Below are 57,671 nucleotides of genomic sequence, written 5' to 3' on the forward strand. Positions count from 1 at the left end.
AGTGGATCAATTTTGATTGATCGGATTTAGATAAAAAGTGGATCAGTTTTCGGTGATCGTTGACAGATAGGAAATAATTATGGCAGAATCGTTAGCTATAAGAATAAAAAACTCATTTCCTTTTAACAAATCAGTTATCACTGAACAAAATTGCCAGCAATATTTTAAAAAAGAATTGCTTAATAGTTTGAAATCTATAGCAAATAATAGTAAAGCAAATATTAAAATTAGCGAGACATTCGAGATAGCAGCGGGAAAGTATTGTTCATTTTCCGCTGAAGGATTAGAGGCAATTTTAACTCATAAATATACTTGGAATGCGGTGGAGAAAATAAATAAAGTTAACTTACAAAAGTTTGGTTGTTGTCTTTTTGATTGTATAAAAGAGATAAAAAATTTAGATAATTTAGATAAATTAGATAATATACGATTACAAATAGGTGAAAATATTATAAATGTAATTGATTTAAAATTTTCAAGTAAGCATGAGAATGATAAGGACTTTAGTTATGTAAAAGAATGTAGCAATAAGATTGTTGACATGACAGATGAAGATAAAATAAACAAAGAAATTATAAAATGTTTTAATAAATTTATAACTATAAGTTATGTAGATGAATCAGCTATGAAAAATAAAACAAAAACGTCAGAGTTAACATTCGTTGAAAGCAGGACAGAAACAGCAGAAGAAATATTGGAATTATGTCCAGAGGAAGGAGAGAAAAAAAAGGAAATAGCACAAGGTGGAGGGGGTATGTTGAATAAAGCGGCAGAACAATCTCAGCAAAAATTAGAAATACGAGATAAATCAGGTTCATTGCGAGAAAACACTCCCAGTTTTTGGCAAAAATTAAGCCAAAAAACGACGCAACTTTTGGCTATATCGTGGGATTTTATCAAAAATAAACTCATCGGGTCTTTATTCCCTATTTTTTTTAGCACCAAGATTAACTAATCATTTTTCAATGTTAAGTGTGTCTTAAACAGCTAACCAGTAAAATAGCGTCTATATTGTTAGTAATTACTCGGTATAACTGTGTTATTTAAGCTTAAAAAAATGATTTTCCGAATTGTATGTATTAGCGTAAAATTAATTTCGTTAATTAACACTGAGGTTATAGTAATGACAGCAATTATACGACAATTTTTAAAGTTAGAAGCAGCAAGTGGGGTGCTGTTAATTATTGCTGCCGTCTTAGCTTTGATTATGGCAAATACCCCATTGCAAGCTATTTATCAGCAATTTCTTAATATTCCTGTTGCGGTTAAAATCAGCGCATTAAATATTGATAAACCTTTTTTATTATGGATAAACGATGGCCTAATGGCCATTTTCTTTTTGGTTGTAGGTCTTGAAGTTAAACGAGAACTGATTGAGGGCTCGTTAGCCGGTCGTGATAAAGCGATATTCCCTGCTGTTGCTGCGGTAGGTGGTATGCTGTTACCTGCTTTAGTATATCTATTTTTTAATGCTAATGATGAAATTGCCCGGCAGGGTTGGGCTATCCCGGCGGCGACGGATATTGCATTTGCACTTGGTGTTATGGCACTATTGGGTAAACGTGTACCAACAGAGTTAAAAGTATTTTTACTTGCCTTGGCGATTATTGATGATCTTGGCGTGATTATCATTATTGCTTTATTTTATACCAAGTCTGTTTCTATTATGTCATTAGGGTTAGCTACGCTTTCTCTATTGTTATTGATATGGATGAATTGGCGTAAAATTGAAAATACATCTGCTTATTTGGTTGTTGGCATAATCTTATGGGTTTGTATTTTAAAATCGGGTATTCATGCAACATTAGCGGGTGTCATTGTGGGCTTTTTGATACCCCTTAAAGGCAAACAAAATAATTCTCCTTCTGAACAATTAGAGCATCTTTTACATCCTTGGGTTGCTTATTTAATTTTACCATTATTTGCTTTTGCTAATGCCGGTTTACAACTTAGTGGTGTTACGCTAGCTAATCTTGCTAGTTCTCTACCGCTTGGGGTTGCGTTAGGTTTATTAATTGGCAAACCAGCGGGTATTTTTCTGTTTAGTTGGCTCGCATTAAAATTAGGTGTTGCAAAATTGCCGGCCAAAATAAACCTTAAGCAGATTTTTGCTGTTTCAGTGCTCTGTGGTATTGGTTTTACTATGTCAATTTTTATTGCTAGTTTAGCATTCGAAGGTTTAGATAATTTTAGTACTTATGCTCGACTGGGGATCCTCATCGGTTCAACTCTAGCGGCAATCTTAGGATTATTATTATTGAATTGCGCATTACCGAAGAATCCAATTAGCGCTAAAACTGCTAATTAGGCAAGATAAAGTTAATTTTAAGTTATATTCACGTGAAATAATTAGTGTTTTGTGCTCGTGCTACAATATTTTTATTTGTAGCACGAGTATCTTGTTTAGGTAAAATAAAATGGTTCGCTTATCTTCTGATGTTCAGAAAATAACGTATATAAACAGTTATCGGTGGTACAAAAAGGTATCGATATGAGAATGTCGCATCTCAATTTTAATCATCTCTATTACTTCTGGCATGTTTGTAAAGAGGGATCTGTTGTTGGCGCCGCTGAAGAACTTTATTTAACGCCTCAACAATAACAGGTCAGATAAAAGCGCTAGAAGAACGTTTGAATGGTAAATTATTTAAAAGACAAGGCAGAGGCCTGGTTCCTTCAGAACTTGGACAACTGGTTTTTCGTTATGCTGATAAAATGTTTGTGCTAAGCCAGGAAATGTTAGATATTGTTAATTATAGTCGTGAATCGAATTTATTATTTGATGTCGGTGTCGCTGACGCTTTATCTAAACGGCTGGTAAGCCGCGTCCTTGAAACAGCTATCGTTGAGCATGAGCAGATCCATTTACGTTGTTTTGAATCGACCCATGAGCTTTTATTAGAACAATTGAGTCAACATAAGTTAGACATGATCTTATCTGATTGTCCGGTTGATTCATCACAACAAGAAGGGTTATTTTCCGTCAAGCTTGGTGAATGTGGCGTTAGTTTTTTCTGTCGCAAACCAATACCGAAAAAACCTTTTCCACTTTGTTTAGAAGAGCGGCGATTATTGATCCCTGGTCGACGTTCTATGCTAGGTCGTCATCTACTTTCTTGGATCCAGAATAATAATCTGCAGATAGAAATTTTGGGTGAGTTCGATGATGCTGCCTTGATGAAAGCATTTGGTATGTATCATAATGCAATATTTGTCGCACCATCATTATACGCTAATGAAATTTTTTCAGATAATGAAGTGGTTGAAATTGGTCATATGGATAAAGTGAAAGAAGAATATTATGTTATTTTTGCTGAACGTATGATCCAGCATCCAGCAGTACAACGTGTCTGTAATAAAGATTTTTCTGGTTTATTTGATCAAACCTTTTATAAACCATAATAATCATTTTCAATAGTAATAAAAAAACCGGCTAAAGCCGGTTTTTTAGCAAAATCAAAATAACTTACATTGATTTGATTTGTGCCACTAAATTTGCTTTATGACGTGCAGCTTTATTTTTGTGGATCAAGCCTTTGCTAGCATAGCGATCAACAATAGGTTGCATGTCGTTAAATGCTTTTTGTGCTGCTTCTTTATCGCCGGTAGCGATAGCGGCATAAACTTTTTTGATAAAAGTACGCACCATAGAACGACGGCTAGCATTATGCTGACGGCGTTTCTCTGATTGTATGGCGCGTTTCTTAGCTGATTTGATATTAGCCAAGGTCCAACTCCCAAATATTTATTCTATCAAGGACACACTAAAGGCCGAGGAATATGCCTTTTTAGCCCTCATTTGTCAATGAATTTGTGTAAATAAGCATCGTGTACTGCAATGCAATCTGTTGTGATGACCTATGATTTTATCAGTTTACTGAGTGAGAATACAGTTTTAAATGTGAAAAAGGGGATGAAATTGCGGCAAAGTGGGTAAATTAACTATTTTTCTTGCCGACAAACAACAATTTATTATCTTTGTTATAAATATTAATCAAATGGTGACTTAACCTTGAAGGTAGTAAGCGGTATAATCCAGCAATTTTTATTATATTGAGCCGATTATGAAGTTAGTACGTGGTATACATAATATTCGCGCATATCATCATGGTTGTGTGTTGACTATTGGCAATTTTGATGCTGTTCATCGAGGACATCAGGCGTTGTTGAAACATTTAAAACAACAAGGTCAGCGTCTCGGACTGCCAACGATGGTAATGATTTTTGAGCCTCAACCATTGGAATTTTTTTTGGGTGCAAATGCACCAGCACGTTTAACGCGTTTACGTGATAAGATAAAATACTTTAGCGAATATGGTGTTGATTATTTACTGTGTGTTAAATTTAATCCCCCATTTGCTTCATTGTCACCGCAAGCTTTTGTTTCACAATTACTGGTGGAAAAATTAGGGGTTAAATTTTTGGCGATCGGTGATGATTTTCGCTTTGGCAAAGATAGGCAGGGAGATTTTAAATATCTCCGTGCAGCCGGGGAACAATATGGTTTTGAAGTCGCCAATACCGAAAGTTTTTGTGATGCCGGACAGCGAGTTAGCAGTACCGCTGTCCGGCAAGCACTATTAAGTGATAATCTTACGCTTGCTGAGAATCTTATGGGACACCCCTATCGATTAAGTGGTCGAGTGGTTCATGGTAGCCAGCTTGGTAGTAAGATCGGTTTTCCAACAGCAAATATACCATTTAACTGTTTAGTTATGCCTGTCAAAGGCGTTTATGTGGTAGAAGTATATGGTTTAGCCGACCATCCATTGCCGGCAGTAGCAAATATTGGTACCCGCCCAACAGTGAATGGGGGAGATAGGCAAATTGAAGTGCATTTGATAGATAGGCGCATGGATATATATGGACGTCATATTGACGTTGTGTTGCGTAAAAAATTACGCGATGAGCAGCGGTTTGCTTCTATTGATGAATTAAGACAGCAAATCGGTGAGGATATAATGGCTGCGAGGCAATTCTTCCAGTCGTCATAATTAAGATATTTAGCAGAAAAGTGGAACTGAGAATCTAAATGAGTGACTATAAAAATACCCTGAATTTACCGGAAACAGGGTTTCCTATGCGTGGTGATCTCGCTAAACGAGAACCACAAATGTTAGCCCGTTGGTATAAAGACGGTTTGTACCAAGCTATTCGCCAAGCCAAAACAGGCAAACCGGTGTTTATACTGCATGATGGTCCTCCTTATGCTAACGGTAGTCTTCATATTGGTCACTCAGTTAATAAAATTCTCAAAGATATTATCATTAAATCTAAAGGATTTGCGGGGTTTGATTCACCCTATATTCCTGGCTGGGATTGCCATGGTTTGCCGATTGAACATAAGGTTGAACAGATTATTGGTAAACCCGGTGATAAGGTTTCTGCTGCTGAATTTCGTGAAGAATGCCGCAAATATGCTAAAGAACAAATTGAAGGCCAGAAAGCTGATTTTATTAGAATGGGCGTGCTTGGTAACTGGGAGCAGCCTTATTTAACCATGGATTTTAATACTGAAGCCAATATTATTCGCGCGTTAGGTAAAGTGATTGAAAATGGCCATTTAGTAAAAGGTGCTAAACCGGTTCATTGGTGTACGGCTTGCGGTTCTTCCTTAGCGGAAGCGGAAGTTGAATATTATGATAAATCATCGCCTTCCATTGATGTACGCTTTAGCGCTATGGATGCCAAAGCCGTTTATGATAAATTTGGTGTAAAATCGACAATTTTACCGGTTTCGGCCGTGATCTGGACGACAACACCTTGGACATTGCCGGCTAATCGCGCGATTGCGGTTAACGCTGATTTAGAATATCAATTAGTCAAAGTTAATAATGATGAATGCTTAATTTTGGCAAAATCGTTGGTTGAAACGGTAATGCAACGTATTGCAGCAACAGAGTGGCAAATTGTCGCACAATGTAATGGTTCTCAATTGGAATCACTGCGCTTTCATCATCCCTTCATGAATTTCGATGTGCCTGTTATTTTAGGTGATCACGTTACTTTAGATGCGGGTACCGGGCTTGTACATACTGCACCAGGCCATGGCCCTGAGGATTATATTGTTGGACAGAAATATAAACTTGAAATAGCGAATCCTGTCGGCCCAAATGGTTGTTATTTACCTGATACTTATCCTGGCTTGGATGGGGTTTTTGTATTTAAAGCAAATGAGTTAATTATCGAACTTTTAGCGGCAAAAGGTGCACTGCTACATAAAGAAATGTTACAGCATAGTTATCCTTGTTGCTGGCGACATAAGACCCCAGTTATTTTTCGTGCAACCCCTCAGTGGTTTATAAGTATGGAAAAAAATGGTTTACGTGAACAATCACTAAAAGAGATCAAAGGTGTTAAATGGATCCCTGAGTGGGGACAAAGCCGAATTGAATCTATGGTGGCAAATCGCCCAGATTGGTGTATTTCTCGTCAGCGCACTTGGGGTATGCCAATGGCATTATTTGTGCATAAGCAGACAGAAAAATTACATCCACGTACGTTAGAGCTGATTGAACAAGTCGCTAGACTTGTTGAAAAATCGGGTATTCAGGCGTGGTGGGATCTGGATCCTATTGCCTTATTAGGAAGTGATGCAGCTGATTATGTTAAAGTCCCCGATACGCTTGATGTCTGGTTTGATTCTGGTTCTACCCATTATGCTGTTGTTGATGTTCGCCCTGAATTTAAAGGCCATTCTGCGGATTTATATTTGGAAGGTTCAGATCAGCATCGTGGTTGGTTTATGTCGTCTCTAATGCTGTCAACGGCGATGAAAGGTAAAGCGCCTTACCGAGAAGTATTAACCCATGGTTTTACGGTTGATGGACAAGGCCGTAAGATGTCAAAATCCTTGGGGAATACCATTAGCCCACAAGATGTCATGAATGATTTAGGTGCTGATATTCTAAGGCTATGGGTGGCTTCAACCGATTACACCAGTGAAATTGCTGTTTCTAGTGAGATTTTAAAACGTTCTGCCGATAGCTATCGGCGTATTCGTAATACAGCACGTTTCTTATTAGCCAATTTGAACGGTTTTGATCCGGCTTTGCATCAAGTTAAACCAGAACAAATGGTAGTATTAGATCGCTGGGCAGTTGGGCGGGCTAAAGCTGCTCAAACGGAAATCATGATGCATTATGCTAATTATGATTTTCACGCAGTTGCTCAGCGATTAATGCAGTTTTGTTCAGTTGAAATGGGCTCTTTCTATTTAGATATAATAAAAGATCGTCAATATACAGCAAAAAGTGATAGTTTGGCGCGGCGTAGTTGCCAGACAGCCTTATTCCATATCATAGAGGCATTGGTACGCTGGATTGCGCCAATCCTTTCTTTTACTGCCGATGAAATTTGGCAGCAATTGCCTGGTAAACATGGCAAATATGTCTTTACTGAGGAATATTATGATGGTTTGTTTGGCTTGGATGATAATGAAGCACTTAATGATGAATTTTGGAATGAACTATTAATTATCCGTAGTGAGGTTAATAAAGTTCTTGAACAAGCGCGTGCAGACAAACTGATCCGTAGCTCGTTGGAGGCTACCGTGACTTTATATGTAGATACCGAACTGGCTGAAATACTTAATCGTTTAGGTGATGAGTTACGTTTTGTATTATTAACCTCACAAGCTAAAGTCATTGATATTATCCAAGCCCCAGTTCAAGCACAGGATAGTGAACTGAGTGGATTAAAAATTGCTTTCCAGCAGGCGGAAGGCGATAAATGTCCTCGTTGTTGGCATTATGCAACGGATATTGGTCGGGAGGCGGAATATGCAGAATTATGCGGCCGCTGTGTTACTAATGTAGCCGGTAACGGTGAAATACGTAAGTTTGCCTAATGAAAAATCCTATTTGCTCTACTGGCTTACGCTGGTTATGGTTAACGGTTGTGATATTAATTGTTGATCTTAGTAGTAAGCAACTCATTTTGAATCATTTTCAATTATATGAGTCGATACCGTTAATGCCTTATTTCAATTTGGCTTATGCTCAAAACCCTGGTGCAGCATTTAGTTTTTTAGCTGATAAAGGAGGGTGGCAGCGCTGGTTTTTTGCCTTTGTGGCGATTGTCATTTGTGTGGTGCTTATCGTGATGATGTATCGTCAAAGCGTGAACAAAAAATTGAGCAATATCGCTTATGCATTGGTTATTGGTGGAGCATTAGGGAATTTGTGTGATCGTTTAGTCCATGGCTTTGTAGTTGATTTTATTGATTTTTATGTCGGCGACTGGCATTGGCCAACATTTAACATTGCTGATATGGCGATTTGCGTTGGTGCGGCACTCATTATTCTCGACAGCTGCATCAATACAGATAAGAAAGCGAGTGCATCTTAGTGCATCGTTTGTTTACGCTGATAACAGGTTGATTTATTTTTAACAGTAGGTTTTTATTGTCATGTTAAGGTTAGTACAAGCAGATAGTGCCGTGTTGCTGCATTTCACGATGAAACTTAAGGATGGTTCAATTGCTGATTCAACCTATGATCAGGATAAACCGGCACTTTTTCGCCTTGGCGATAAAAGCCTCTCGCTCGCACTGGAAAAACAATTAGTTGGTTTAAGTGAGGGTGAGAAAAAAACGTTTACTTTAGGCGGAGAGGATGTATTTGGTAAATCAAACCCGGATATGATCCAATACTTTATGCCAAAAGATTTTATTCAGATCGGGATGCCTGAAGTTGGTGCCATCATATTATTTACCGCGATAAACGGCAGTGAAATGCCAGGGATCGTAACCGCAGTCACGGAAGAGTCTATCACCGTTGATTTTAATCACCCGTTAGCGGCTCAGGACATCATTTTTAACATTGAAGTGTTGGAAATTGACCCGAAATGGGAGGGATCAAATGCAAATATTGCTGGCTAACCCGAGAGGTTTTTGTGCAGGTGTTGATCGGGCAATTAGTATTGTTGATCGTGCACTGGCGCTTTATGGTGCTCCGATTTATGTTCGTCATGAAGTCGTCCATAATCGTTATGTGGTTGACAATTTACGTCGGCGCGGCGCGATTTTTATTGAACAAATTACTGAAGTGCCTGATGGGGCTATTTTGATCTTTTCTGCTCATGGTGTTTCTCAAGCAATTCGGCGGGAAGCTAAGCAACGACATCTGACCATGTTATTTGATGCAACTTGTCCGTTGGTGACTAAAGTACACATGGAAGTGGCGCGTGCTAGTCGTAAAGGTAAAGAAGCCATTTTAATTGGTCATGTTGGACACCCTGAAGTAGAAGGTACAATGGGACAATATAATAACCCGGCGGGTGGTATGTATCTCGTTGAATCGCCGGAGGATGTTTGGAAGTTACAAGTAAAAGATGAAAATAACCTCTGTTTTATGACGCAGACTACTTTATCAGTTGATGATACTGCTCATGTTATAGATGCACTAAATACGCGTTTTCCAAATATTATCGGGCCACGTAAAGATGATATCTGTTATGCAACCACCAATCGTCAAGAAGCGGCACGTGAGTTGGCCAATAAGGCTGATATTGTACTGGTTGTTGGCTCTAAAAATTCTTCTAATTCCAATCGTCTTGCTGAACTGGCGCAAAGAGCCGGCAAACCTGGTTACCTAATTGACTCTGCTGATGATATTCAAGAAGATTGGCTGGAAAACATGCAGATTATTGGTCTTACTGCTGGCGCTTCTGCACCAGATATTCTTGTTCGCCAGGTTATTGAACGCTTAAAAGTTTTAGGTGCCAGTGAAATGATCGAACTTGCTGGTCATGAAGAAAATATTGTTTTTGAAGTGCCAAAAGAGCTGCGTGTTGAAATCAAGGAAATATAATAATTGCTGTTTTGGTATTTTATTAAATTAATTTTTTAGTGCAGCAATTTATTTACTCATTAAGCCAACTCTAATGGCTTTTTTTGTCACTGATGCTTACTAGGATGAGTGTTAACCTTATTGAACTCAAGATATTTAATCTGTTTTTTTAATCAAGAGAGAAAAACATGACTAATTCAGATATTCGTGTTGCTATCGTTGGTGCTGGTGGTCGCATGGGACGTGAACTAATCAAAGCAGTTTCACAACAGGATGGTGTTACTCTAGGGGCGGTGTTAGAAAGAAAAGGCTCAAGCATAGTAGGTACTGATGCCGGTGAGTTAGTCGGTATTGGCCGTTTAAATGTTATAGTCAGTGATGATTTGATTAATGTTTTAGATAAATTTGATATTTTGATCGATTTTACCCGTCCCGAAGGTACGCAATATTACCTGTCTGTTTGTAAAAAATATGCCAAAGCGATGATTATTGGCACGACGGGTTTTAATGAAACTGAACGAAAGTCGATTGACGAAACGGCGAAAACGATCCCTATTGTATTAGCGGCAAATTTTAGTGTCGGCGTTAATCTGGTGTTGAAGTTATTAGAAAAAGCAGCAAAAGTGATGGGCGAATATAGTGATATTGAAATTATTGAAGCTCATCACAGGCATAAAGTCGATGCACCCTCAGGAACCGCCTTAGCAATGGGTGATGTTATTGCTAAGACAATTGGCCGTGATTTAAAAAACTGTGCAGTTTATAGTCGCCAAGGAATTACAGGTGAAAGAGAAAATAACAGCATTGGTTTTGCAACGATTAGAGCTGGTGATATTGTTGGAGAGCATACAGCAATTTTTGCTGATATTGGTGAAAGAATAGAGATAACTCATAAAGCAACAAGTCGCATGACGTTTGCAAATGGCGCTGTTAAGGCTTGTTTATGGCTAAAAGGGAAAAATAGTGGCTTATATAGCATGAAAGATGTATTAGATTTAGAAAATATTTAAATTCTTATTTATCTATTGCTTTGATAAATTATAATTATTTTGGGATTTCGTATTTATTTTTAGTTTTATTATGTTTTTTATTTGATGGCTATGATTTTTGTCATTTTAAATAAAAATTTTATTGATAATAGATGAATTTTTGCGCATTTATTATAATGAAATTTATTTAAACCCCACTTTTACAATTATCTTGTAGTGCAATCGATTATCTTGCTAAGATAAACTATCATTTTACTAGTTACATTGATTTTTTATTATAAATTAGCTAAAAAAATAACAAAAAATTATTTTTTACTAGACAATCACTCTTCTCATCATTAGATTGCGCGCAATTTGCCAAAAATTTGCATAAAGTCCATTTTGGCACGAATTTATTGGCTTACGCATGAATAAATATGCTAAATATATAATTTTTTATTCTTTTGGAGGGTATTTTGATTAAGCCAGCTATATTGGTTCTGGAAGACGGAACCCAGTTTCATGGTCATTCCATTGGGGCTGAAGGAATTGTTGTTGGAGAAGTTGTTTTTAATACATCAATAACTGGATATCAAGAAATTCTCACTGATCCTTCCTACTCCCGCCAAATTGTTACACTCACTTATCCCCATATCGGAAACACAGGCATCAATCCTGATGATGAAGAGTCTGCCATCATTCATGCTCAAGGGCTAGTGATATGTGATTTATCATTAATTTACAGTAATTTTCGTGGCAAAGAGAGTTTATCTGATTATTTAAAGCGCCATAAAACAGTCGCCATTGCTGATATTGATACACGTAAGCTTACACGGTTATTAAGGGAAAAAGGCGCTCAGAACGGCTGTATTATTACTGGCGATAATTTAGATGTCCATTTGGCATTAGAAAAAATTAAATCATTTGGTGGTATAACAGGGCTGGATTTAGCTAAAGAAGTCACCACCAAAGACGTTTATGCCTGGCAGCAGCAGAGTTGGCATCTGGCAGCCGATGGATTATCGGCTACTAAGGCGCGGGAGCAACTGCCTTATCATGTCGTTGCTTATGATTTTGGTGTTAAACAAAATATTTTACGCTTACTCGTTGATCGCGGTTGTTATTTGACGGTTGTGCCAGCAACCACACCGGCTGATGAAGTATTAAAAATGGCACCTGATGGCATCTTTCTTTCTAATGGTCCGGGTGATCCCGCCGCTTGTGATTATGCAATAAACGCAATCAAACAGTTTTTAACCACAGAGATCCCTGTTTTTGGTATTTGTTTAGGTCATCAATTACTGGCATTAGCCAGTGGAGCAGATACCGTTAAAATGAAATTTGGCCATCATGGTGGTAACCATCCAGTAAAAGATTTAATTAATAATCGTGTCATGATTACTGCACAAAATCACGGTTTTGCGGTTGATGAAGCAACATTATCTGACAAATTGCGAGTTACTCATAAATCGCTATTTGATGGCAGTCTACAAGGAATACATCGTACCGATAAACCTGCATTTGGATTTCAAGGACATCCTGAAGCAAGTCCTGGCCCTAAAGATGCAGAACCCCTATTCGATTATTTTATTGAATTGATTAAAAAGTATCGTCAAATAAATTTAGCTACTCAAGTTGATTAATCAGGAGCAAAAAATGGCAAAGCGTACAGATATTAAAAGTATCCTGATTTTAGGTGCGGGTCCTATTGTTATTGGCCAAGCTTGTGAATTTGATTACTCTGGAGCACAAGCATGTAAAGCACTCCGTGAAGAGGGTTATCGCGTTATTTTAGTCAATTCCAATCCAGCGACAATTATGACAGATCCCGAACTCGCAGATGCTACTTATATTGAGCCGATTCAGTGGGAAGTGGTACGCAAAATTATTGAAAAAGAGCGTCCTGATGCGATTTTACCTACAATGGGTGGACAAACAGCTTTAAACTGTGCTTTAGAATTAGAGCGTAAAGGGGTATTAAACGAATTTGCAGTTACCATGATTGGCGCAACGGCCGATGCCATTGATAAGGCAGAAGATCGTCAACGGTTTGATAAAGCAATGAAGAAAATCGGCCTTGAAACTGCACGTTCAGGAATTGCCCATTCCCTAGAAGAAGCGCTAGAGGTGGTAGAGAAAGTAGGCTTCCCCTGTATTATTCGTCCTTCATTTACTATGGGCGGTTCGGGCGGCGGTATTGCTTATAACCGTGAAGAGTTTGAAGATATTTGTCTGACCGGTTTAGATCTTTCACCGACCAATGAATTATTGATAGATGAATCGTTGATTGGTTGGAAAGAGTATGAAATGGAAGTGGTTCGTGATAAGAATGATAATTGTATCATCATATGTTCTATCGAAAATGTCGATGCGATGGGGATTCATACGGGAGATTCTATCACTGTCGCGCCTGCTCAAACATTAACCGATAAAGAATATCAAATTATGCGCAATGCATCGATGGCTGTGTTGCGAGAAATTGGTGTAGAAACCGGTGGTTCAAATGTTCAATTTGCCGTAAATCCTAAAACTGGTCGCTTAATTGTTATTGAAATGAATCCCCGGGTATCACGTTCTTCGGCCTTAGCATCTAAAGCAACCGGTTTTCCTATTGCTAAGGTTGCCGCAAAACTTGCGGTAGGTTATACGCTTGATGAATTAATGAATGATATTACCGGAGGACGCACACCCGCTTCTTTTGAACCTTCTATTGATTATGTCGTGACTAAGATCCCGCGTTTTAACTTTGAAAAATTCCCGGGTAGTAATGATCGTCTGACAACTCAGATGAAATCTGTTGGTGAGGTAATGGCTATTGGGCGAACTTTTCAAGAATCTATGCAAAAAGCATTGCGTGGATTAGAAGTCGCCGCAACGGGTTTTGATCCAAAAGTAGATTTAGATGAATTCGACTCGTTAACCAAAATTCGTCGTGAATTGAAAGACGCTGGTGCTGAACGTATCTGGTATATAGCCGATGCATTTCGCGCAGGAATGTCGGTGGATGGTGTGTTTAATCTAACTAATATCGATCGTTGGTTCTTGGTACAGATTGAAGAACTGGTTCGTTTAGAGGAGAAGGTTACTGAGTTTGGCATTAATGGATTGTCAGCGGGGTTTTTGCGGCGATTGAAACGAAAAGGTTTTGCGGATATTCGTTTAGCTAAATTAGTCGGTGTTTCTGAAGCTGAAATTCGTAAATTACGGCATAAATATAAACTGCATCCTGTTTTTAAACGAGTTGATACTTGTGCGGCAGAATTTGCTACAGATACCGCTTATCTCTATTCCACTTATGAAGATGAATGTGAAGCCAATCCTGACAATACTCAATCTAAGATTATGGTACTAGGTGGTGGACCTAACCGCATCGGTCAAGGCATTGAATTTGATTATTGTTGTGTTCATGCTGCGTTGGCGTTACGTGAAGATGGCTATCAAACAATAATGGTAAACTGTAATCCAGAAACAGTTTCTACCGATTATGATACTTCTGATCGTCTCTATTTTGAACCAGTAACATTAGAAGATGTATTAGAAATAGTTAGGATTGAACAGCCTGAAGGTGTCATTGTGCAGTATGGTGGCCAGACACCATTAAAATTAGCGCTTGCTTTAGAAGAAGCGGGCGTTCCTATTATTGGCACTAGCCCAGATGCGATTGATCGAGCTGAAGATCGTGAGCGTTTTCAACAAGCAGTGGCCCGTTTAGGACTGAAACAACCAGAAAACGCCACGGTTACCACTATTGAACAGGCGATAGAAAAGGCTCATAGTATTGGTTACCCCTTAGTTGTACGTCCTTCTTATGTTTTAGGTGGTCGGGCAATGGAGATTGTCTACGATGAAACTGACTTACGACGGTACTTTCAGACCGCGGTGAGTGTTTCCAATGATGCGCCAGTTTTACTCGATCATTTTCTGGATGATGCCATTGAGGTTGATGTCGATGCTATCTGTGATGGGGAAACCGTTTTAATTGGTGGTATTATGGAGCATATTGAACAAGCTGGCGTTCACTCCGGTGATTCTGCCTGTTCCTTGCCACCTTATACCTTGAGTCAGAATATACAGAATGTCATGCGTGAGCAGGTAAAAAAGCTGGCCTTTGAACTACGTGTTCGAGGATTAGTGAATGTGCAATTTGCCGTTAAAGATAATGAAGTTTATTTAATCGAAGTAAATCCGCGTGCTGCACGTACAGTGCCTTTTGTATCAAAAGCAACAGGCATAGCACTGGCAAAAGTAGCCGCTCGCGTCATGGTCGGACAATCTTTAGAGAAACAGGGTGTAACCAAAGAAATTATTCCACCTTACTATTCGGTTAAAGAAGTCGTATTGCCATTTAATAAATTCCCTGGTGTTGATCCTATTTTGGGACCAGAAATGCGTTCTACCGGTGAAGTTATGGGTATAGGTCGTACTTTTGCCGAAGCATTTGCTAAAGCCATGTTTGGTTGTTCTTCTACGATGAAAAAATCCGGGCGGGCATTACTCTCTGTAAGAGAAAATGATAAAGCCAAGGTGGTTGATTTAGCGGCTAAATTAATTGAGCATGGTTTTGAGTTAGATGCAACTCATGGCACGGCAATTGTATTGGGTGAGGCAGGAATTAACCCGCGTTTAGTTAATAAAGTTCATGAGGGGCGCCCTCATATTCAGGATAGAATAAAAAATGGTGAATACAGTTATATTGTCAATACAACCGCAGGTCGTCGTGCAATAGAAGATTCGAAGCTTATTCGTCGTAGCGCATTACAATATAAAGTAAATTATGATACCACTATTAATGGCGGCTTTGCGACAGCGATTTCCCTCAATGCTGATCCTACAGAGCAGGTAATCTCTGTCCAAGAGATGCATAAAATGATCCGACATTAACGATTACTCGCTATTTGCAATGGCCCTACTCGAAGGGCCATTTTCTTATTATGCTTTAATAAAACCCATGATATTTATTTGTTTTTTTTATGTTTCCAATATACGACAAGTGAGCCGATGAATCCGCTAATGAGAAGCAGTATAGGTAAGAATATTAAAATATTCATGACAATATTTTCGTGGCGTTTGATAAAAGGAATTTGATTTATTGAGTAACCTAGAGAAACAATGATCCCAATCCATAATAGGCCGCTAAGCCAATTGAATAATTGAAAGCGGCGGTGGTTTAAGGTCGAAAGTCCGGCTAAAACCGGCAATAGTGTGCGAACAAAAGCTAAAAAACGACCGATCAAAAGCGCATATAAGCCTTGGTTATTGAATAATCGGTTTGCACGATCGTAATACTCTTGTGGGATCTGTTTTAACCATTGTTTTATTATATTCGTATCGCTAAGCCATCGCCCCTGTAAAAAACCTAACCAGCAACCTAGGCTAGCGGCAACAGTTAAAATAATAATTGTCGGAATAAAGGAAAGAACACCTTTTGCAATTAAAGCACCGGAAAGAATAAGTAGCGTATCTCCTGGCAGAAATGCTGCAGGAAGAATACCATTTTCTAATACGATAATGGTAAAAAGTACTGCATAAATAATCCATAAAATATCGGGATTAATTAGTTTAGTAAAATCATGATGCCAAATTGCCATCACGATTTCATTGAGAACTTGCATAGCTTACCCTGTTAATAACAACCAATGAAGAACCGATATAGTTGCCAGTTTACCTTAAAAAGCTGGATTATGTTGAATTTATTCACGCGTTTAGTATAAAAGCAAGTTGAATAAAAAGTGTCTATCTCAGAGAAAAGAATATTAAAAATGGGAAATGTCTGTTGTGGCCACTTGTTATTAGAACAAGTCAAATTGCAGCAAACTTATTGATAACAAGTAAATAAATAAAAAATTCATCAAATAGTAATGATAATTACTATCAAATGATTTAATGTCTGGTATGATCAGTAAGTTTTACATAATGTAAGTGTGGTAAAAAAAGATTTACTACGAATAGACTAGCTGGCATAGGATATGATCAGCTAAAAGATCGCGTTAAATAACAGAAGAGTGATAGCCAACTGATGCGTAAATTGATAGCTTCTATTTTATTGGCAATAAGTTTGATAAATATAACATTCGCCGAGACAAATCTGGCAGACCTGTCTGAGCAGTCTCTGCCTGTTAATATACCTAATCAGCAAGATATATCCATTGCAAATTCACTTCCAACGACTTCAGCTAATGAAGTGCAAGCAAGTGAGAAAGATTTTGCCACTGAAAAAAATTTAGCGGCGCTACAACAGGAACCTAATTTATTAACTGCACAACGAGGATTTGATCAAGATCTTTCGATTTGGAGTATGTATCAGCATGCTGACATGGTTGTGAAAGCAGTCATGCTAGGATTAATTGTTGCTTCAATCATTACTTGGGCTCTGTTTTTCTCAAAAGGCATTGAAATGATTGGAGCATATCGACAGCTACAAAAAGAACAGCAAAAATTATCTAAAGTAAAATCACTTGATGATGCGATAGGAATTGCTGCAACATTTAAAAAAAATAGTGTTACTCGAAAATTATATGATGAAGTTGTGGCGGAAAAAACATTATCAGCCGGTAGTCATGATTTAAATGGAACCAAAGATCGTGCCAGTTTTCGCCTTGAAAGAGCTGTTGCTTCAATTAGTCGTTACATGGGGCGAGGTAATGGTTATTTAGCAACGATAGGGGCAATTTCCCCCTTCATTGGTTTATTTGGTACAGTCTGGGGAATTATGAATAGCTTTATTGGTATAGCCCACTCTCAAACGACTAATTTAGCTGTTGTTGCGCCTGGCATAGCAGAAGCTTTGTTAGCCACGGCAATAGGGCTGGTAGCCGCGATACCAGCAGTGGTTATCTATAATTTATTTGCGCGCATGATTAATACTTATCGAGGTCAACTGGGCGATGTAGCTGCTCAGGCTACGGTATTATTAGGTAGAGATTTGGATTTAGCTGATAGTAATAAAAAAAGGTAAGTGCTTATGGCGATCCGTTTAAACGATGATTTAAATGATAATGGTGAAATGCATGAAATTAATGTTACACCATTTATTGATGTAATGCTGGTTTTACTAATTATTTTCATGGTTGCGTCACCTTTAGCGACAGTTGATATTAAAGTTAATTTACCGGCTTCTACAGCTAAACCTCAACCTAGACCGGAAAAACCGTTATTTTTAACTGTGAAAGCTAATGGTCTAATGTATGTTGGAGAGCAAAATGTCTCGCAGGAACAATTGGCATCAGCATTGGATCAGATAACCGGTACAAACAATAAAGAAACCACTATTTTTTTTCAAGCAGATAAAACAGTAAATTATGAAAGGATTATGGATGTAATGAACTTATTACGTAAATCTGGTTACCTTAAAGTGGGATTAGTTGGCATGGAGATGTCACAGAGTACAAAATAGTGTATTGCTAATATTGTCAAAACTGGGTAATTAAATACCCAGTTTCGATTCAATTACATTAGTAATAAATCAATAGTGTAATATTTTTTATATTTAATAACCATATTAATAGTATTGTTATCAAATAATACAATTCATGATTTCAAATTTGTTAATATTACAAAATAATAAGCTATCACATGAAATTAAAATATAATAATAAAAAACTTATATTTATATTTCACATGATTTCTGGTTATTAATTTCATTTTTTTAACTATTAAGTTAGGCGTAAGTGTTCGTAAGTTTTTTATTCATCTAAATGGTCGACTTCCATTTATAATTTATATGAACATGGTGAATATATTTAAGTATAATGAGTTTAATGTAAGCTATAATCACCTACAAAAATTAAGGTAATTTAATTTGGTTGTGAGTTTACAAAATAATTTAACAAAAAATACTTGCATCAAAATAGAGTTTAATTATAGCATAATTATGCTAAATATTAGATAATGTGTTATTAATATTGTAGATAATTACTATTGAGTAGAATAACTGTATTTATAAATCATTTGGATAATTAATATAGTTATGTCTGCAATGAAATTATATCTAATAAACATAGTTATTTTCTCATCTGGCTATGATTTAAAGCAATTTTAGTATTTTTAATGGGCTGATTTTTCAATAACTACATACAGCAAAGTATATTAATAATATTTAACTACAGTAATATTAACGTTATCTAGCTAAGATAACGTTTTTTTTAGTCTATTCAGTATTTCTCATATAAAAATCGATATTTCAATTATCTATTTAGTAAATAATAAAATTTATTTTTGCTTCTTAATTTTTTTCTTATTGATTTTAATCCAATTCTTAGTTGAATATAACTGAAACTGCTATTGCTATAAATTTTTAGTGATAAAAAACTAATCTAATTATGATGAACCATAAATTATAGTTTAAAAAATTTTGTAATAAAAAATATAAGTTATTACTAATAATTATATTTTCTTCATTTAGACAAGCAGAAGGATAGAAATATGGATTTATATATCATTCCAGTCTGGGGGAGAGGGTAAATTTATCTAGCCGATAAAATAAAGCTGGCGATTAAAAATCGCCATTCTGAATGGTTTGATCATATTACCAAGTCAAGCTAATTAAATGTTAGTTTCAGCACCTAAAACATCAATTAGGGATTTTATCAGGGCACTAATTTCGTTTGTCATCAAGATATAATCGGCATCAAAGCGTTGGGCAAAATCTGTTTTATCAATATCGTCATTTTGTTCTTTTATCAGATCACTAAATTTTAGTCTTTTAATTGTTCCGTCGTCCAAAAGAATAAATTGAATACGCTCTTCCCATTCTAATGCTAACTTTGTTACTCGTTTTTTAGCTTCAATAAGGGCGATAATTTCATCACAGAGTAAATCTTGTTTTTTACAACGAATCACGCCATCTTCTTCAATGGGGGCTTTTAATTCCGCTTCATCCAGTAAACTAAATCCATTAGCAGCTTTGCCCGAGCGTACCCACTCCGTTAAAGTTAATTCGATTGGTTTTTGATAACTTAAAGGTACAACGGGAAGCGAGCCTAATGTTTTACGTAAAAATGCCAGATTATCTTCAGCGCGTTTAGTGCTTGCGGCATCTACGATAATTAGATTATTGATTATATCTAACCAGATATAAGTATGACTGATTTTGCTAAAAGCTCTGGGTAAAAGTGTATGAAGCACTTCATCTTTCAATGGATCTTTTTCGCTTTTTTTCAGTTTTCGCGCTTGAGAGGTTTCCAGCTTTTTAATTTTAGCTTCTAATTCTTGTTTGATAACCTGTGCTGGCAGGATCTTTTCTTCTTTTTTGGCACAAAGCAGGATATGATTATTCGCCGTATGGATTAAAGTTTCACCAAGCGATCCCATCGGTGAGGTCCAGCCTATTTTCATGATATCTTGGCTTGTGCATGGGCGATAAGCCAGTGTGGCAAGTTGTTTTTCAAGCTCATCTACGGATAATGTGAATTCCCGTTTTAAACGGTAGATCATTAAATTTTTAAACCACATTTCAAGGCTTCCTCGTTATTCCTAATTCAAAAAATCGGGGATATAATAACGGATCATATCCTGCGGCCCTAGTTTTCAATCGCTATTTTTACTGATTGAGTCAGTTTTAGTAGATTTTATCCATTTTACATATGTCATTTTTATCTTAAATTATCATTTTTTTCCATGGAAAATTAATTTTAAAATATAGGTAAATATTCTGTCATTCATTATTTTTTAATAAACGTTTTATTGTTAGCTGCTGATTTTAATAATCAATTAAAAAACACTATAAATAATATCTTATTTTTTTATTAAATTATTAAATAAAATTTCCTAGAGGATTCTATAGCAAGAAATAGAATATAAAAATGAGATTATTTTTGCCATGAAAATAATTTTTTTATTGTATGCTTAAATTTAATTTATTATTAACTTGCTGATTTTATAGGCTTGTTTTGTAATTTTTGAGGAGGTTGATTTTTAATAAATAATTTTATTCATTTTATAAAATTATTTCTATTTATCATTTCATTATAATTTTCTAATTACCTTAAAGCAAGGGAATTTATTTTATTATTTGGAATTAATATTTTTCAATTATTTTGTTTAGCATAAATTACTGGGTGTTTTTATGGCAAGAAAATTAAAACCCATCATAACATTTATTGCTACTATATCTTTAGCAGAGATTACACAGGCAACAAGTATTTATGATGATCAATATACACGTTTTGATATTTATGGGCAGATTAGATTAATAAATAGTTGGGATACTGAAAAGAATAAAGCCATTATTGGCGATGATGGTAGCCGTATTGGTTTATTTGCTGAGCATAAATTACCTCATGAAGTTAAAGTATTTGGTAATATTGAATTAGGTTTAGATACGCAAAAGTCGAATAGTAATAATCCTAACAGCCAATTTCAACTCTATAATCGAGTTGGTTATGTTGGTATTTCCCATGCAGAGTATGGAAAAGTTCAACTTGGCCGTACTTATGTTCCTATTGATTCGGTTGCTAAATCTAATTTAGGTTATAACAATACAGGTGTGCTCTATTTTGCTGATGTATTGAGTCGTAATACCGGTATATCCTCCGGTTATGTAAAGCAAGAAAATGGTAATACTATCTATCGTGGTACTGGACAGGATATTTTTACCCTACGTTTGCCCCATACTATTTACTTAGAAACCCCTTTATTTAAAGGCGTTAAGTTTGCAGGCAGTTATTCTAGACCCTCAGAAGGTAGTGCTGAGCGTGATCACAGTGATATTCTTCATGCTTATTCATTGGGTATTTTTTATCAGAACGCTTTAGGTTTCGAACTGGCAACAGGTTGGGCCGAAGCGGTGGGTGAAAAAAATCAAACAGGAAAAAAACCGCAAGACAATATGTTTGCATTGGGTGTCAAATATATTTTTCCTGATAAAACTGTTTCAATTGGGATCGATTATGGTCGATTACAATCAACGAATGTTGTAGTCGCTGGAAAAACACTGACGCCAACATCGGTGACAGGGAAATGGTCGGCTCATCTCTACAGTATTGGTGCAAAATGGCACTGGCCTGAATCTGATACAGGTTTATATGCCGGTTATGGACTAAGAGCGGGCGATAAAAGAACCTTTGATTATACAAAGCAGACTTATACATTAGGTGTAGATAAAGACTTTGCAGTAATGAAAAGTAAGCAATTACTTTTATATATGGAAATGGCATATAACCACCTTCATAGTAAGAATCAAGCTTACGAAAAAGATAATTGGTTTTTGGTTGAAACAGGTTTGCGCTTCTTTTTCTAACCATCCCTATAAATATTCACCCTTATGGATTGTAGCGATTTAGTCTATTACATAAAGGTAAAAATATAATAACAACAGCCATTTTGGCTGTTATTTTTTATGTTCGCTTCAATGGCTAACATCAAGATATTTGGTAAACTTTATCTTATTAATTTATGCCTTGTTGGTATAAGAAAGGCACAAAAACGTATTGCATTTTGCTACGCTAATGCCAGCTTACTCATAGTTTAACTATTGGACAAAATAAATTTTGCCGCAAGTTGAATCAATTTTCACCAAAGACTTTGAAGCGAATGTCATCGTTAATATAGGTTTTTTCATTGGCCTGTTGTTTAATTGCACCAAAGACTAATTGAGCGCGTAATTTCCACGAGCTTGGGATCTTCCAACTAGCATGCACTTTTTCATCAATAAGGGGATTGTAGTGTTGCAGTGATGCGCCCACCTTTTCTTGTGCCAGGCTAGCCCAAACCGCATATTGTGCCATCCCGCTACTTTGTTCAGACCAAACCGGAAAATTATCGGCATAAAGTGGAAATTTTTGCTGTAATTCTTTGATAACATTTTGTTCTTCAAAAAATAAAATCGTACCAGCGCCGGCAGCAAAGCTATCGATTTTTTTCTCTGTCGTAGTAAAAATCTCTTTAGCAACAATTTCTTTTAGTGTTTCTTTGGTAATATTGTGCCACAGTTTTTTATGTTCATCGCCAAATAGAATAACCCCACGCGATGTTTGAGAATTAAATGAAGAAGGCGCTTCTTTGACGGCTTCTTTAACTAATGTGATAAGTTTTTCTTGAGAGATAGGTAATGAGCTATCTATATTATAAATAGTTCTTCTTTCTTTCATCATTTCAATAAATTTGTTTGGCATTATATTCTCCTTATATTAATAAGGTCATGAATTAATTGTATGCAGACAGGTTATTGATAACTATAAACGGACTGATAAAAAATCATAGATAAAAAATTTAATCATATAGTTCAAAAATTCAGTTATTAATTAATTTTGTGAATTACATATCAGTTCTCATCTTAAGTCTAAAAATTTGTAACTTAACAAAATTGGCGACAATATTTCATTAAATGGTCATAAATATGAAATAATAGTACCGACTAATTTGATAATGAAATAATGATAGGATCAATCATGGTAAGACGTATTCTGGTCGTCGAAGATGAAACCGCGATTCGTGAGATGGTTTGCTTTGTATTAGAACAGAATGGATTCCAAACCGTTGAGGCTGATGATTATGATTCAGCAATCGCGCAGCTTATAGAGCCTTATCCTGCACTCATCTTGCTAGATTGGATGATCCCAGGTGGTTCGGGTATCCAGCTCATTGCGCATATGAAACGCGATCAACTAACCCGAAATATTCCGATTATGATGTTAACCGCAAGGGGAGAAGAAGAAGATCGGGTGCGAGGGTTAGAAATTGGGGCAGATGATTATCTTACTAAACCTTTTTCACCGAAAGAGCTGATTGCTAGGGTAAACGCAATTTTACGCCGTGTTTCTGCTATGGCTAGCGACAATGTTATTGAAATGAACGGATTGAAGTTAGATCCGGCGTCTCATAGGGTAATGAGCGATGCAACGTCGATAGAAATGGGACCGACAGAATATAAATTATTGTATTTTTTTATGACTCATCCAGAACGAGTCTATAACCGTGAGCAATTATTAAATTATGTTTGGGGTGTAAATGTTTATATCGAGGATCGTACAGTCGATGTGCATATTCGTCGTTTACGTAAAGCACTTGCGGTAGGTGGCCATGAAAAAATGATCCAGACCGTTCGAGGTACAGGCTACCGTTTCTCTGTCCGTTATTGATTGCTGTTTATAAGGAAAAGTCGACGTGCTTGAACGTTTGTCGTGGAAAAAATTAGTGGTTGTTCTGGTTTTATTCTGTTTACCGGCATGTGGATTATCACTTTTTATTGGTCATCTTTCTTGGCTGCTCGTGATTTCACTATTAGAGGCTTTATGTTGGCATAGTTATCATTTACTGAAATTATCCGATTGGCTTTGGCTTGAACGCCGTTTACTGCCACCCACTGGAAAAGGTGTTTGGGAGCCGATTTTTTATGGTATTTATCAGTTACAACAACGTAATCGTAAACGCCGGCGTGAATTGGTTCAGATTATTAGGCGGTTTCGTAGTGGCGCAGAATCTTTACCTGATGCTGTAATTATTATGACCGCAGAAGGTAATATTGTTTGGTGTAATCGTTTAGCTGAATATTTATTAGGTTTTCGTTGGCCGGAAGATAGCGGACAATCTATTTTCAATTTACTGCGTTATCCTGATTTTAACCGCTATTTTATTGTGGCCGACTATTCCGTGCCATTTACGATAGCGTTAAATAACGGTGCGATGGTTGAATTTCAAATTATGTCTTATGTTGATGAGCAATTATTGATGGTTGCAAGAGACATAACGGAAAAGGAGAAATTAGAAAAATTACGTGGCGAATTTTTTGCTAATGTTAATCATGAATTACATACACCGTTGACCGTTTTGCAAGGTTACCTGGAAATTATGGATGAGCAAACCGATAGTCATTCGACTAACAAAAAAGCCTTACACTCAATGCGTGAACAAGTGGCACGCATGGATAATCTGATTAAACAATTACTCCAGCTTTCCCGCATTGAAATAGCACCGCATATTAATTTGAATGAACAGGTCAATATTCCGGCAATGCTAAACATAATAAAACAGGATGTAATGAATTTAAGCCTGGCAAAGCATGAAATTATTTTTGATGTGGATAAAAAATTGCAAGTTTATGGTAACGAAGAGCAGCTGAGAAGTGCTATTTCAAATCTTATTTATAATGCGATTAACCATACACCAGTTGGAACATCCATTCACATTTGTTGGCAACATATTAAGCAGGGAGCACTTTTTTCTATTCGCGATAATGGACCGGGCATTGCTTTAGCGCATTTGCCGCGTTTAACGGAACGTTTTTATCGCGCAGAAAAATCGCGTTCACGCCGAATGGGGGGCGGTAGCGGATTAGGATTGGCTATTGTTAAACATGCATTAATACACCACCATTCCCAATTAAATATTGCAAGTCAATTGGGTAAGGGATCGGTGTTTAGTTTTATTTTACCGTCTAGTTTAGTTGTAACAACAAAAAATGGACAAAATTAAATTTCATATGCTGAATTTGGGTTAAAAAAATTTAGTCAAATAATGCATTGCATGATTAGATGTCAGTATTGATTGAATTTTGTACAAATCATATAACGTATATTGAGTAAACACTAAAACCAATCACTAAATAAAAAATTTATTTCAGATTTTTATTCTGCTTTTTCGTTTTACTATTGCCTTTTATCATTATAAAAGTTTTACTTGTAGTCTGTTATTGGCGTATTTTTCTGTTTTTATCAAATTTATCAGATTAATTAAATAGATATTTTACTGATTAAAAATTAGCAGCGATTACCGTCAATAAATAAAAAGTGGTTTAGGTTTTAGTTCTACTTAAGCTGGATGATAAATAACAACAAATTAACAACAATTATGGCATATCGTTTAACATCGAGAGATATTTTAGCGTTAGGGTTTATGACCTTTGCGTTATTTGTAGGAGCAGGAAATATTATTTTTCCTCCTATGGTTGGATTGCAAGCTGGTGAGCAAGTATGGATAGCGGCAGCCGGATTCCTGCTAACAGGTGTTGGTTTGCCTGTTATTGCTGTTATCGCGCTAGCAAAAGTAGGTGGCGGCATCGAACAACTCAGTGCGCCGATTGGTAAATCTGCTGGGTTATTGTTAGCTATTGTCGCCTATTTATCGGTCGGGCCATTATTTGCGACACCTCGTACCGCAACAGTTTCTTATGAAGTCGGAATTGCCCCATTAGTTGGAGGAGTTTCATCGCTTTCATTGTTTATTTATAGCCTAATTTATTTTGCTATTGTGATAACTATTTCACTTTATCCAGGACGATTGCTCGATAGCGTAGGACATATCTTAGCGCCAATAAAAATGATTGCACTTGCTATTTTGGGCATTGCTGCGTTACTTTGGCCAGCAGGTGAACCTATTATGTCAACGCCATCCTACAAAGAAATGGCTTTTTCTAATGGTTTTATTAATGGTTATCTAACTATGGATACCCTAGGTGCCATGGTTTTTGGCATTGTTATTGTTAATGCTGCTCGCTCACGAGGCGTTGAAAATTCTGCTCTTCTAACCCGTTATACCATGTGGGCTGGATTAATTGCCGGCGTGCTATTAACGTTGGTTTATGTTTCACTGTTTAAACTGGGTGAGAATAGCGGCTCGTTATTGCCTAATGCCAGCAATGGCGCTGATATTTTGCATGTCTATGTGCAACATACTTTCGGTAATTATGGTAGTTTTTTCTTAGGGGTACTGATTTTTGTTGCTTGTATGGTAACGGCAGTTGGACTCACTTGTGCTTGTGCTGAATTTTTTGCGCTTTATGTACCGATTTCTTATCGTACATTAGTTTGGATACTTGGTATCTTTTCTATGGTGATCTCGAATTTAGGATTAAGTAAACTGATTGAATTTTCCATTCCAGTATTAATCGCGATTTACCCACCTTGTATTGTATTGATTATGATGAGCTTTACTTTGAAATGGTGGAAATGTGCATCCAGGGTGGTTGCGCCAACCATGCTGGTAAGTCTACTATTTGGTTTGTTAGGTGCGCTGAAATCTTCAGCGCTTTTGCAAACATTCATTCCTGCTATTGCAAAGAAATTACCACTTTATGATCATGATTTAGCCTGGCTGGTACCATCATTAATTGTTTTAGTTTTGTTTGCATTATATGATCGTATTAACACTAAACAACACTGATATATAGTAGTGAGATGCCGGAAGGGTATAATTTAATAGTGACAAACCCTAGTCTTTAATCAGCTAGGGTTTATTTGTTTTCATTTAATAACGTTGTTTTTGCTGTTTGAGTTTTGGCAAAGGTGATCATTTCTGGATAAAATTGCCAAAAGAAACTAGAAAAACGAGAGTAATGCAGAATAAAGTCATCAAAGGAACCGATTAAATTAACCAGTTTAGGCCGTCTGCGCGCCATGCTGTTTAATACATCACTCATGTATTCAGGCTCTGCATAACGAATCAGCCAGTTTTGTGACCATAAATACTCATTTAATTCTTGAAATTTCTCAGGAGTATAATATAAGTTCGGCTCAATTTGCTGGCGCGCATAATGAACAAATTGGGGTAGCGTTTGTTTTGGTTCGATTTGATCCCAGTATAAAGCGAGAAAATGATCCCAAACTAAATCGAGAGTAATTGCGGCGACTCGACGGTATGGTGGCCGAAAAAGTTGCTTCGCATTAATCACAATGGGGTGTTGATCGGTAAATTTATCAACCTGACGATGCATTGTAATCCCGGCCACAACATCCGGTGAATACAAACCATCAGGATTACCGCGAACGAAATCCGCCATTAAATTTCCTAATAAGGAACTTTGAGCTTTTTGAGCTAAATGCAAGTGTGCAAGAAAATTCATAGTGTCATTATAAGTGAATTTTTTAGTTTTCGTGATGCTTATTTGTTGCACTGTCTTTATCGTCGCACTAGACTAGTGCGCTTGTTTTGATCAAATAGTATAAAGAAATGCGTGTCTCTGATTTTGCTTTTAAATTACCTGATGAGTTAATAGCCCATTATCCCTTAGCCAAACGTAGTCATTGCCGGCTACTTTCTTTAGACGGTTCAACTGGTGAACTGGCTCATGGTATTTTTACTGATATTGTTGATAAATTAGAATCCGGGGATCTGCTAGTTTTCAATAATACGCAGGTTATACCGGCGCGTCTTTATGGCCGTAAAATCTCTGGTGGCAAAATTGAAGTACTAATTGAGCGCATGTTAGATCCCCACCGAGTTTTGGCACATGTTCGTGCTTCTAAAGCACCCAAGGTTGGCGCTGAATTATTATTAGGTGATGATGAAAGTGTCAAAGCCATTATGTTGGCAAGACACGATACGCTATTTGAAATTGGTTTTCAGGATAAGCGAGATGTGCTAGCTATCTTAAATGATATTGGCCATATACCATTACCTCCCTACATTGCTCGTCCTGATGAAGAGATTGATAGAACACTTTATCAAACGGTTTATGGCCAACGACCTGGTGCAGTTGCTGCGCCCACGGCAGGATTACATTTTGATCAATCATTACTCGCGGCGCTGCGGCAAAAAGGAGTCGCAATGGCGTTTGTGACACTGCATGTAGGTGCTGGGACATTTCAACCTGTTCGGGTGGAAAATGTTGCTGAACATACCATGCATGCAGAGTATGTTGAAGTATCGCAAGAGGTTGTTGATGCAATATTGGCGTGTAAAGCGAGGGGTAAACGGGTTATTGCGGTTGGCACAACTTCAATTCGATCTTTAGAAAGCGCGGCTTGCGCGTGTAAGGAAGCAATTATTGCTCCCTTCTTTGATGATACTCGAATTTTTATTTATCCAGGCTTTCATTTTCAAATTGTCGATGCATTAATTACTAATTTCCATTTACCTGAATCTACATTAATTATGTTGGTATCTGCTTTTGCTGGTTATCAAAATACGATGAATGCCTACAAAAAAGCAATCGCAGAGAAGTATCGCTTTTTTAGTTATGGTGATGCCATGTTTATCACGCATAATCCTAAGGCAGTGAGTGAATAAGTGGCTGACTAGTTATTAACCTATAATTAACATCATCAATTTAGTTAACTAAATTGATAAATAACACATTGGACTGTTTTTCTGATGTTGGAGAGGCAAAGTGAAATATGAATTACAAACCCAAGATGGCCAAGCTCGCCGAGGTCGTTTGATTTTTGAGCGTGGCATAGTAGAAACGCCTGCTTTTATGCCGGTTGGTACTTATGGCACAGTTAAGGGTATGACGCCGGAAGAAGTTAAACAGACCGGAGCACAAATTCTGTTAGGCAATACTTTCCATTTATGGTTGCGCCCCGGGCAAGAGATAATGAAATTACATGGCGATTTGCATGATTTTATGCAATGGCAAGGACCCATTTTGACTGACTCAGGTGGATTTCAGGTTTTTAGCCTTGGTGCCATGCGTAAAATTAAAGAAGAGGGCGTCGATTTTCGTCATCCAATCAATGGTGAAAGAATTTTCCTTAGTCCTGAAAAATCAATGGAAATTCAGTACGATCTGGGTTCGGATATTGTCATGATTTTTGATGAATGTACGCCTTATCCAGCAGATTGGGAGTATGCTAAAAAGTCGATGGAGATGTCCCTTCGTTGGGCAAAACGTAGTCGTCAACGGTTTGATGAGTTAGCTAATAGAAATGCGCTTTTTGGCATTATACAGGGCAGTGTTTACCCGGATTTACGTGATATATCAGTAAAAGGCCTGATCGAGATTGGTTTTGATGGTTATGCGGTAGGCGGTTTAGCCGTGGGAGAACCGAAAGAGGATATGCACCGTATTTTAGAGCATGTTTGCCCACAAATTCCGCAGAATAAACCACGCTATTTAATGGGCGTAGGTAAACCGGAGGATCTGATTGAAGGGGTTCGTCGCGGTATTGATATGTTTGATTGTGTAATGCCCACCCGTAATGCACGAAATGGCCATTTATTTGTTACTGAAGGGGTAATTAAAATCCGGAATGCTAAATATAAATCGGATACTTCGCCACTAGATGCCCATTGTGACTGCTATACTTGCTCTAACTATAGCCGTGCTTATTTACATCATCTTGACCGCTGTAATGAAATTCTTGGTGCCAGGCTTAATACCTTACACAATTTAAGTTATTATCAACGGCTAATGGCTGAAATTCGACAAGCGATAGAGAAAGGTGAATTTGAGGCTTTTGCGGTAGAGTTTTATCGTCGAATCAATAAATCGATTTCATCAAATTAGAGTATAATTTCAGTCGTGCTAATTGAATCAAATCAGTGTAGGATTTATTGGTTTGGATTAATTTTTTGAGTTAGAAATATAGTTTTAATCACAATGAGGAAATTTTGATGAATTTGTTTATTTCTGATGCAGTCGCTTCAGCTGATGGTCAGACGCAAGGAAACCCATACTCTTTGATCATCATGCTGGTTGTTTTCGGATTGATTTTTTATTTTATGATTTTACGCCCACAGCAGAAGCGAGCTAAAGAGCATAAAAAATTAATGGATTCTATTTCTAAAGGTGATGAGGTTCTAACAACTGGTGGATTAATTGGCCGTGTCACCAAAGTATCTGAAACAGGTTATATTGTTGTCGCATTAAATGACACCAATGAAGTAACCATTAAACGTGATTTCGTTGCTGCTGTACTACCAAAAGGTACAATGAAGTCTATCTAATTTCTGATTTTCCCGAAGGGAATTGCCGTGCTAAATCGTTATCCTTTGTGGAAGTATTTAATGCTGATCGCTGCGTTACTCATCGGTCTGCTGTATGCGCTTCCCAATCTTTATGGAGAAGATCCGGCTGTTCAGATTACTGGCGTGCGGGGAACCGCTGCCAATGAACAGACTATGGATCAGGTTCGCAATATTTTAAAGAAAGAGAAAATCGAAAGTAAATCAATTGTACTGGAAAATGGTGTAATTCTTGCTCGTTTTGATAATCCAGATGTTCAGCTGCATGCACGCGAAACCCTAGTTGCCGGTTTAGGCGAGCAGTATATTGTGGCATTAAATCTGGCACCTGCTACCCCTCATTGGTTAAGGGCATTGGGCGGTGAACCCATGAAATTAGGGTTAGATTTGCGTGGTGGTGTTCACTTCTTAATGGAAGTGGATATAGAAACAGCATTGAGTAAATTACAAGAGCAGAATATGGATGGCCTGCGTAGTGATTTACGTGAAAAAGGGATCCCCTATTCAACGATACGTAAAATAGATAATTACGGCGTTGAGATTCGCTTTCGTGATGATAATGATCGCTCGCAAGCCGAATCTTATTTGACACCACGTTATCGCGATTTAGTTTTTACTACCGGTAACAACAATATATTAACGGCAGTAATGACAGATGAGCGGATCCGTGAAGCGCGTAATTATGCAGTATCACAAAATATTAATATTATCCGTAACCGCGTTAACCAATTAGGTGTTGCCGAACCATTAGTACAACGTCAGGGGGCTTCCCGTATTGTCGTTGAATTACCGGGTATCCAAGATACAGCGCGAGCAAAAGAGATTCTCGGTGCAACTGCAACGCTGGAGTTTCGCTTAGTTAATGTCGGTATAGACAGTTCGGCTATTCAACGTGGTCATATTCCGGGAGATTCTGAGATAAAATATACGCGTGATGGTGAGCCGGTCGTTCTTTATAAACGCGTTATTTTGACAGGCGATCACATTACTGATTCGACATCAGATTTGGATGAAATGGGAAGCCCACAGGTAAGCATTGGTCTGGATAGTGTTGGTGGCTCTATTATGTCTGATTTTACGCGTGATAATCAGGACAAATTGATGGCAACCTTATTTGTTGAATATAAAGATAGCGGGCGAAAAGATGCCAATGGTCGTGCTATTTTGGTAAAAGATGAGAAAGTCATTAATGTCGCCAGAATTTCTGCTCGCTTTGGTAGCAAATTTCGTATTACCGGTATCAGTAATCCAACGGAAGCTCGTCAATTATCTTTATTACTACGCGCTGGTGCATTGATCGCACCTATTCAAATTGTTGAAGAACGCACAATTGGGCCAACATTAGGCTTGCAAAATATTGAGCAAGGCATGAAAGCATCATTAGCTGGTTTGTTAGCTTCTGTGCTATTTATGATCATTTATTATCGCAAATTTGGTCTGATTGCCAGTTCCGCGTTGTTAGCAAACTTGATCCTCATTATGGGGATTATGTCGCTATTACCGGGAGCCACTTTAACCATGCCGGGAATTGCTGGTATTGTTTTAACGCTTGCTGTTGCTGTTGATGCTAATGTATTGATTAATGAACGGATTAAAGAAGAGCTAAAGAATGGTCGTTCTATACAGCAAGCGATACATGAAGGTTATAAAGGGGCATTTTCCAGTATTTTAGACGCGAATTTAACCACTGTGATCACGGCAACCATTTTGTATGCGGTAGGCACCGGCTCGATTAAGGGCTTTGCCATTACTACGGCGATTGGTATTGCCACCTCCATGTTTACTGCCATTGTTGGAACACGAGCTATCGTGAACTTATTGTATGGTGGTAAACGTATTAAAAAGCTGTCTATTTAAGGAGCGTGGTTGTGGCGCAAGATTACACAGTAGAACAGTTAAATCATGGCCGTAAAGTTATCGATTTTATGCGTTGGGATTATTTAGCATTTGGTATCTCAATTGCTTTGTTTATTCTTTCCATTACGGTCATATCATTGAAAGGTTTCAACTGGGGATTAGATTTTACCGGCGGGACTGTTATTGAAATTAATCTCAGTCAACCTGCAGATCTTGATAAAATTAGAGCTAGTTTAGCGAATAATGGCTATCGGGAACCACTGATCCAAAATTTTGGTAGCAGTCGAGATATTATGATCCGGTTGCCTCCTACTGAAGGTGTGGCTGGTCAAGAAATCGGTAAGTCTATTATTTCAGTGATTAACAAAGATGTCGATGAACAAGCAACGATTAAGCGTATCGAGTTTGTTGGGCCGAGTGTTGGTAGTGAATTAGCTCAAACCGGAGCAATGGCACTTTTAGCCGCTTTGATCTGTATTTTGATTTACGTTGGTTTCCGTTTTGAATGGCGCCTAGCTGCCGGAGCGGTAATATCATTAGCTCATGATGTGGTTATTACATTGGGCATTGTGTCACTTTTTCAGATTGAAGTTGATATGACCATTGTTGCTTCATTAATGTCGGTTATTGGTTATTCCTTAAATGACAGCATCGTTGTTTCTGATCGTATTCGCGAAAATTTCCGCAAGATCCGTCGTGGTACATCATACGAAATAGTGAACGTTTCATTAACACAAACATTGAGTCGAACACTTATTACATCAGGAACTTCTTTATTAGTGGTACTAATGCTCTATCTTTTTGGTGGTTCAATACTGAAAGGATTTTCTCTAGTTATGTTAATTGGTGTGACGATTGGAACAGTTTCTTCGATTTATGTTGCTTCTGCTCTAGCATTAAAGATGGGAATGAAACGAGAGCATTTGATCCCTCCTAAAGTGGAAAAAGAGGGAGCAGATCAACATTCTCTGCTGCCTTAAAGGTAAATTTTGTTAACTCGCACCCTGTTAGATTGCGCTAGCAGGGTGTTTTTCATTGATAGCTGAGTTAAACTGAAAAGCCGGACCCTAAAATCAGGAAATTTTATGCATTGCCCATTTTGCACCGCTGTAGATACCAAAGTGATTGATTCACGACTGGTTGGCGATGGTTCGCAGGTTCGTCGTCGTCGACAATGTCTTGAATGTCATGAGCGTTTTACGACTTTTGAAGTGGCTGAATTAGTTATGCCGCGGGTGGTAAAAAGCGATGATGTACGTGAGTCATTTGATGAACACAAACTTAGACGAGGTATGCAAAAAGCATTAGAAAAACGCCCGGTAAGTTCTGATGATGTGGAAACAGCTATTAACAATATAAAATCACAACTTCGCGCAACTGGAGAGCGAGAAATTCCGGCAAAAATGATCGGGAAAATTGTCATGGATGAATTGAAAAAGCTAGATAAAGTGGCTTATATACGCTTTGCTTCGGTTTATCGTAGTTTTGAAGATATTCGTGAATTTGGCGAAGAAATTGCTAAGTTACAGGATTAATAGTAAAAATGACCACGTTTGATAAGCAGTTTATGAGCCGTGCGTTGTCATTGGCCAAGCAGGGACGATTTACTACCTCACCTAACCCAAATGTAGGCTGTGTCATTGTACGTGATGGTGAAGTAGTGGGAGAAGGCTTTCATTGTAAAACAGGTGAAGCGCATGCGGAAATTTATGCTTTACAAATGGCGGGTGAAAAAGCTAACGGAGCAACTGCTTATGTCACATTAGAGCCCTGTAGCCATTATGGTAAAACGCCACCTTGTGCAGATGCGTTAATCAGTGCGGGTATTCAGCGTGTTGTTGTGGCGATGCAAGATCCAAATCCTCAGGTTGCAGGACGGGGTTTACTAAAATTACAGCAGGCTGGTATCGAAGTAATACACGGTTTACTAATTGATGAAGCTGAGCAGTTAAATCAAGGCTTTTTAAAAAGGATGCGAACGGGTTTCCCCTATGTTCAACTTAAATTAGCTGCATCCCTTGATGGGCGAACAGCCCTCGCATCAGGTGAAAGCAAATGGATTACTTCGCCAGCAGCTCGTCAGGATGTACAAAGTTTTAGAGCCCAGGCGAGCGCAATTTTAACCACCAGTGCTACTGTTTTAGCTGATAATCCTGCTTTAAATGTTCGTTGGAAAGATTTCGCGCCTGAACTACAAAATATTTATCCGGAAGAAAGCCTGCGCCAACCAATAAGGATTGTTTTGGATCGCAATAATCAAGTAAAACCAGAACATTTTGTTACAAAATCAGCGGGTGAATGTTGGCTTATTCGCTCGAATCCCATTGCGCAAAATTGGTTTGGTGATGTCAAACAAATAACCATCCCAACCTACGGAAAAGGAATTGATTTAGTTTTGCTGATGATGCAGTTGGCTAAACGTAATATTAATTCAATTTGGGTCGAAAGTGGGCCAACACTTGCCGGTACCTTGTTGACACTAGGATTAGTTGATGAATTGATTGTGTATGTGGCCCCTAAAATTTTAGGTGAAAGCGCTAGAGGATTAATTAATATTCCAGAATTACAAAAATTGAAAGATGCATCTGCGTTTGAATTTATTAATATTGAACTTATTGACATTGATTTACGTTTAACCTTGCGCCCATTGTGATGTCATATTTTCGTTAGCTGGTTAGCTTAATAAAGCATAGTAATATTGTTAAAGTAATATAACCTTTAATTGATTTAATTTAGCGTTCCTAATACCTGTTTTAAAGTTAGCTAAATTCAGCAGCGCAGTATATAAAAGAATATGGTAAAATTGTCGTTTATGTAGAGAATAATTAGCATTTTAAGGAACGCTATGAAGGTAATAAAAGGTACGGTAGCAGCGCCTAAAGCTCGTATAGCAATAGCTATTGCACGTTTTAATCATTTTATCAACAATAGCTTGCTCGAAGGCGCTATAGATACCTTGGAGCGTGTTGGCCAAGTTGCAACAGAAAATATTACGGTTGTTTGGGTACCTGGTGCTTATGAACTGCCATTGACGATTAAAACATTAGTAGAAACGAAAAAATATGATGCAGTCGTTGCTCTTGCTAGTGTCATACGTGGTGCAACTCCACATTTTGACTATGTTGCCGGTGAATGTAGTGCTGGACTTTCGAATGTCGCGATGACAAGTAATATTCCGGTTGCCTTTGGGGTATTAACCACTGAGGATATTGAGCAGGCCATCGAGCGTGCAGGTACGAAAGCGGGGAATAAAGGTGCTGATGCTGCATTAGCGGCGCTGGAAATGGTTAATGTAATTCAGGCCATTAAAGGCTAACTATTTTATTTAAGGGGAATGTTGTGAAACCTGCTGCTCGTCATCGCGCGCGTGAGTGTGCTGTTCAGGCGATTTATTCGTGGCAATTATCGGGTAATAGTATTGCTGATGTTGAAGAGGAGTTCTTAACTGAACAGGATATGTCAAATGTTGATGTGACTTACTTTCGTGAGCTACTTAATGGCGTTTCAACGCATGTGTCGGAACTCGATAAAAAAATGGCTCCTTATCTTTCTCGTCAGCTTGAGGAGCTTGGTCAGGTAGAAAAAGCGGTTTTACGTTTAGCGATGTTTGAACTCTGTTACCGTAATGATGTGCCTTATAAAGTTGCTATTAATGAAGCGATTGAATTAGCAAAAGTTTTTGGTGCCGAGGAGAGTCACAAATTTATCAATGGTGCGCTCGATAAAGTTGTTGTTACTGTGCGTAAGAAGTAACGGTGTTCAGGCTTTTCGAATAATCTGATGTTCATTTTGATTATAAGGTCGTGTGCTAGCCTTATAGCAATCGGAGCATAGTATATTGGAATATTATTATGGTTTGTGGCGAATTTGATATCATCGCGCGTTACTTTAATCGTCAACAGCAAAATCGGCATGACGTTAATATCGGTATTGGTGATGATTGTGCATTGATAACTATACCGGAAAAACAGCAATTAGCGATTACTACCGATACACTAGTTGCGGGCATCCATTTCCTTGATAGTATTTCACCAGAAGATTTGGCCTATAAATCTTTGGCGGTTAATTTAAGTGATTTAGCCGCTATGGGGGCAGATCCTGCATGGGTTTCTCTGGCGTTAACATTGCCACAAATCAATGAAGATTGGCTGGCAAGGTTTAGTTCTAGCCTATTTGAACAGCTTAATTACTATGAAATGCAGCTCATTGGTGGAGATACAACCCGAGGGCCAATGAGTTTAACCTATACTGCCCATGGTTTGATTCCTATCGGGAAATCACTAACACGGTCAGGAGCCTGTAATGGTGATTGGATTTATGTTACCGGAACATTGGGAGATAGTGCCGCAGGTCTTGCGATTTTGCAATCACAGCTGGTTGTTGAAGATGCAAAAGATCGTCATTGGTTAATTCAGCGCCATTTAAGGCCACAGCCGCGTATTTTGCAAGGCCAGGCTTTACGCCATCTTGCTTCTGCGGCGATAGATATTTCTGATGGCTTGATTTCTGATCTTGGCCATATTCTAAAAATTAGTGGCCGTGGCGCTAAAATTAAATTGGATTTTTTACCTTTATCGGATGCCTTACGCAGACATGTTACCTCAGAACAGGCGTTAACCTGGGCGTTAAGCGGTGGAGAAGATTATGAACTGTGCTTTACCGTGCCTGAGATAAACCGGGGTGCATTAGAATCAGCGCTAGCGCATACTGGGGCAAACTTTCATTGTATCGGCCAGATCACACCAGAATCAGAAGGTATCCGTTATTTTCATGGCAATAAGGAGGTCTCACCTGATTTAGCCGGGTTTGATCATTTTATCGAGGAGGCTTGTTATGACTGATGCCAAATCACGTTTAAACTTGTCAAATCCTTGGCATCTATTGGCAACTGGATTTGGTAGTGGTTTATCTCCCATTATTCCTGGCACAATGGGTTCATTAGCGGCTATTCCATTCTGGCTACTAATGTATTGGCTATTACCGGTTTGGTTATGTTGGTTGATTATTTTATTGGGTTTTGCTGTTGGCATTGTTATTTGTCAACGGACATCCGATGATATGCAAGTTCACGACCACGGTAGTATTGTGTGGGATGAATTTATTGGCATGTGGATGACCCTCATGGCAATACCATTAGTTAATTGGCAATGGGTATTGATCGCGTTTGTGCTTTTCCGCTTTTTTGACATGTTAAAACCTTGGCCTATTGGTTGGTTTGATCGGCAAGTAGGTGGAGGCTTTGGTATTATGTTAGATGATATCATCGCGGCTATTTTTGCTATTGCTATCGTGGCTGCCCTTGCGCACTGGTTACCCGCATTATAATGTCAGTGAGTTACTGAAAATCAAAAGCGATCGGTAAACCGCCGCTTTTGATTTTTCAACCTATCTATTTGGCGTAATAGTTGTTAATAGATTTAATAATTCCTTCAGCATTAAGCCCTAGCTCAGTCTGAATCTCTGCTTGACTTCCTTGTGGAATATAGTGATCAGGTAAACCGAGATTAATGATGGGCATAATATGATGGGCTTTTAATAAAAATTCATTAACGCCGCTACCGGCTCCACCCATAATTGCATTTTCTTCTAATGTTACTAATAGCTTATGTGTTTGAGCTATCTCCAGTATCAACGTTTCGTCTAACGGTTTTACAAACCGCATATCGACCACAGTGGCATTAAGTAATTCTGCTGCTTTTATTGCTTCAGTAAGCAAAGTTCCAAAGTTGAGGATGGCAATTTTTTTTCCTTGACGGCGAACAAGTCCTTTACCAATTGGAATTTTTGCAAGTGGTTGTAACGTGGCACCAGAACCCGTTCCTCTAGGATAACGAACTGCAACAGGACCATCCTGGTAGTGATATCCCGTATGTAACATTTGACGGCATTCGTTTTCATCACTTGGTGACATAATTACCATATCCGGTAGACAACGTAAGAATGATAGATCAAAGGCACCTTGATGGGTTTGTCCGTCGGCACCAACAATGCCGGCTCGATCGATAGCAAATAGGATAGGCAACTTTTGAATGGCCACATCATGGATCACTTGATCATACGCACGCTGTAAAAAAGTTGAATAAATGGCGACAACAGGTTTATAGCCTCCAATGGCAAGGCCAGCAGCAAAAGTCACAGCGTGTTGTTCTGCAATTGCTACATCAAAATATTGTTTGGGATAGGTTTTAGAAAACTCAACCATGCCCGAACCTTCCCGCATGGCTGGCGTGATTGCCATCAGTTTAGGATCATCAGCAGCTTCTTGGCATAACCAATCGCCAAAAATCTGTGAAAAAGTTAATTGTTTATTACTGTTTTTGGGTAGGCTAAAGGTTGCTGGATCAAATTTAGGCACGGCATGCCAGCTGATAGGATCTTTTTCGGCTGGTTCATAACCCTTGCCTTTTTTAGTCATGATATGTAAAAACTGCGGGCCTTTTAATTCACGCATATTTTTTAATGTTTGTACTAATGTAAGTACATCATGGCCATCAATTGGACCAATGTAGTTAAACCCCAACTCTTCAAACATAGTACTAGGAATTACCATGCCCTTAAGATGTTCTTCAGTTTTCTTTAACAATTCTTTAATTGATGGGATATTAGAAAATACCTTTTTTCCACCCTCACGTAAGCAAGTATATAGATTGCCAGATAACAGTTGTGCCAAATGATTATTTAATGCACCAACGTTTTCTGAAATTGACATTTCATTGTCATTGAGGATCACTAGTATATCTTTATGAATATCACCTGCATGGTTCATTGCTTCAAAAGCCATACCTGCTGTAATGGCACCATCACCAATAACACAAACTGTTTTGCGATCTTTATTTTCATATTCAGCTGCTACCGCCATGCCGAGTCCAGCACTGATTGAGGTAGAGGAATGACCGACACTAAGCACGTCATATTCACTTTCTGCTCGCCAGGGGAAAGGATGTAAGCCATTTTTTTGTCGTATTGTACCAATTCGGTCGCGGCGGCCAGTTAATATTTTATGTGGATATGCCTGGTGGCCAACATCCCAGATAAGATTATCAAATGGGGTTTTATAGACATAGTGTAAAGCAACAGTCAGTTCAATGGCACCTAAGCCAGAAGCGAAATGTCCACTGGAACGGCTAACACTATTTAATAAAAATTGTCTCAACTCTTCACATAATTTAACAAGACTTTCTTTTGGTAAAAGTCGCAATTCTTCCGGTGTTTCTATTAATGCTAAAGTTGGATAGGAAGCGATATCAATACTCATGTCTGCCCATTAAATAATTGTTTTTTGTTTATACCAATGACGCTGTAGTTGGCTGCCAAAAGATTATTTTGTATTTTTATTATCGGTAAAATGTTCTGTCTTTGAATCAAGGAAATTAGCTTTTTCGTTCGATAATAAAGTGCGTTAAGTTTTGTAGGGTTTCCGTATTAAGTCCATACTGTTGTTCTAACATATAAAGCGTATCCAGTGCTTGTTCATAGAGATTGTTCGCTTTTTTTTGTGCTTGTTCAAGACCGATTAATGATGGATAGGTGCTTTTTTTATGTTTTTTATCTGATCCCTGATTTTTACCTAAAATGTCTGTATCACCGGTAACATCAAGGATGTCATCATGGACTTGGAATAGCAGTCCAATTGCATTGGCATAATTATCTAATAATGGTAGTAATTTGTTGCCTTGGTTGCCAGCCGTAAGTGCACTCATTCTGATGGCAGCACGAATTAAAGCGCCCGTTTTATGATGATGAATAGTTTCCAATGTTGTGAAATCAATTTGTTGACCTTCTGATTCCATATCGAGCGCTTGGCCGCCACACATGCCTGCTGCTCCCGTAGCAGTAGCTAGCTCAGCTATCATCGCAAGGCGATAGGTATCACTAACATCTGGCATAGCCGAACGAGATAATATGTCAAAGGCGAGTGTTTGCAGGGCATCACCAGCTAAAATTGCATGGGCTTCACCAAAGGAAATATGACAGGTAGGCTGGCCACGACGTAGATTATCGTTATCCATTGCGGGTAAATCATCGTGGATTAATGAAAAGGCATGTATACATTCAACAGCGGCAGCAGGTACATCCAGATTTTCCACGGCAACATTTAACATATCACCTATAGCATAAACTAAAAAAGGTCTTAGTCGTTTTCCACCAAGTAACGCGCCATATTTCATCGCCGCGACAAGTTGACTCTGATTAAACGGAAGACGCTGGAATTGGTTTAGCAGAGTTTTGTTGACGCGATTTTGTACCCATTGGCGTTGATCGGCAAAAGAAAGTGTCACTATTTCAGACATGATTTATTTATCTTCCGGCGTAAAGTTATCTAGTTGTGCATTGTCATCGTCTTGTAACAAAATTTGGACGCGTTGTTCTGCCTGTTGCAACGCTTTCTGGCCTTGCCGGGCTAATTGAATCCCCTGTTCAAATTCACTTAATGCTTTTTCCAGCGGAAGTTCGCCTGACTCTAAGCGTGTGACGATCTGCTCTAACGCTATCAGTGAAGTTTCAAAAGATAGCGGATCTTGTTTATCAGATATTTTCTTTTTAGCCATAATCGTTTTACTTGCCTTAATATCGGGTGAATATGCGCGTAAGGCGATTTATTTTACTACATTTACGCATACAATTTATTCTTTTTAGCGATAAAACACAATATAGTGATATACTTCCCACCTTAAAATCAAACGCTCTGCTAATAAATATGCATAATATGCGTTTATTCGCAAAAATAAAAACCGACTTTTATACAAAATTATGAAGTTTATTATTAAACTATTTCCTGAAATTACCATTAAAAGCCAATCAGTGCGGTTGCGCTTTATTAAGATCTTGGCTAGCAATATCCTTAATATATTAAAGGTATTAGATGCGGAAATTACCGTTGTTCGCCACTGGGATAATATCGAAGTTCGCGCTAAAAAAAATACACATCATGATGAAATTTGTGATGCCTTAACAAGAATTCCTGGCATCCATCATATTCTGTTAGTTGAAGAATATCAATTCCGTGATCTCCACCATATTTTTGAGTTAGCTTATGCAACTTATGCTGAATTGCTAACAGATAAAACTTTTTGTGTGCGTGTTAAGCGTCGGGGTAAACAAGATTTTACTTCAATTGATGTAGAACGTTACGTTGGTGGTGGATTAAATCAACATATTTCTTCAGCCAAAGTGAAACTCAATCAGCCTGATATCACTGTGAATCTGGAAATTGAAAACGATAAAGTCATTCTGGTTAAATCCCGTATTCAAGGGATTGGTGGCTTTCCTATCGGTACACAAGAAGATGTTTTATCGTTGATATCCGGTGGCTTTGATTCGGGGGTGTCTAGCTACATGCTAATGCGGCGTGGTTGCCGAGTTCATTACTGCTTTTTTAATCTGGGTGGCACCAGCCATGAGATTGGTGTCAAGCAGGTTGCTTACCATCTTTGGCATCGTTTTGGTCGTTCACATAAAGTGCGTTTTGTGGCGATAGATTTTGCGCCAATCGTAAGCGAAATTCTTACAAAGATTGATGATGGCCAGATGGGAGTTGTACTGAAAAGGATGATTATACGTGCCGCATCGACAATAGCTGAACGTTATGGAGTTCAAGCGTTAGTAACTGGAGAAGCGTTAGGGCAAGTTTCTAGCCAGACATTAACCAATCTACGTTTAATTGATAATGTTACCGATACCTTGATTTTACGGCCATTAATTTCTCATGATAAAGAAAATATTATTAACATTGCTCGCGAGATAGGGACGGCAGATTTTGCGCGTACCATGCCCGAATTTTGTGGCGTGATCTCGAAAAAACCAACAGTGAAAGCAATAAAAACCAAAATTGAAGCGCAGGAAGCTAATTTCGATTTTACTCTGCTTGATCATGTTGTTAGTACAGCACAAAATATTGATATTCGTCAGATAATGAATGATGGTCAAGATAAAACGCCAGCAGTAGAAGTAGTTAGTACATTTTCTGTCGATGATATTATTTTGGATATTCGTTCCCCTGATGAGCAGGAAGCTCACCCACTCGCGCTAACCGGTGTTAAAGTGAAGTTACTACCATTTTATAAACTGAATAGCCAATTTGGTGAGTTACCGCCACAAAAACCTTATTTGCTCTATTGTGAGCGCGGTGTTATGAGCCGCTTACAAGCACTTTATTTACATGAACAAGGTTTTAAAAATGTAAAAGTGTATCGGCCTTGATGATAATAAGTTAACTTTTTTCGTCCTAAGGATAAATGGTTGCCAGTTAATATGTATAATTTTCGCTATGTTGCCGTTAGTTAGCATAGTTATAAATACCCGGCGGCGGCACAAGTTGCGCAGCAACTTCAGCTGCCTTTTTTTTGCCAACCAGTAACTCAATAAGTTTAAGTGAAAAATCAATAGCTGTGGCAGGTCCTTGACTAGTAAGTAGTTTTACTCGTTCATCATAGTAGACACGAGAATCAACGCGTTTATGGCTGGCTATTTTACTTTGTAAAGCAGGATAACCGGTCATATTGCCAATGGGAAATAAATTATGGTGTTCTAATACAATTGCTGGCACGGCACAAATGGCGGCAATGATGTTACCCTGATGATGGGATTGGCGAATTTTTTCAATGATCAGCGGATTATCACGAAACGCTTCTGCACCTTTTAATCCACCAGGTAATACGATGGCATCAAAATCTTGTTCAATAATCTTGACTAACTGAGTGTCGGCAACAATTTTTACTCCCCTTGAGCATGTTAATACCAATTCGCCATTATCTGCGGTACTCGCGGTTGTCACTGGGATTTCGGCTCTAGTTAATAGATCAATTGCTGTTACAGCTTCGATTTCTTCGCTACCGTGCGCCAGGCAAACGAGAACAGTTGGTGACATTTAAGTTTCTCTCTGTCTAATTAATGGATAAATAATTGTACTTATGATGTTGTCAGCTATAACTTGCAGACAGTGCCATCGGCAAAGATCGCGATTGTTTTCCATCTGACTGAATCAATTATGCTTTTTGATGAGTTATTTAACTTCAAGTATAGAGCTTTTGCTGATAATAAAAAGTAGTATTATGCTATTTTATGTGTAATTAGGAGGTGATGAAATATGCCATCATTTGATATAGTTTCTGAAATTGACATGCATGAAGTCAGTAATGCTGTTGAAAATGCGCAACGTGAATTGGCTAGTCGTTGGGATTTTCGCAATGTTGAAGCCAGTTTTGAACTAAATGAAAAAAATGAATCCATTAAAGTGACAAGTGTGTCCGACTTTCAGGTAAATCAATTGGTAGATATTTTACGCGAGAAATTAGCTAAACGTGGAATAGATGGTGCCGTTTTGAATATACCTGACGATATAGTTCATAGTGGCAAAACTTATAGCCTTGAGGCTTCATTATTACAGGGCATTGATTCGGTAATGGCAAAAAAAATCATTAAATTAATCAAAGAGAGTAAATTGAAGGTTCAAGCGCAAATTCAGGGAGAACAAGTTCGAGTAACCGGTAAGTCACGAAATGATTTACAATCTGTGATCGGATTAGTGCGAGAGGCGGAACTTGGTCAACCCTTTCAATTTACTAATTTTCGTGACTAAATTTGTTATGCCTGCTGTATATTCTACAGCAGGTAGTGGGTTATTGGTTATTAATGATAGTTTCCAACTGCTGCCGACTAATCATTTTTTTATCTATTCTAATGTAGGCGCTGAGCGCATTAAGATCGAGCATTACTTCACGCACACCCGGTTGATTCATCAATTGGGTGTGTAGTAAATTAAAATCTTTGATCTGTTGGGGTAAAATTAAACGGATACTACTGGTATATGTAGGTTGATGCATATTTAAGCTAATAAAAAACCAACCGCTACAAAGTATTAAGCTGGCCATAAAAACCCAGGAAGCGCCATTTAAGTGAAAAAGCCATCCACCTAAAATCCCACCTAACGCAACGCCCAGAAACTGACTGGTTGAATAGAGCCCCATTGCAGTGCCTTTATAACCGGCAGGCGCCTCTTTACTGATAAGTGAAGGTAATAATGCCTCCATAACATTAAATGCAATAAAAAATAGTTGCAGACCAAGCACGATTAACCAAAACTGTTGATTAGAAAAACAAAATGTTAATTCAGATATAAATAAGATACTAATACATAATAGGAAAACTTGTTTCATTCGCTGCTGCCTTTCAGCATAGATAACAAAAGGTAGAACCGTGATAAAAGCAATAAGCAAAGTGATTAAATATATTTTCCAATGTTGATTAGTTTGTAGACCTGAATCAATAAGCACTAACGGTAAAGCAACAAAATTTGCCATCAGCAGGGTATGTAAACAAAATATACCAAAATTAAGTTTAAGTAGTTGGCGATTATTAATAACCCTTTGTACGCTATTTTTTATAAAATGCGTTTCACGATTAACGATATGATATTGGCAATCAGGTATAACAAAACGAGTTATTAATATTCCACCCAAGGCAAGTAAGCTTATTCCCCAAAACAGACCATGTAGACCGACAGCATGAGTAATAATCGGGCCAAGAACAATTGCAATAGCAAAAGTGATGCCAAAGCTTATTCCCATAAAAGCCATCGCTTTGGTTCTATTTTGTTCGCTAGTCAGATCGGAAAGTAATGCCATAATGGCAGCAGAAATAGCGCCTGCGCCTTGTAAAGCGCGGCCGATAATAATACCCCAGATAGAATCAGTTATTGCGGCGATCACACTACCGCTAATAAAAATAAGTAAGCCGGCGGTAATTAATTGCTTACGACCAAATCGGTCGGACATTAGACCAAAAGGGATTTGGCAGATAGCCTGACTTATACCATAAATCCCAATAGCTAGACCAAGTAATAATTCGTTAGCATCTTTTAGTTCGCGTCCGTAGCTCGTTAGTATGGGTAATACCATGAACATGCCCAGCATACGTAATGTGAATACCGCTCCTAAACCCCAGGTTGCCTTTAATTCTTTTGGCGTCATTTTCCTATCATTCATGGTTTATCTCACAAGCTTTAGCAGTGGACATTGTAAAATGGTTTAGTCGATTAGTTAATATATTTGTCGTCGAAGTATTAATAAAGTATGAATAAAAAAGTAGGGAATTGGTTGACATATTGGCTATTTTAACTGTGAAGGTAGTGGCAATTATTTGCCACTATTCAAGCTAACTTATTATTTAATATAGACAAAAGTCTGTTCAGTAGTAACAGTTGGATCAATAGACATCATAACGCTAAGAGAGGTAATCGCTATGATAGAGAATATAAACAATTTTCGTGCCCAAAGACGATCATCATTCTGATTTTTAAAACCAGAAATTGCCATACCAAGCCACCATAAACTTACCACGGCGCTAACAATAAGATATTTGTAGCCGGCATAGCCGCTAATGGCGAGCATAATCGTTGCTACCATAAAAGCAAGGATATATAAAAAGATATGGGTTTTGGCGACGGAAATTCCTTTAATTACTGGTAACACGGGAATATTGGCAGTCTGATAATCTTTAAAACGAAAAATAGCAATGGCATAAGAGTGTGGCATTTGCCATAAACTAAAGATCAATAGCAGAATCAATGCTCCCATATCAAACTGATCAGAAACAGCGCAGTAACCAATAACGGGCGGAGCGGCGCCGGATAGACTGCCTACCAGGGTGCCATAAACCGATTTACGTTTCATATAGAGGCTATAAATACCCACATAAATGACAAAACCGATAACAGCAAGTAGTGCCGCTAAGGCATTGGTGGCAAGATAGAGCAAAGCTATGCCAGCAATACCTAGTATGCTGGCATAGATTAGGCAACATTTCGGATCAATAAGTCCTTTAACTAAAGGTCGATTTTTGGTTCTCTCCATCATTCGGTCGATATCACGGTCAATATAGTTGTTAAAAACACAACCAGAAGCGACGACCAGAGATACACCGAGTAATGTAGTCATAAATAGTGGGTAATCAATTATGCCTTTTGCTGCGAGTAGAAAACCGCCAATGACAGAAATTAGATTACCGAAAATAATACCTGGTTTGGTCACTTGTAGATATTGCTTCATCAGAACCACAACTCTTTAGTCGAGCATCATATTGATGTTCAGGTTATACATTATCCACAGAGAGCCAATAACAACAATGCCAATGATTAGCATCGTGAACAGGAAGGCAACCAGATTCCAACGGTCATCTGAAGAGGTATTCATATGTAAGAAACAGACAAGATGTACCAGGATCTGGGCAATTGCCGTACCAATAACGATCCACAGGATAGTGTCATGAGATGCAGTACTATTCATTACCATCCAAAAGGGGACAACCGTTAAAATGATCGAGAGTATAAAGCCAATTAGATAGGTCTTCATACTGCCGTGGCTAGCACCTGAGTGCGGTGTATTGGTGTAACTCATGCAAGGGCCCCCAACAGATAAACAACGGTGAATACACAGATCCAAACAACATCTAAGAAGTGCCAAAAAAGACTTAAACAACTTAAACGAGTCTGATTTACGGCAGTGAGGCCATGACGTGAAATATGGATAATCATGATAATGATCCAGGCTAAACCAAAGCTTACATGAATACCGTGTGTACTAACTAGGGTGAAGAAAGCGGAAAGGAAAGCACTGCGATCTGGTCCATAACCTTCAGCAATGAGCTCATGGAATTCGTAAATTTCCATGATAACAAAACCTAATCCGAGTAAAAAAGTAATCAGTAGCCATAGCTTAACTAGATTTATTTTCTGCTTATACATCGCCAGCATCGCAAATCCATAAGTAATGCTACTAAACAATAACAGGAAGGTTTCGATCAATACAAAATTGAGGTTAAAAATATCCTTTCCTGTCGGGCCGCCGGCAGTACCATTAACCAGAACAACGTAGGTGGCAAACAGGCAAGCAAACAGGATCAGATCGCTCATTAAATAGATCCAAAAACCAAATACTTTTGTTGCGCCTATGTCATGATGTCCATGATTTTCATGGGCAATATGTTGTTTAGCTATTGAATTAGTTGACATGCTGGATACCTGCTTTTTTCAGTTCATCGTAATGCTGATTTTCAATACGTTTAATTTCTTCTACAGGGACATAATAATCAACATTGTCATCAAAACTTTTACCAATCCAGGTGGCGATAATTCCCGCAAAGCCTATAATCGCTAGCCACCAAATATGCCAGACCATAGCAAAACCGAAGATCAAACAAAAGGCTGAGATAATCACCCCGGCAGCAGTATTTTTTGGCATATGAATGGGTTCATATTTGGTTGGCTGTTTATATGCAATCCCTTTTTCTTTCATATCCCACCAAGCATCACGTGTATCAATTTGAGGCTCTTTGGCGAAGTTATAAAAAGGTGCCGGAGACGATGTAGACCATTCTAGTGTACGGCCACTCCATGGGTCGCCGGTGATATCGCGATTTTTGTGGCGATCGCGAATACTGACTATTATTTGTATGACTTGGCAGAAGATCCCGATAGCAATTAGAGCCGCACCGAGTGAAGCGATCATCAGCATCGGATGATATTGTGGATCAATGTTTTGACTTAAACGACGAGTCATACCCATGAAACCCAGTATATAAAGTGGCATAAAGGCAATAAAGAAACCGCTGATCCAAAACCAGAAAGCACGAACGCCCCATTTTTCATTTAATGTAAACCCAAAAGCTTTCGGAAACCAGTAGGTCATACCGGCAAAGCAACCAAACACAACCCCGCCGATAATCACATTATGGAAATGGGCAATCAGAAATAAACTATTATGCAGTACAAAATTTGCGCCGGGAACGGCCAATAGTACGCCCGTCATTCCACCAATAGAGAAGGTAATAATAAAGCCAATCGTCCAGAGCATCGGTGTTTTGAATTCGATACGGCCATGGTACATGGTAAATAACCAATTGAATATTTTTACTCCAGTTGGAATAGCAATAATCATGGTAGCTATACCAAAGAATGCATTGACGTTGGCGCCGCTGCCCATGGTAAAGAAGTGATGTAACCAGACGACAAACGACATTACGGTAATAACAATAGTTGCCCAGACCAGAGACGTATATCCAAATAAACGTTTTTTAGCGAAAGTGGCGGTAACTTCCGAAAATACGCCAAAAACAGGTAACACGAGTATATAAACTTCAGGATGCCCCCAAGCCCAGACCAAATTGATATACATCATCATATTGCCGCCCATATCATTAGTGAAGAAATGGGTGCCTAAATATCGGTCAAGTGTGAGGAGTGCGATGGTAACAGTTAAGATAGGGAATGCGGCAATAATCAGTACATTAGTACAAAGTGCTGTCCAGGTAAAAACAGGCATTTTCATCATTGACATGCCAGGTGCTCGCATTCGTAGAATGGTGGCAAAAAAGTTTATTCCGGTTAGCGTCGTGCCAATGCCTGATATTTGTAAACTCCATATCCAGTAATCTACCCCGACACCAGGATTGTATTCCTTACCTGATAATGGGGGGTAAGCCAGCCAGCCGGTCTGGGCAAATTCACCGATACCTAATGACAGATTAATCAAGATAACGCCAACGATAAATAACCAAAGACTGAGAGAATTTAAAAAAGGAAAGGCGACGTCGCGAGCGCCTATCTGTAATGGGACAACCAAATTCATTAAACCAACCACGAAAGGTGTTGCCATGAAAAAAATCATGATCACACCGTGTGCGGTAAAAATTTGATCATAATGATGCGGTGGTAAAAAACCGGCCTCACCAGCTGATGCTAATGCTTGTTGACCTCGCATCATAATTGCATCGGCAAAACCACGCAGTAGCATGACCATGGCAACGATAATATACATAATGCCAATTTTTTTATGATCGACACTCGTTAGCCATTCACTCCATAACCACTTCCATTTACCAAAATAGGTGATAACCCCTAAAATAGCGATACCCGCTAATAAAATACAGATCACAGTGATGACAATAATTGGCTCGTGAATCGGGATTGCATCGAGCGTTAATTTACCCAACATACTATTTATTCCTTAGCATCGACATGAGCAGAATGGTTCATATGCATTAATTGATTGCCAGACATTTCATGTACGGTTTTGTTAGCATGATTGATATGATGTTCATGGCCGAATTTTAATATCAGTTCTTCATAGAGATTTGGTTTTACGCTTGAAAAATAGGTAACAGGAACATTGTGGCTAGGTTTAGCCAATTGGTTAAATGTCGCCATGCTATCTAGCGTTTTGGAAGATGCTTTTACTTTTTGTACCCATTTGTCAAAACTTGCCATATCAGGCGTTGCAATGACATTAAATTTCATGTCTGAAAAGCCATGCCCGCTATAACTTGATGAAAAGCCTTTATAGGTACCAGGTTCATTAGCAATCAAGTGAAGCTTGGTTTGCATACCGGCCATCGCATAAATTTGGCCACCAAGTGCGGGAATAAAAAAGGAATTCATCACTGACTCAGCGGTTACTTTAAAGTTGATTGGCACACCGACAGGAATCGCGATTTCATTAACGGTCGCAATATTTTCTTCTGGGTAGACAAATATCCATTTCCAATCGGTTGAAATGACCTGAATGGTAATAGGTTTTTTATCGCTTTCTAATGGTTTATAGGGATCCAATTGATGGGTGGTTTTCCAGGTAATTACGGCAAGAATAATGATGATGATGATAGGAACTGTCCAGCAAACTAACTCGATTTTATTTGAGTGTGCCCAGTCTGGCCGGTAGGTTGCTTGTTTATTGCTTGCTCGATATTTTCTGGCGAAAATAATCGCCATAAAAATGACCGGAATGACAACAATTAACATTAAACCAAGTGCAGTCAGTATTAGTTTTCTTTGCTCAATACCAATGGCGCCCTTAGGATCCATTAATACCATATCGCAACCAGTTAACAGGCAAACAATAGCAAGCAGTGAGATGACTCCAATACTTCCTTTATATTTTATAAGTCTCATTTAGCGACCCCAAATGACAAAGATGGTTATTGTCGTTTTGTTCAGTGTGGGCATTTTACGGTAACGTTATATTAGTGTAAACAATTGTAAGACGCACAAATATAATTGTTATTACTTTCTGTTAAAGTGATCACATGTAAAATTGAATTTATTATAGAACGGTTTTAATGATTATTTTGCAGTTAACAATTATTTACATTAAATGATTTTATTATGAATAAAAAGAGGCAGATAAATGGAAGCGGCCGTGTGATTTTATAGGTTGAAAATCAATTATAATGCTAAATAATAGTTAATTTTTTTGATGCTTATTATTTAGCACTAGTTAAAAATAGCATTTATTATCAAATACGCTGTCTTTACGTTAGCTTACATGATTAAAAATTATATTTGATGGTATAAATGATCCCATCGTGATAGAAATCATCTCCAAGCTTGTTATCGGCATAACGATATTGAATACCCGCAGATAAGGTTTCTAATGGCGTCCACCATAAAGCAATAGCGCCATTAATCCCTTTTTTTCCGCCATTGCCATAGCGTTTTGCGCGATTAAATTCCATTTCATGCCAATTAGTGATAGAAAAATTTTGTGACCACAATTGAAAACTATAACCTGCAACCCAACCAATGACATAACCATTGTTACCAGAATAGAAACTTTGATCAACATAATGTAAGGCTAAGAAGGGTTTTAGCCAAAAATTGCCGCGTGAGAAATTGTAGCCAAAACCATAAAGTGTGTTAATTTCGTGGAAATTACCCCCATATTTATAGCCGGGTAAGGACCAAATACCATAAAGATGGCCATATAGATTAAAGCCACTGTTACCTAAGTAGACACGACCTGTGGTTTTAACGGCGTAGCGTTGGTTTCTGCTGGGCTCGGTTCTACGCTGATGAAATGGGTTCTCCACATCAAAGAAACCATAAAGTTCACCCCAATTAAAGTTAGCGCCTCCTTCCAGTTCAAGATAGGCAAAATCTTTTTTGCGGGTAGAGTGAGCAGATTTATTTTCCGCTCGTTGTGACCAGTCAAAATAATTTAAACTGATATTAGCAAAACCATTTTGATAACCAACAGGGTTTTCTGTGGTGGTATTAGCCATGGCAAACGGAGTGAGCGACGTCAATATCGTAATAGGTAAAAACTTTTTACTCATAAATTTTGTTAACTTAATTTTAAATAAATTTAAACGCATTTTAATACAATACAATGCAATGCAAAAGTCGCGAGATGATAGAGTTTGTTTTTGTAAATAGAAATAGGATCCTATTCATAGAGTGATAGAGATCACTCTATATCAATGATTATTTCTTAACAGTCAATAATAAATAATTTATATAAATGTTATGAAGTTAACTATCTAGTATTTATTAATATATTCTAAAGGTTATTATTGCATTGTTTGGGTATTTCTGTTTTACGTATTGCTAGATAATCCAGAATCGCGCCTAAAATAAAACCAATGGTAGCCATTATTATACTAAAATTAATTAGTTGCTCTTTATAAATTAACATTTTTAGCCATAGCTCAATATGTTGGGTAAATAGATAAATTTGGCAGGTGGAAAAATAACAAGCAACGGTTACTATAAGCCAAAATATAAATATACCCACTGAGATGGCAAGACACAAAATAGCTAATTTATAGGTTTGTTTAAAATAAGTTCGACGCATAAATTGGCCAGTTTGTTGGATATAAAATAAAGATGGTTTGCAAATCAATAATAAAAAAATACTCGGCAATGAAATAATGATAGAGATAAGATAAAAAGTGGGCCAATCATATTTGCTTACTAACATGCTTGCGATGGGGCCAACATAAACTCTTCCAATGGCAGATAAGGCTGACAGTAATGCAAATTGAGTTGCTGAAAGAGAATGATTACAAAGGGTCATAAGTAGTGCGACAAAAGAGGCCGTTCCCATGCCGGAGAAGATATTTTCAATAAAGATAACGCTGCTGGTAGTATAAATATTGGCGGGCGTTACTGCCAGAAACCAATAACCAAAATTAGAAATAGCCTGTAAAATACCGAAAATAAGTAAGGCTTTAAATAAGGACATTTTTTGCATAACATAACCGCCATATAAAGCGCCAAGAATAGTTGCAAAGAGTCCAAAAGTTTTATTAATGGTGCCAACTTCACCTAGAGAAAAGCCAAGTTTATTTAATAGAAAATTGGTACTAAGCGCCATAACAAATGCATCACCCATTTTATAGAAAATGATCAACAACAAGGTGATCCAGGCATTATTACGGCTAAAAAATTCTACGAAGGGCTCATAGATAGCTTCATAGAGTGTTGTGGGTGGTGGGGATTTTATTAGCGGTTCTTTCGCCGATAGCGTTGCGTAGACACCAATTAGCATTAAGCTGGCCATCAGTAGATAGAGTTGCTGCCAAGTAACAAAATGCTCGACCAACCATAAAGCCAATCCACCTGAAACTAGCATACTAATACGATATCCCATAACGGATATTGCTGCTCCGGCACCACGCTCTTCTGCCGACAATAAATCGGTTTTATAAGCATCAAAAACAATATCTTGTGATGCAGAGCAGAAAGCGACAAGCACCGCAACCGCTGCCAACCACCAAAGATGTTCCTTTGGGTCCATCAATCCCATCGCCGCAATACTGATAATCAGCAAAATCTGTGTGGTTAATAACCAACCACGACGACGACCTAACCATGGCAGGGTATAGCGATCCATTAAGGGTGACCAAAGAAACTTTAATACATAAGCTTGGCCAACTAATGAAAAAAAACCGATCGTTTTTATATCAATATTTTCGACGGTCAGCCAGGCTTGTAAAGTACTTGCGGTAAGTGCCAGGGGCAATCCTGACACAAAACCTAACAAAAGCAGCATTCTGGAACGATGTTGGCTAAAAACGGTTAGATAGTTTTTTTTCATAGTCGTCCTATTGCTCTGTTGTTGATAAACAGAGTTATTGCGGGCAATACATTAATTAATACGCACAACAATTCATTATTTGTTTTGTTTTATAAACTGGCTGGTTTCAGGATCATTCGCCATATCAGCCATAATGTCGGTTAACGCTTTATTGATTGCATTAGCAATTTTTTCGTTGCTGGCCTCAAGCGGCCCTTGTTCGTTGTAGCTACGCGTATAGGTGCGTGTACTGGTTGAGCCGTTAGAAGCCATAGCTACCACACTAATTGCAACATCGACAGTAATATTATGACGTAAGCTGCCTTCCTGTACATCGGCATACAGCTTATTAAGAACAATTTGCAAATTGATATTAGCCGGTGCGCTAATAGTATAGCCTCTAGCAACCATCTGTTTTTCTAATGCTTCCTGTAATAGATAACGTAAATCGCGAGAGGGTTTTAATACGGCTAGTGTGGCGTTACGATTAACTTCGGCAAGTGCCGTTGAGCTTCGTTTATCAATGCTAGTAATGTTAATTGAAACTGCTCTTATGGTTGGATCTTGAGTTGGCAGTGTAATATTTGGATCGATAGATAAAGTATTACTTTGGGCAACACATCCCATTAAACCCAATGAGATTAACAGAGCAAAGATTAGACAAAAGGTGTTTTTTAACATGTTTTCTCAACCTATTTTGGAATTACTTGATTTAATCGTTACCATATTTTGGTATTTTACTGCTAGTATGCCAGAAAGTTATCGGCATTTGATGAAGGAACCTACTAAAAAAATTTGCCTGGATGAGGCTTTAATCGTAATTTAGTAAAATTTAATCCTATTGCTAACCAATATGGCTAAATTGCAGACAGTAATAATAAAAAATGCTTACTTAGGGTATTAAATCGGAAGAGTCTATTAATATGGTAACTAAACCTATGCAAACTATATGTAAGCAAATTGAAGAAAAACTTAAATACGCTTTTTCGCCTGTATATTTGTTGGTATTAGATGAAAGTGATCAACATAATGTTCCGCCAGGTACGGAAAGTCACTTTAAAGTTATTTTAGTAACAGAAAAATTTGCAGCACAACGGATGGTTGCTCGTCATCAAGTTGTTTATCAATTATTGGCAGATGAATTATCTAATTGTGTTCACGCATTGGCGTTACATACTTATACCCCAACTGAGTGGCAACAACGCCAACAGATAGTTTTTCCTTCACCAGCTTGCCGTGGTGGGGAGTAGGTCAATTGAGATTAAGAAATAGATAATTATGCTTGCTTACCGCGATATTATTTAACAATAGTTGCTAATAAAAATACTATTTTCGTTTTTTGCTTATACTGCGTTAGTCATAGCAATTTTAGCGCGTTTACTATTTATTATTCACCTTTTCTCGACTCACCCCTAATGCATCTGTATAATGTCGCGTCTAATTTTCTATAAGGTTTCGGAACACTTCTACTTATCAGGGATCCTCAAAATAGAGGGTAAACCCGGGTTTCGGGAGCAGCGTGTTGTCAGAGCAAGTGCTTGATAACATTCACTCTGGAGTTGACCGAGTACTAAGATTCTTTTGAGGTAACAAGATGCAAGTTTCTGTTGAAACAACTCAAGGGCTGGGGCGTCGTGTAACAATTACCGTTCCTAATGCTGATATTGAAAAAGCAGTGAATAGTGAACTCATTAATGTGGCAAAAAAAGTGCGCATTGATGGTTTTCGTAAAGGCAAAGTGCCGATGAATATCGTTAAGCAACGTTATGGTACTTCTGTATTACAGGATGTGCTGGGCGATTTAATGCAACGTAATTTTGTCAGTGCAATCATAGAACAAAAAATTAATCCAGCTGGGGCACCAAAATATCAACCTGAACAGTTTAAAACGGGTGAAGATTTTACCTATACCGTCGAATTTGAAGTATATCCAGAAATTGACCTAAAGGGTTTAGAAAATATCAAGGTTGAAAAACCTATTGTTGCGGTAAAAGATCAAGATGTTGATATCATGTTGGAAACATTACGCAAGCAACAAGCAACTTGGCAAGAGACAAAAGAGAAAGTTGGCGCAGATTCGCGAGTGACTATCGATTTTAAAGGCACCATCGATGGTGAAGCGTTCGAAGGCGGTAATGCGAGAGATTTTGTGTTAGTAATGGGTGAAGGTCGCATGATACCAGGTTTTGAAGATGGTATTATGGGGCATCAGGCAGGTGAAGAATTTACCATTGATGTCAATTTCCCAGCCGATTATCATGCAGAGAATTTAAAAGGTAAAGCGGCTAACTTTGCTATCACTTTGCAGAAAGTGGAACAACGGATATTACCAGAACTAACCGAAGAATTTATCAAACAGTTTGGTGTCCCTGATGGTTCAATGGAGAGTTTACGTGCAGAAGTACGCAAAAATATGGAGCGTGAGCTGAAAACCGCTGTTCGTAATCGAATTAAGACACAAGTACTTGATGGTTTAGTTAAGGAAAACGAAATTGAAGTGCCTACTGCTGTTGTTGACAGTGAAATAAATGTACTACGTCGACAAGCCGCACAACGTTTTGGTGGTAATGAAAAGCAAGCGTTAGAATTACCACGTGAAATATTTGAAGAGCAAGCTAAACATCGCGTCATTGTTGGTTTATTATTAGGTGAAGTTATTAATAAAAACTCGCTAACCGCAGATGACGCTCGCGTTAAATCACTGATTGAAGATATGGCTTCGGCTTATGAAGATCCCTCTGAAGTGATCGAATACTACAGCAAAAATAAAGAGTTAATGGATAGTGTTCGTAATTTGGCGCTAGAGGAACAGGCGATTGAAATATTATTAGAAAAAGCGGAAGTAACAGATAAAGAAACTCAATTCCAAGAGTTAATGAATCAGGCTCAGATGAGGTAATTGCTGAGTAGTGAAATGTTATTATCTGGTTTTGTAAAAACCCGTGGTTTGATGCTACGGGTTTTTTATCGTTAAAAAACTTTTCCTTTTTCTTGAAAAAAGAAAAGAATAACCCCAGATAATTTTCTATATTGTTGTATGACTTTCTTCATAAGGGAGAATATTCCTTATGAATAATGGTTAAGTTTGTAATTATAGTCATTCTTATTTATCTCAAGTAGAATTAGATAGATTGGGCACCATAAAGCGTTTAATTAGGAGATGGAAATGTCATATCATAATAATCAAGATCAACTTGCGCCGCATATGGCATTGGTGCCAATGGTCATTGAACAGACTTCACGCGGTGAACGTTCTTATGATATTTATTCGCGCCTACTTAAAGAAAGAATTATTTTTTTAACTGGCCAGGTCGAAGATCACATGGCGAATTTAGTGGTTGCTCAAATGCTGTTTTTAGAAGCTGAAAACCCGGATAAAGACATCCATCTTTATATTAATTCACCGGGTGGAGTTATAACGGCAGGTATGTCAATTTATGACACGATGCAATTTATTAAACCTGACGTTAGTACAATTTGTATGGGGCAAGCATGTTCGATGGGTGCTTTTCTGCTTACAGCAGGTGCTAAAGGAAAACGTTATTGTTTGCCCAATTCTCGTGTCATGATTCACCAACCGTTAGGCGGGTTTCAAGGACAAGCGTCTGATATCGAAATTCACGCCAAAGAGATTTTAAAAATTAAATCACGTATGAATGAATTAATGGCTAAGCATACGGGTAAAAAAATAAAAGAGGTTGAGAACGATACTGAACGGGATCGTTTTTTAACCGCTGAGGAAGCAGTTAGTTACGGTTTGGTAGATAAAATTTATACTAATCGTAATTAATTTACATAAATGTATGGCATGCCTGATATAGTTATATACATGATTAATTAGTAACAGTTTTCTGTTATACTCTTTGTTAAAATTAGGGTGATGGTTAAAAAAGTGAGGTTATCTGAATGACAGATAAACGCAAAGAGAGTTCAGGAAAGTTGCTGTACTGCTCCTTCTGCGGAAAAAGCCAGCATGAAGTTCGTAAATTAATTGCTGGTCCGTCAGTTTATATCTGTGATGAGTGTGTTGAGCTCTGTAACGATATTATTCGAGAAGAAGTTAAAGAGATTGCACCACATCGTGAGCGCAGCGCATTACCGACACCCCATGAAATTCGTCATCATCTGGATGATTATGTTATTGGCCAAGAAAATGCTAAGAAAGTATTGGCGGTAGCCGTTTATAACCATTATAAACGGCTACGTAATGTCTCTAACGAAGGGGTAAATGGAGAAGGGGTAGAGCTAGGTAAAAGTAATATTTTGCTTATTGGGCCCACTGGCAGCGGTAAGACACTATTAGCTGAAACTTTGGCGCGCTATCTAGATGTCCCATTTACCATGGCTGATGCGACAACATTAACGGAAGCAGGTTATGTTGGCGAAGATGTTGAAAATATTATTCAGAAACTTCTACAAAAATGTGACTATGATGTAGAGAAAGCACAGCGTGGTATCGTTTATATTGACGAAATAGACAAAATATCTCGTAAGTCTGATAATCCGTCAATTACGCGAGATGTTTCAGGGGAAGGGGTTCAGCAAGCTTTACTTAAGCTTATTGAAGGTACAATTGCTGCCGTGCCGCCTCA

General features: G+C 38.0%; 51 protein-coding genes and 1 pseudogene (1 of these 52 running past the window's edge). 34 read left to right on the top strand and 18 right to left on the bottom strand.

All coding sequences use genetic code 11. The features are described from left to right. Positions 1-79: 79 nt before the first annotated feature. The 3 genes and pseudogenes from G468_RS0100580 to nhaR all read left to right on the top strand — a co-directional run bounded on the left by G468_RS0100580 (position 80) and on the right by nhaR (position 3,402). Positions 80-955, top strand: a complete 876-nt coding sequence (locus G468_RS0100580) for a hypothetical protein (protein WP_026821427.1) — start codon at positions 80-82, stop codon at positions 953-955. Positions 956-1,123: 168 nt separating this feature from the next. Beyond that, positions 1,124-2,308 carry a Na+/H+ antiporter NhaA gene (nhaA, locus tag G468_RS0100585; protein ID WP_026821428.1) on the top strand — a complete coding sequence of 395 codons (1,185 nt, stop codon included), beginning with the start codon at positions 1,124-1,126 and terminating at the stop codon, positions 2,306-2,308. A gap of 183 nt (positions 2,309-2,491) precedes the next feature. Next, positions 2,492-3,402 (top strand): annotated as a pseudogene (gene nhaR, locus G468_RS19350) (transcriptional activator NhaR). A gap of 64 nt (positions 3,403-3,466) precedes the next feature. On the opposite strand, the gene rpsT reads toward nhaR, so the two are convergent. Next, positions 3,467-3,727 carry a 30S ribosomal protein S20 gene (gene rpsT, locus G468_RS0100595; RefSeq protein ID WP_026821429.1) on the bottom strand — a complete coding sequence of 87 codons (261 nt, stop codon included), beginning with the start codon at positions 3,725-3,727 and terminating at the stop codon, positions 3,467-3,469. A 337-nt stretch (positions 3,728-4,064) separates the two neighbouring features. Between rpsT and ribF the strand changes: the two genes are divergently transcribed. The 8 genes from ribF (at position 4,065) to carB (ending at position 15,640) form a co-directional block, all read left to right on the top strand. Further along, positions 4,065-4,994, top strand: coding sequence for a bifunctional riboflavin kinase/FAD synthetase (ribF, locus tag G468_RS0100600; protein WP_026821430.1), 930 nt, complete (start codon positions 4,065-4,067; stop codon positions 4,992-4,994). Positions 4,995-5,032: 38 nt separating this feature from the next. Then, positions 5,033-7,849 (top strand): isoleucine--tRNA ligase, encoded by a 2,817-nt coding sequence (gene ileS, locus G468_RS0100605; RefSeq protein ID WP_026821431.1) that lies wholly within the window; start codon positions 5,033-5,035, stop codon positions 7,847-7,849. Further along, a complete protein-coding gene (gene lspA, locus G468_RS0100610; protein ID WP_026821432.1) occupies positions 7,849-8,349 on the top strand; it encodes a signal peptidase II in 501 nt (166 codons plus the stop codon). Before ileS ends, lspA begins: the two co-directional genes overlap by 1 nt. A 61-nt stretch (positions 8,350-8,410) precedes the next feature. Next, on the top strand, positions 8,411-8,881 hold the full coding sequence (gene fkpB, locus G468_RS0100615) for an FKBP-type peptidyl-prolyl cis-trans isomerase (RefSeq protein ID WP_026821433.1): 471 nt from the start codon (positions 8,411-8,413) through the stop codon (positions 8,879-8,881). Next, positions 8,862-9,812 carry a 4-hydroxy-3-methylbut-2-enyl diphosphate reductase gene (gene ispH / locus G468_RS0100620; RefSeq protein ID WP_026821434.1) on the top strand — a complete coding sequence of 317 codons (951 nt, stop codon included), beginning with the start codon at positions 8,862-8,864 and terminating at the stop codon, positions 9,810-9,812. Before fkpB ends, ispH begins: the two co-directional genes overlap by 20 nt. Before the next feature lie 167 nt (positions 9,813-9,979). After that, complete coding sequence (dapB, locus tag G468_RS0100625) at positions 9,980-10,801, top strand: 4-hydroxy-tetrahydrodipicolinate reductase (protein WP_026821435.1); 822 nt, start codon at positions 9,980-9,982, stop codon at positions 10,799-10,801. A gap of 434 nt (positions 10,802-11,235) precedes the next feature. Next, complete coding sequence (gene carA, locus G468_RS0100630) at positions 11,236-12,402, top strand: glutamine-hydrolyzing carbamoyl-phosphate synthase small subunit (RefSeq protein WP_026821436.1); 1,167 nt, start codon at positions 11,236-11,238, stop codon at positions 12,400-12,402. Positions 12,403-12,415: 13 nt separating this feature from the next. After that, positions 12,416-15,640, top strand: coding sequence for a carbamoyl-phosphate synthase large subunit (carB, locus tag G468_RS0100635; RefSeq protein ID WP_026821437.1), 3,225 nt, complete (start codon positions 12,416-12,418; stop codon positions 15,638-15,640). A gap of 74 nt (positions 15,641-15,714) precedes the next feature. On the opposite strand, the gene G468_RS0100640 is transcribed toward carB, so the two are convergent. Beyond that, complete coding sequence (locus G468_RS0100640; protein ID WP_026821438.1) at positions 15,715-16,371, bottom strand: DedA family protein; 657 nt, start codon at positions 16,369-16,371, stop codon at positions 15,715-15,717. A 404-nt stretch (positions 16,372-16,775) separates the two neighbouring features. On the opposite strand from G468_RS0100640, the gene exbB reads away from it, so the two are divergent. Together exbB and exbD are read left to right on the top strand one after the other, a co-directional pair. After that, positions 16,776-17,714: a tonB-system energizer ExbB gene (gene exbB, locus G468_RS19355; RefSeq protein ID WP_034249135.1), complete on the top strand. Its 939-nt coding sequence runs from the start codon at positions 16,776-16,778 to the stop codon at positions 17,712-17,714. Positions 17,715-17,720: 6 nt separating this feature from the next. Next, positions 17,721-18,152, top strand: a complete 432-nt coding sequence (exbD, locus tag G468_RS0100650) for a TonB system transport protein ExbD (protein WP_026821440.1) — start codon at positions 17,721-17,723, stop codon at positions 18,150-18,152. 1,148 nt (positions 18,153-19,300) lie between these two features. Here the strand turns inward: exbD and rdgC are convergent. Beyond that, entirely contained in the window at positions 19,301-20,209 is a 909-nt protein-coding gene (gene rdgC / locus G468_RS0100655; RefSeq protein WP_026821441.1) for a recombination-associated protein RdgC, read from the bottom strand. Positions 20,210-20,822: 613 nt separating this feature from the next. Here rdgC and G468_RS0100660 point away from each other — a divergent pair. Further along, entirely contained in the window at positions 20,823-21,995 is a 1,173-nt protein-coding gene (locus G468_RS0100660) for a porin (protein ID WP_051296897.1), read from the top strand. Positions 21,996-22,260: 265 nt separating this feature from the next. Here G468_RS0100660 and G468_RS0100665 read toward each other — a convergent pair whose 3' ends face one another. Then, on the bottom strand, positions 22,261-22,869 hold the full coding sequence (locus G468_RS0100665; RefSeq protein ID WP_026821443.1) for a nitroreductase family protein: 609 nt from the start codon (positions 22,867-22,869) through the stop codon (positions 22,261-22,263). A gap of 276 nt (positions 22,870-23,145) precedes the next feature. Between G468_RS0100665 and phoB the strand changes: the two genes are divergently transcribed. From phoB to brnQ, 3 genes are all read left to right on the top strand, one after another. Beyond that, complete coding sequence (gene phoB, locus G468_RS0100670; protein WP_026821444.1) at positions 23,146-23,835, top strand: phosphate regulon transcriptional regulator PhoB; 690 nt, start codon at positions 23,146-23,148, stop codon at positions 23,833-23,835. Between the two features lie 25 nt (positions 23,836-23,860). Beyond that, entirely contained in the window at positions 23,861-25,168 is a 1,308-nt protein-coding gene (gene phoR, locus G468_RS0100675) for a phosphate regulon sensor histidine kinase PhoR (RefSeq protein ID WP_026821445.1), read from the top strand. A gap of 375 nt (positions 25,169-25,543) precedes the next feature. After that, a complete protein-coding gene (brnQ, locus tag G468_RS0100680) occupies positions 25,544-26,854 on the top strand; it encodes a branched-chain amino acid transport system II carrier protein (RefSeq protein ID WP_026821446.1) in 1,311 nt (436 codons plus the stop codon). Between the two features lie 70 nt (positions 26,855-26,924). Here brnQ and G468_RS0100685 read toward each other — a convergent pair whose 3' ends face one another. After that, positions 26,925-27,533, bottom strand: coding sequence for an acyl carrier protein phosphodiesterase (locus tag G468_RS0100685; RefSeq protein ID WP_026821447.1), 609 nt, complete (start codon positions 27,531-27,533; stop codon positions 26,925-26,927). A 107-nt stretch (positions 27,534-27,640) separates the two neighbouring features. On the opposite strand from G468_RS0100685, the gene queA reads away from it, so the two are divergent. The 11 genes from queA (at position 27,641) to pgpA (ending at position 37,558) form a co-directional block, all read left to right on the top strand. Next, a complete protein-coding gene (gene queA, locus G468_RS0100690) occupies positions 27,641-28,699 on the top strand; it encodes a tRNA preQ1(34) S-adenosylmethionine ribosyltransferase-isomerase QueA (RefSeq protein WP_026821448.1) in 1,059 nt (352 codons plus the stop codon). 100 nt (positions 28,700-28,799) lie between these two features. Continuing rightward, positions 28,800-29,918, top strand: coding sequence for a tRNA guanosine(34) transglycosylase Tgt (tgt, locus tag G468_RS0100695; protein ID WP_026821449.1), 1,119 nt, complete (start codon positions 28,800-28,802; stop codon positions 29,916-29,918). 107 nt (positions 29,919-30,025) lie between these two features. Next, positions 30,026-30,358, top strand: a complete 333-nt coding sequence (gene yajC / locus G468_RS0100700; RefSeq protein WP_026821450.1) for a preprotein translocase subunit YajC — start codon at positions 30,026-30,028, stop codon at positions 30,356-30,358. Positions 30,359-30,385: 27 nt separating this feature from the next. Then, on the top strand, positions 30,386-32,233 hold the full coding sequence (gene secD, locus G468_RS0100705; RefSeq protein ID WP_026821451.1) for a protein translocase subunit SecD: 1,848 nt from the start codon (positions 30,386-30,388) through the stop codon (positions 32,231-32,233). Between the two features lie 11 nt (positions 32,234-32,244). After that, positions 32,245-33,213 carry a protein translocase subunit SecF gene (gene secF, locus G468_RS0100710; RefSeq protein WP_026821452.1) on the top strand — a complete coding sequence of 323 codons (969 nt, stop codon included), beginning with the start codon at positions 32,245-32,247 and terminating at the stop codon, positions 33,211-33,213. A 105-nt stretch (positions 33,214-33,318) separates the two neighbouring features. Then, positions 33,319-33,768 (top strand): transcriptional regulator NrdR, encoded by a 450-nt coding sequence (gene nrdR / locus G468_RS0100715; RefSeq protein ID WP_026821453.1) that lies wholly within the window; start codon positions 33,319-33,321, stop codon positions 33,766-33,768. Positions 33,769-33,776: 8 nt separating this feature from the next. Beyond that, positions 33,777-34,886: a bifunctional diaminohydroxyphosphoribosylaminopyrimidine deaminase/5-amino-6-(5-phosphoribosylamino)uracil reductase RibD gene (ribD, locus tag G468_RS0100720; protein ID WP_026821454.1), complete on the top strand. Its 1,110-nt coding sequence runs from the start codon at positions 33,777-33,779 to the stop codon at positions 34,884-34,886. A gap of 192 nt (positions 34,887-35,078) precedes the next feature. Continuing rightward, positions 35,079-35,549 (top strand): 6,7-dimethyl-8-ribityllumazine synthase, encoded by a 471-nt coding sequence (ribH, locus tag G468_RS0100725; RefSeq protein ID WP_026821455.1) that lies wholly within the window; start codon positions 35,079-35,081, stop codon positions 35,547-35,549. 23 nt (positions 35,550-35,572) lie between these two features. Continuing rightward, on the top strand, positions 35,573-35,986 hold the full coding sequence (nusB, locus tag G468_RS0100730) for a transcription antitermination factor NusB (RefSeq protein WP_026821456.1): 414 nt from the start codon (positions 35,573-35,575) through the stop codon (positions 35,984-35,986). Positions 35,987-36,084: 98 nt separating this feature from the next. Next, complete coding sequence (gene thiL / locus G468_RS0100735) at positions 36,085-37,074, top strand: thiamine-phosphate kinase (protein ID WP_026821457.1); 990 nt, start codon at positions 36,085-36,087, stop codon at positions 37,072-37,074. Next, a complete protein-coding gene (pgpA, locus tag G468_RS0100740) occupies positions 37,067-37,558 on the top strand; it encodes a phosphatidylglycerophosphatase A (protein WP_026821458.1) in 492 nt (163 codons plus the stop codon). Before thiL ends, pgpA begins: the two co-directional genes overlap by 8 nt. A 64-nt stretch (positions 37,559-37,622) precedes the next feature. On the opposite strand, the gene dxs is transcribed toward pgpA, so the two are convergent. The 3 genes from dxs to xseB form a co-directional block, all read right to left on the bottom strand. After that, positions 37,623-39,488: a 1-deoxy-D-xylulose-5-phosphate synthase gene (gene dxs, locus G468_RS0100745; protein ID WP_026821459.1), complete on the bottom strand. Its 1,866-nt coding sequence runs from the start codon at positions 39,486-39,488 to the stop codon at positions 37,623-37,625. A 115-nt stretch (positions 39,489-39,603) separates the two neighbouring features. After that, positions 39,604-40,524: a (2E,6E)-farnesyl diphosphate synthase gene (gene ispA, locus G468_RS0100750; protein WP_026821460.1), complete on the bottom strand. Its 921-nt coding sequence runs from the start codon at positions 40,522-40,524 to the stop codon at positions 39,604-39,606. Between the two features lie 3 nt (positions 40,525-40,527). Continuing rightward, the gene (gene xseB, locus G468_RS0100755) at positions 40,528-40,782 is read right to left on the bottom strand and encodes an exodeoxyribonuclease VII small subunit (protein WP_026821461.1); all 255 of its coding nucleotides are present in this window, start codon (positions 40,780-40,782) and stop codon (positions 40,528-40,530) included. A 202-nt stretch (positions 40,783-40,984) separates the two neighbouring features. Between xseB and thiI the strand changes: the two genes are divergently transcribed. Further along, positions 40,985-42,433, top strand: a complete 1,449-nt coding sequence (gene thiI / locus G468_RS0100760; protein WP_026821462.1) for a tRNA uracil 4-sulfurtransferase ThiI — start codon at positions 40,985-40,987, stop codon at positions 42,431-42,433. Between the two features lie 76 nt (positions 42,434-42,509). Here the strand turns inward: thiI and yajL are convergent, their stop codons facing one another. Next, positions 42,510-43,100, bottom strand: coding sequence for a protein deglycase YajL (gene yajL / locus G468_RS0100765; RefSeq protein WP_026821463.1), 591 nt, complete (start codon positions 43,098-43,100; stop codon positions 42,510-42,512). A 219-nt stretch (positions 43,101-43,319) separates the two neighbouring features. Here yajL and G468_RS0100770 point away from each other — a divergent pair, with 219 nt between their 5' ends. Beyond that, positions 43,320-43,811: a YajQ family cyclic di-GMP-binding protein gene (locus tag G468_RS0100770; protein ID WP_026821464.1), complete on the top strand. Its 492-nt coding sequence runs from the start codon at positions 43,320-43,322 to the stop codon at positions 43,809-43,811. Positions 43,812-43,851: 40 nt separating this feature from the next. On the opposite strand, the gene G468_RS0100775 is transcribed toward G468_RS0100770, so the two are convergent. From G468_RS0100775 to G468_RS0100815, 9 genes are all read right to left on the bottom strand, one after another. Next, the gene (locus G468_RS0100775) at positions 43,852-45,216 is read right to left on the bottom strand and encodes an MFS transporter (RefSeq protein WP_026821465.1); all 1,365 of its coding nucleotides are present in this window, start codon (positions 45,214-45,216) and stop codon (positions 43,852-43,854) included. Positions 45,217-45,393: 177 nt separating this feature from the next. After that, positions 45,394-46,281, bottom strand: a complete 888-nt coding sequence (gene cyoE, locus G468_RS0100780) for a heme o synthase (RefSeq protein WP_026821466.1) — start codon at positions 46,279-46,281, stop codon at positions 45,394-45,396. 12 nt (positions 46,282-46,293) lie between these two features. After that, positions 46,294-46,626 carry a cytochrome o ubiquinol oxidase subunit IV gene (locus tag G468_RS0100785; protein WP_026821467.1) on the bottom strand — a complete coding sequence of 111 codons (333 nt, stop codon included), beginning with the start codon at positions 46,624-46,626 and terminating at the stop codon, positions 46,294-46,296. After that, positions 46,623-47,240, bottom strand: coding sequence for a cytochrome o ubiquinol oxidase subunit III (locus G468_RS0100790; RefSeq protein ID WP_026821468.1), 618 nt, complete (start codon positions 47,238-47,240; stop codon positions 46,623-46,625). The genes G468_RS0100785 and G468_RS0100790 overlap by 4 nt, the downstream gene beginning before the upstream one ends. After that, positions 47,230-49,221 (bottom strand): cytochrome o ubiquinol oxidase subunit I, encoded by a 1,992-nt coding sequence (cyoB, locus tag G468_RS0100795; RefSeq protein ID WP_026821469.1) that lies wholly within the window; start codon positions 49,219-49,221, stop codon positions 47,230-47,232. The genes G468_RS0100790 and cyoB overlap by 11 nt, the downstream gene beginning before the upstream one ends. 5 nt (positions 49,222-49,226) lie before the next feature. Continuing rightward, the gene (gene cyoA / locus G468_RS0100800; RefSeq protein WP_026821470.1) at positions 49,227-50,174 is read right to left on the bottom strand and encodes a cytochrome o ubiquinol oxidase subunit II; all 948 of its coding nucleotides are present in this window, start codon (positions 50,172-50,174) and stop codon (positions 49,227-49,229) included. A 377-nt stretch (positions 50,175-50,551) separates the two neighbouring features. Continuing rightward, positions 50,552-51,337, bottom strand: a complete 786-nt coding sequence (locus G468_RS0100805; protein WP_026821471.1) for a nucleoside-specific channel-forming Tsx family protein — start codon at positions 51,335-51,337, stop codon at positions 50,552-50,554. Positions 51,338-51,561: 224 nt separating this feature from the next. Then, on the bottom strand, positions 51,562-53,100 hold the full coding sequence (locus G468_RS0100810; RefSeq protein ID WP_026821472.1) for an AmpG family muropeptide MFS transporter: 1,539 nt from the start codon (positions 53,098-53,100) through the stop codon (positions 51,562-51,564). A 75-nt stretch (positions 53,101-53,175) separates the two neighbouring features. Further along, positions 53,176-53,760, bottom strand: coding sequence for a YajG family lipoprotein (locus tag G468_RS0100815; RefSeq protein ID WP_026821473.1), 585 nt, complete (start codon positions 53,758-53,760; stop codon positions 53,176-53,178). Between the two features lie 257 nt (positions 53,761-54,017). Between G468_RS0100815 and bolA the strand changes: the two genes are divergently transcribed. From bolA to clpX, 4 genes are all read left to right on the top strand, one after another. Next, complete coding sequence (gene bolA, locus G468_RS0100825) at positions 54,018-54,329, top strand: transcriptional regulator BolA (RefSeq protein ID WP_210409118.1); 312 nt, start codon at positions 54,018-54,020, stop codon at positions 54,327-54,329. A gap of 344 nt (positions 54,330-54,673) precedes the next feature. After that, entirely contained in the window at positions 54,674-55,978 is a 1,305-nt protein-coding gene (gene tig, locus G468_RS0100830) for a trigger factor (protein ID WP_026821475.1), read from the top strand. A gap of 267 nt (positions 55,979-56,245) precedes the next feature. Beyond that, positions 56,246-56,869 (top strand): ATP-dependent Clp endopeptidase proteolytic subunit ClpP, encoded by a 624-nt coding sequence (gene clpP / locus G468_RS0100840; protein WP_026821476.1) that lies wholly within the window; start codon positions 56,246-56,248, stop codon positions 56,867-56,869. A gap of 116 nt (positions 56,870-56,985) precedes the next feature. Then, on the top strand, positions 56,986-57,671 hold the 5' portion of the coding sequence (gene clpX, locus G468_RS0100845) for an ATP-dependent protease ATP-binding subunit ClpX (RefSeq protein ID WP_026821477.1). 601 nt of this gene lie beyond the right edge of the window; 686 of the gene's 1,287 nt are visible here — the first part of the coding sequence; it begins with the start codon at positions 56,986-56,988; its stop codon lies beyond the right edge, outside the window.

This window comes from Arsenophonus nasoniae DSM 15247 (assembly GCF_000429565.1).
Taxonomy (GTDB): domain Bacteria; phylum Pseudomonadota; class Gammaproteobacteria; order Enterobacterales; family Enterobacteriaceae; genus Arsenophonus; species Arsenophonus nasoniae.

What these genes read in the sequence shown, in the direction of transcription:
- ispA (WP_026821460.1), bottom strand. Translation starts at nt 40,524, where the DNA reads ATGTCTGAAATAGTGACACTTTCTTTTGCCGATCAACGCCAATGGGTA.
- G468_RS0100775 (WP_026821465.1), bottom strand. Translation starts at nt 45,216, where the DNA reads ATGAATGATAGGAAAATGACGCCAAAAGAATTAAAGGCAACCTGGGGT.
- G468_RS0100580 (WP_026821427.1), top strand. Translation starts at nt 80, where the DNA reads ATGGCAGAATCGTTAGCTATAAGAATAAAAAACTCATTTCCTTTTAAC.
- cyoA (WP_026821470.1), bottom strand. Translation starts at nt 50,174, where the DNA reads ATGAGACTTATAAAATATAAAGGAAGTATTGGAGTCATCTCACTGCTT.
- nhaA (WP_026821428.1), top strand. Translation starts at nt 1,124, where the DNA reads ATGACAGCAATTATACGACAATTTTTAAAGTTAGAAGCAGCAAGTGGG.
- clpP (WP_026821476.1), top strand. Translation starts at nt 56,246, where the DNA reads ATGTCATATCATAATAATCAAGATCAACTTGCGCCGCATATGGCATTG.
- exbB (WP_034249135.1), top strand. Translation starts at nt 16,776, where the DNA reads ATGCGTAAATTGATAGCTTCTATTTTATTGGCAATAAGTTTGATAAAT.
- ribH (WP_026821455.1), top strand. Translation starts at nt 35,079, where the DNA reads ATGAAGGTAATAAAAGGTACGGTAGCAGCGCCTAAAGCTCGTATAGCA.
- lspA (WP_026821432.1), top strand. Translation starts at nt 7,849, where the DNA reads ATGAAAAATCCTATTTGCTCTACTGGCTTACGCTGGTTATGGTTAACG.
- ileS (WP_026821431.1), top strand. Translation starts at nt 5,033, where the DNA reads ATGAGTGACTATAAAAATACCCTGAATTTACCGGAAACAGGGTTTCCT.
- pgpA (WP_026821458.1), top strand. Translation starts at nt 37,067, where the DNA reads ATGACTGATGCCAAATCACGTTTAAACTTGTCAAATCCTTGGCATCTA.
- G468_RS0100810 (WP_026821472.1), bottom strand. Translation starts at nt 53,100, where the DNA reads ATGAAAAAAAACTATCTAACCGTTTTTAGCCAACATCGTTCCAGAATG.
- rdgC (WP_026821441.1), bottom strand. Translation starts at nt 20,209, where the DNA reads ATGTGGTTTAAAAATTTAATGATCTACCGTTTAAAACGGGAATTCACA.
- G468_RS0100805 (WP_026821471.1), bottom strand. Translation starts at nt 51,337, where the DNA reads ATGAGTAAAAAGTTTTTACCTATTACGATATTGACGTCGCTCACTCCG.
- tig (WP_026821475.1), top strand. Translation starts at nt 54,674, where the DNA reads ATGCAAGTTTCTGTTGAAACAACTCAAGGGCTGGGGCGTCGTGTAACA.
- queA (WP_026821448.1), top strand. Translation starts at nt 27,641, where the DNA reads ATGCGTGTCTCTGATTTTGCTTTTAAATTACCTGATGAGTTAATAGCC.
- thiI (WP_026821462.1), top strand. Translation starts at nt 40,985, where the DNA reads ATGAAGTTTATTATTAAACTATTTCCTGAAATTACCATTAAAAGCCAA.
- yajL (WP_026821463.1), bottom strand. Translation starts at nt 43,100, where the DNA reads ATGTCACCAACTGTTCTCGTTTGCCTGGCGCACGGTAGCGAAGAAATC.
- G468_RS0100785 (WP_026821467.1), bottom strand. Translation starts at nt 46,626, where the DNA reads ATGAGTTACACCAATACACCGCACTCAGGTGCTAGCCACGGCAGTATG.
- G468_RS0100815 (WP_026821473.1), bottom strand. Translation starts at nt 53,760, where the DNA reads ATGTTAAAAAACACCTTTTGTCTAATCTTTGCTCTGTTAATCTCATTG.
- cyoB (WP_026821469.1), bottom strand. Translation starts at nt 49,221, where the DNA reads ATGTTGGGTAAATTAACGCTCGATGCAATCCCGATTCACGAGCCAATT.
- nrdR (WP_026821453.1), top strand. Translation starts at nt 33,319, where the DNA reads ATGCATTGCCCATTTTGCACCGCTGTAGATACCAAAGTGATTGATTCA.
- yajC (WP_026821450.1), top strand. Translation starts at nt 30,026, where the DNA reads ATGAATTTGTTTATTTCTGATGCAGTCGCTTCAGCTGATGGTCAGACG.
- ribF (WP_026821430.1), top strand. Translation starts at nt 4,065, where the DNA reads ATGAAGTTAGTACGTGGTATACATAATATTCGCGCATATCATCATGGT.
- G468_RS0100685 (WP_026821447.1), bottom strand. Translation starts at nt 27,533, where the DNA reads ATGAATTTTCTTGCACACTTGCATTTAGCTCAAAAAGCTCAAAGTTCC.
- brnQ (WP_026821446.1), top strand. Translation starts at nt 25,544, where the DNA reads ATGGCATATCGTTTAACATCGAGAGATATTTTAGCGTTAGGGTTTATG.
- carB (WP_026821437.1), top strand. Translation starts at nt 12,416, where the DNA reads ATGGCAAAGCGTACAGATATTAAAAGTATCCTGATTTTAGGTGCGGGT.
- dxs (WP_026821459.1), bottom strand. Translation starts at nt 39,488, where the DNA reads ATGAGTATTGATATCGCTTCCTATCCAACTTTAGCATTAATAGAAACA.
- dapB (WP_026821435.1), top strand. Translation starts at nt 9,980, where the DNA reads ATGACTAATTCAGATATTCGTGTTGCTATCGTTGGTGCTGGTGGTCGC.
- G468_RS0100660 (WP_051296897.1), top strand. Translation starts at nt 20,823, where the DNA reads ATGGCAAGAAAATTAAAACCCATCATAACATTTATTGCTACTATATCT.
- phoB (WP_026821444.1), top strand. Translation starts at nt 23,146, where the DNA reads ATGGTAAGACGTATTCTGGTCGTCGAAGATGAAACCGCGATTCGTGAG.
- G468_RS0100665 (WP_026821443.1), bottom strand. Translation starts at nt 22,869, where the DNA reads ATGCCAAACAAATTTATTGAAATGATGAAAGAAAGAAGAACTATTTAT.
- xseB (WP_026821461.1), bottom strand. Translation starts at nt 40,782, where the DNA reads ATGGCTAAAAAGAAAATATCTGATAAACAAGATCCGCTATCTTTTGAA.
- bolA (WP_210409118.1), top strand. Translation starts at nt 54,018, where the DNA reads ATGCAAACTATATGTAAGCAAATTGAAGAAAAACTTAAATACGCTTTT.
- fkpB (WP_026821433.1), top strand. Translation starts at nt 8,411, where the DNA reads ATGTTAAGGTTAGTACAAGCAGATAGTGCCGTGTTGCTGCATTTCACG.
- thiL (WP_026821457.1), top strand. Translation starts at nt 36,085, where the DNA reads ATGGTTTGTGGCGAATTTGATATCATCGCGCGTTACTTTAATCGTCAA.
- G468_RS0100790 (WP_026821468.1), bottom strand. Translation starts at nt 47,240, where the DNA reads ATGTCAACTAATTCAATAGCTAAACAACATATTGCCCATGAAAATCAT.
- ispH (WP_026821434.1), top strand. Translation starts at nt 8,862, where the DNA reads ATGCAAATATTGCTGGCTAACCCGAGAGGTTTTTGTGCAGGTGTTGAT.
- G468_RS0100640 (WP_026821438.1), bottom strand. Translation starts at nt 16,371, where the DNA reads ATGCAAGTTCTCAATGAAATCGTGATGGCAATTTGGCATCATGATTTT.
- ribD (WP_026821454.1), top strand. Translation starts at nt 33,777, where the DNA reads ATGACCACGTTTGATAAGCAGTTTATGAGCCGTGCGTTGTCATTGGCC.
- G468_RS0100770 (WP_026821464.1), top strand. Translation starts at nt 43,320, where the DNA reads ATGCCATCATTTGATATAGTTTCTGAAATTGACATGCATGAAGTCAGT.
- exbD (WP_026821440.1), top strand. Translation starts at nt 17,721, where the DNA reads ATGGCGATCCGTTTAAACGATGATTTAAATGATAATGGTGAAATGCAT.